General features: G+C 31.5%; 56 protein-coding genes, 1 tRNA gene and 2 riboswitches (1 of these 59 running past the window's edge). Of the genes, 15 read left to right on the plus strand and 42 right to left on the minus strand.

What is annotated here, in order from left to right; translation table 11 throughout:
- The 3 genes from JOC70_RS08780 to JOC70_RS08790 all read right to left on the minus strand — a co-directional run.
- The coding region (locus JOC70_RS08780) for an acyl-CoA dehydrogenase family protein (protein WP_204598522.1) at positions 1-209 on the minus strand (209 nt) is incomplete at its 3' end.
- 13 nt (positions 210-222) lie between these two features.
- Positions 223-1,008, minus strand: a complete 786-nt coding sequence (locus JOC70_RS08785) for a short-chain-enoyl-CoA hydratase (protein ID WP_204598523.1) — start codon at positions 1,006-1,008, stop codon at positions 223-225.
- 269 nt (positions 1,009-1,277) lie between these two features.
- Complete coding sequence (locus JOC70_RS08790; protein ID WP_204598524.1) at positions 1,278-1,913, minus strand: redox-sensing transcriptional repressor Rex; 636 nt, start codon at positions 1,911-1,913, stop codon at positions 1,278-1,280.
- Between the two features lie 181 nt (positions 1,914-2,094).
- Between JOC70_RS08790 and JOC70_RS08795 the strand changes: the two genes are divergently transcribed.
- The 3 genes from JOC70_RS08795 (at position 2,095) to JOC70_RS08805 (ending at position 5,378) form a co-directional block, all read left to right on the plus strand.
- The gene (locus tag JOC70_RS08795; RefSeq protein WP_204598525.1) at positions 2,095-4,017 is read left to right on the plus strand and encodes an ABC-F family ATP-binding cassette domain-containing protein; all 1,923 of its coding nucleotides are present in this window, start codon (positions 2,095-2,097) and stop codon (positions 4,015-4,017) included.
- Positions 4,018-4,105: 88 nt separating this feature from the next.
- Positions 4,106-5,071 (plus strand): DMT family transporter, encoded by a 966-nt coding sequence (locus JOC70_RS08800; RefSeq protein ID WP_204598526.1) that lies wholly within the window; start codon positions 4,106-4,108, stop codon positions 5,069-5,071.
- On the plus strand, positions 5,052-5,378 hold the full coding sequence (locus JOC70_RS08805; protein WP_204598527.1) for a DUF1904 domain-containing protein: 327 nt from the start codon (positions 5,052-5,054) through the stop codon (positions 5,376-5,378). Before JOC70_RS08800 ends, JOC70_RS08805 begins: the two co-directional genes overlap by 20 nt.
- A 26-nt stretch (positions 5,379-5,404) precedes the next feature.
- Here the strand turns inward: JOC70_RS08805 and proC are convergent, their stop codons facing one another.
- The 7 genes from proC to tsaD form a co-directional block, all read right to left on the minus strand.
- Positions 5,405-6,214 (minus strand): pyrroline-5-carboxylate reductase, encoded by an 810-nt coding sequence (proC, locus tag JOC70_RS08810; protein WP_204598528.1) that lies wholly within the window; start codon positions 6,212-6,214, stop codon positions 5,405-5,407.
- Positions 6,215-6,376: 162 nt separating this feature from the next.
- On the minus strand, positions 6,377-7,345 hold the full coding sequence (locus JOC70_RS08815; protein ID WP_204598529.1) for an ABC transporter ATP-binding protein: 969 nt from the start codon (positions 7,343-7,345) through the stop codon (positions 6,377-6,379).
- Positions 7,346-7,347: 2 nt separating this feature from the next.
- On the minus strand, positions 7,348-8,325 hold the full coding sequence (locus JOC70_RS08820; RefSeq protein WP_207755276.1) for an ABC transporter ATP-binding protein: 978 nt from the start codon (positions 8,323-8,325) through the stop codon (positions 7,348-7,350).
- Positions 8,326-8,336: 11 nt separating this feature from the next.
- On the minus strand, positions 8,337-9,227 hold the full coding sequence (gene nikC, locus JOC70_RS08825) for a nickel transporter permease (RefSeq protein WP_204598530.1): 891 nt from the start codon (positions 9,225-9,227) through the stop codon (positions 8,337-8,339).
- A gap of 16 nt (positions 9,228-9,243) precedes the next feature.
- Positions 9,244-10,248 (minus strand): ABC transporter permease, encoded by a 1,005-nt coding sequence (locus JOC70_RS08830; protein ID WP_204598531.1) that lies wholly within the window; start codon positions 10,246-10,248, stop codon positions 9,244-9,246.
- Positions 10,249-10,495: 247 nt separating this feature from the next.
- On the minus strand, positions 10,496-12,064 hold the full coding sequence (locus JOC70_RS08835; RefSeq protein WP_204598532.1) for an ABC transporter substrate-binding protein: 1,569 nt from the start codon (positions 12,062-12,064) through the stop codon (positions 10,496-10,498).
- 443 nt (positions 12,065-12,507) lie between these two features.
- Complete coding sequence (gene tsaD, locus JOC70_RS08840) at positions 12,508-13,533, minus strand: tRNA (adenosine(37)-N6)-threonylcarbamoyltransferase complex transferase subunit TsaD (RefSeq protein ID WP_204598533.1); 1,026 nt, start codon at positions 13,531-13,533, stop codon at positions 12,508-12,510.
- 213 nt (positions 13,534-13,746) lie between these two features.
- Here tsaD and JOC70_RS08845 point away from each other — a divergent pair, with 213 nt between their 5' ends.
- Positions 13,747-14,367, plus strand: coding sequence for a RusA family crossover junction endodeoxyribonuclease (locus tag JOC70_RS08845; protein ID WP_204598534.1), 621 nt, complete (start codon positions 13,747-13,749; stop codon positions 14,365-14,367).
- Between the two features lie 33 nt (positions 14,368-14,400).
- Here JOC70_RS08845 and JOC70_RS08850 read toward each other — a convergent pair whose 3' ends face one another.
- Positions 14,401-15,666, minus strand: a complete 1,266-nt coding sequence (locus tag JOC70_RS08850; protein WP_204598535.1) for an NAD(P)/FAD-dependent oxidoreductase — start codon at positions 15,664-15,666, stop codon at positions 14,401-14,403.
- Between the two features lie 186 nt (positions 15,667-15,852).
- Between JOC70_RS08850 and JOC70_RS08855 the strand changes: the two genes are divergently transcribed.
- Positions 15,853-15,928 (plus strand) — tRNA-Trp (locus JOC70_RS08855).
- Positions 15,929-16,093: 165 nt separating this feature from the next.
- Here the strand turns inward: JOC70_RS08855 and JOC70_RS08860 are convergent.
- Both JOC70_RS08860 and JOC70_RS08865 read right to left on the minus strand, forming a co-directional pair.
- Positions 16,094-16,474, minus strand: coding sequence for a zinc-ribbon domain-containing protein (locus JOC70_RS08860; protein ID WP_204598536.1), 381 nt, complete (start codon positions 16,472-16,474; stop codon positions 16,094-16,096).
- Positions 16,475-16,481: 7 nt separating this feature from the next.
- On the minus strand, positions 16,482-17,390 hold the full coding sequence (locus tag JOC70_RS08865) for a metal ABC transporter substrate-binding protein (protein ID WP_204598537.1): 909 nt from the start codon (positions 17,388-17,390) through the stop codon (positions 16,482-16,484).
- A gap of 140 nt (positions 17,391-17,530) precedes the next feature.
- Here JOC70_RS08865 and JOC70_RS08870 point away from each other — a divergent pair, with 140 nt between their 5' ends.
- From JOC70_RS08870 to rimI, 4 genes are all read left to right on the plus strand, one after another.
- A complete protein-coding gene (locus tag JOC70_RS08870; protein ID WP_204598538.1) occupies positions 17,531-18,772 on the plus strand; it encodes an HD-GYP domain-containing protein in 1,242 nt (413 codons plus the stop codon).
- 97 nt (positions 18,773-18,869) lie between these two features.
- Positions 18,870-19,328, plus strand: a complete 459-nt coding sequence (tsaE, locus tag JOC70_RS08875; protein WP_204598539.1) for a tRNA (adenosine(37)-N6)-threonylcarbamoyltransferase complex ATPase subunit type 1 TsaE — start codon at positions 18,870-18,872, stop codon at positions 19,326-19,328.
- Positions 19,325-20,038, plus strand: a complete 714-nt coding sequence (gene tsaB, locus JOC70_RS08880; RefSeq protein ID WP_204598540.1) for a tRNA (adenosine(37)-N6)-threonylcarbamoyltransferase complex dimerization subunit type 1 TsaB — start codon at positions 19,325-19,327, stop codon at positions 20,036-20,038. The genes tsaE and tsaB overlap by 4 nt, the downstream gene beginning before the upstream one ends.
- Positions 20,004-20,486, plus strand: a complete 483-nt coding sequence (gene rimI, locus JOC70_RS08885) for a ribosomal protein S18-alanine N-acetyltransferase (RefSeq protein ID WP_423880669.1) — start codon at positions 20,004-20,006, stop codon at positions 20,484-20,486. The genes tsaB and rimI overlap by 35 nt, the downstream gene beginning before the upstream one ends.
- A gap of 170 nt (positions 20,487-20,656) precedes the next feature.
- Here the strand turns inward: rimI and tyrS are convergent, their stop codons facing one another.
- The 3 genes from tyrS to JOC70_RS08900 all read right to left on the minus strand — a co-directional run bounded on the left by tyrS (position 20,657) and on the right by JOC70_RS08900 (position 24,097).
- Positions 20,657-21,877, minus strand: coding sequence for a tyrosine--tRNA ligase (gene tyrS, locus JOC70_RS08890; RefSeq protein ID WP_204598541.1), 1,221 nt, complete (start codon positions 21,875-21,877; stop codon positions 20,657-20,659).
- Between the two features lie 415 nt (positions 21,878-22,292).
- Complete coding sequence (locus tag JOC70_RS08895; RefSeq protein ID WP_035307369.1) at positions 22,293-22,730, minus strand: hypothetical protein; 438 nt, start codon at positions 22,728-22,730, stop codon at positions 22,293-22,295.
- A 218-nt stretch (positions 22,731-22,948) separates the two neighbouring features.
- Complete coding sequence (locus tag JOC70_RS08900; protein ID WP_204598542.1) at positions 22,949-24,097, minus strand: AlbA family DNA-binding domain-containing protein; 1,149 nt, start codon at positions 24,095-24,097, stop codon at positions 22,949-22,951.
- Positions 24,098-24,436: 339 nt separating this feature from the next.
- Here JOC70_RS08900 and JOC70_RS08905 point away from each other — a divergent pair, with 339 nt between their 5' ends.
- A complete protein-coding gene (locus tag JOC70_RS08905) occupies positions 24,437-24,598 on the plus strand; it encodes a zinc-ribbon domain-containing protein (RefSeq protein ID WP_035307364.1) in 162 nt (53 codons plus the stop codon).
- A 151-nt stretch (positions 24,599-24,749) separates the two neighbouring features.
- Positions 24,750-24,902, plus strand: coding sequence for a DUF5670 family protein (locus tag JOC70_RS08910; RefSeq protein WP_204598543.1), 153 nt, complete (start codon positions 24,750-24,752; stop codon positions 24,900-24,902).
- Between the two features lie 138 nt (positions 24,903-25,040).
- Here the strand turns inward: JOC70_RS08910 and JOC70_RS08915 are convergent, their stop codons facing one another.
- The 12 genes from JOC70_RS08915 to JOC70_RS08970 form a co-directional block, all read right to left on the minus strand.
- Complete coding sequence (locus JOC70_RS08915; RefSeq protein ID WP_204598545.1) at positions 25,041-26,633, minus strand: peptide chain release factor 3; 1,593 nt, start codon at positions 26,631-26,633, stop codon at positions 25,041-25,043.
- Between the two features lie 140 nt (positions 26,634-26,773).
- Entirely contained in the window at positions 26,774-27,955 is a 1,182-nt protein-coding gene (locus JOC70_RS08920; protein WP_204598547.1) for a cation:proton antiporter, read from the minus strand.
- A gap of 62 nt (positions 27,956-28,017) precedes the next feature.
- Positions 28,018-28,076, minus strand: a riboswitch (Fluoride riboswitch).
- A gap of 46 nt (positions 28,077-28,122) precedes the next feature.
- Positions 28,123-28,656: a permease gene (locus JOC70_RS08925; protein WP_204598549.1), complete on the minus strand. Its 534-nt coding sequence runs from the start codon at positions 28,654-28,656 to the stop codon at positions 28,123-28,125.
- A complete protein-coding gene (locus tag JOC70_RS08930; RefSeq protein ID WP_204598550.1) occupies positions 28,653-29,138 on the minus strand; it encodes a permease in 486 nt (161 codons plus the stop codon). Before JOC70_RS08930 ends, JOC70_RS08925 begins: the two co-directional genes overlap by 4 nt.
- Before the next feature lie 66 nt (positions 29,139-29,204).
- Positions 29,205-29,432 carry a thioredoxin family protein gene (locus tag JOC70_RS08935; RefSeq protein ID WP_097026784.1) on the minus strand — a complete coding sequence of 76 codons (228 nt, stop codon included), beginning with the start codon at positions 29,430-29,432 and terminating at the stop codon, positions 29,205-29,207.
- 35 nt (positions 29,433-29,467) lie between these two features.
- On the minus strand, positions 29,468-30,484 hold the full coding sequence (locus JOC70_RS08940; protein WP_204598551.1) for a permease: 1,017 nt from the start codon (positions 30,482-30,484) through the stop codon (positions 29,468-29,470).
- Positions 30,485-30,502: 18 nt separating this feature from the next.
- Positions 30,503-30,868, minus strand: coding sequence for an ArsR/SmtB family transcription factor (locus JOC70_RS08945; RefSeq protein WP_204598552.1), 366 nt, complete (start codon positions 30,866-30,868; stop codon positions 30,503-30,505).
- A gap of 177 nt (positions 30,869-31,045) precedes the next feature.
- Positions 31,046-32,116, minus strand: a complete 1,071-nt coding sequence (gene arsB / locus JOC70_RS08950) for an ACR3 family arsenite efflux transporter (protein WP_204598553.1) — start codon at positions 32,114-32,116, stop codon at positions 31,046-31,048.
- A 44-nt stretch (positions 32,117-32,160) separates the two neighbouring features.
- Positions 32,161-32,571, minus strand: a complete 411-nt coding sequence (locus JOC70_RS08955) for an arsenate reductase ArsC (RefSeq protein WP_204598554.1) — start codon at positions 32,569-32,571, stop codon at positions 32,161-32,163.
- 38 nt (positions 32,572-32,609) lie between these two features.
- The gene (locus JOC70_RS08960) at positions 32,610-32,981 is read right to left on the minus strand and encodes an ArsR/SmtB family transcription factor (protein WP_204598555.1); all 372 of its coding nucleotides are present in this window, start codon (positions 32,979-32,981) and stop codon (positions 32,610-32,612) included.
- Positions 32,982-33,124: 143 nt separating this feature from the next.
- Positions 33,125-34,135 carry a tryptophan--tRNA ligase gene (gene trpS, locus JOC70_RS08965; protein ID WP_204598556.1) on the minus strand — a complete coding sequence of 337 codons (1,011 nt, stop codon included), beginning with the start codon at positions 34,133-34,135 and terminating at the stop codon, positions 33,125-33,127.
- A gap of 163 nt (positions 34,136-34,298) precedes the next feature.
- Positions 34,299-34,673 carry a desulfoferrodoxin gene (locus JOC70_RS08970; protein WP_186428906.1) on the minus strand — a complete coding sequence of 125 codons (375 nt, stop codon included), beginning with the start codon at positions 34,671-34,673 and terminating at the stop codon, positions 34,299-34,301.
- Positions 34,674-34,946: 273 nt separating this feature from the next.
- Between JOC70_RS08970 and JOC70_RS08975 the strand changes: the two genes are divergently transcribed.
- Entirely contained in the window at positions 34,947-35,153 is a 207-nt protein-coding gene (locus JOC70_RS08975; protein WP_097026774.1) for a hypothetical protein, read from the plus strand.
- Positions 35,154-35,213: 60 nt separating this feature from the next.
- Here JOC70_RS08975 and lysA read toward each other — a convergent pair whose 3' ends face one another.
- Both lysA and JOC70_RS08985 read right to left on the minus strand, forming a co-directional pair.
- Entirely contained in the window at positions 35,214-36,509 is a 1,296-nt protein-coding gene (gene lysA, locus JOC70_RS08980) for a diaminopimelate decarboxylase (RefSeq protein ID WP_204598557.1), read from the minus strand.
- A 118-nt stretch (positions 36,510-36,627) separates the two neighbouring features.
- Positions 36,628-36,795: riboswitch (Lysine riboswitch) on the minus strand.
- Between the two features lie 118 nt (positions 36,796-36,913).
- On the minus strand, positions 36,914-38,215 hold the full coding sequence (locus tag JOC70_RS08985) for a M18 family aminopeptidase (RefSeq protein WP_204598558.1): 1,302 nt from the start codon (positions 38,213-38,215) through the stop codon (positions 36,914-36,916).
- Positions 38,216-38,390: 175 nt separating this feature from the next.
- On the opposite strand from JOC70_RS08985, the gene JOC70_RS08990 reads away from it, so the two are divergent.
- Both JOC70_RS08990 and JOC70_RS08995 read left to right on the plus strand, forming a co-directional pair.
- Entirely contained in the window at positions 38,391-39,575 is a 1,185-nt protein-coding gene (locus JOC70_RS08990; RefSeq protein WP_204598559.1) for a cation diffusion facilitator family transporter, read from the plus strand.
- 152 nt (positions 39,576-39,727) lie between these two features.
- The gene (locus JOC70_RS08995; RefSeq protein WP_204598560.1) at positions 39,728-40,810 is read left to right on the plus strand and encodes a PRK06851 family protein; all 1,083 of its coding nucleotides are present in this window, start codon (positions 39,728-39,730) and stop codon (positions 40,808-40,810) included.
- A gap of 41 nt (positions 40,811-40,851) precedes the next feature.
- Here JOC70_RS08995 and JOC70_RS09000 read toward each other — a convergent pair whose 3' ends face one another.
- From JOC70_RS09000 to JOC70_RS09055, 12 genes are all read right to left on the minus strand, one after another.
- Positions 40,852-42,996 (minus strand): HelD family protein, encoded by a 2,145-nt coding sequence (locus JOC70_RS09000; RefSeq protein WP_204598561.1) that lies wholly within the window; start codon positions 42,994-42,996, stop codon positions 40,852-40,854.
- 61 nt (positions 42,997-43,057) lie between these two features.
- Positions 43,058-44,980, minus strand: coding sequence for an ATP-dependent zinc metalloprotease FtsH (gene ftsH, locus JOC70_RS09005; protein WP_243429087.1), 1,923 nt, complete (start codon positions 44,978-44,980; stop codon positions 43,058-43,060).
- Positions 44,981-45,179: 199 nt separating this feature from the next.
- Positions 45,180-46,541: an alanine/glycine:cation symporter family protein gene (locus tag JOC70_RS09010; RefSeq protein ID WP_204598562.1), complete on the minus strand. Its 1,362-nt coding sequence runs from the start codon at positions 46,539-46,541 to the stop codon at positions 45,180-45,182.
- Between the two features lie 167 nt (positions 46,542-46,708).
- Positions 46,709-48,337 carry a SulP family inorganic anion transporter gene (locus tag JOC70_RS09015; RefSeq protein ID WP_423880670.1) on the minus strand — a complete coding sequence of 543 codons (1,629 nt, stop codon included), beginning with the start codon at positions 48,335-48,337 and terminating at the stop codon, positions 46,709-46,711.
- A 212-nt stretch (positions 48,338-48,549) separates the two neighbouring features.
- Positions 48,550-49,440 carry a glycine betaine ABC transporter substrate-binding protein gene (locus JOC70_RS09020; RefSeq protein ID WP_204598563.1) on the minus strand — a complete coding sequence of 297 codons (891 nt, stop codon included), beginning with the start codon at positions 49,438-49,440 and terminating at the stop codon, positions 48,550-48,552.
- A gap of 86 nt (positions 49,441-49,526) precedes the next feature.
- Positions 49,527-50,345, minus strand: coding sequence for an ABC transporter permease (locus JOC70_RS09025; protein ID WP_207755277.1), 819 nt, complete (start codon positions 50,343-50,345; stop codon positions 49,527-49,529).
- Positions 50,345-51,532 (minus strand): quaternary amine ABC transporter ATP-binding protein, encoded by a 1,188-nt coding sequence (locus tag JOC70_RS09030; RefSeq protein WP_204598564.1) that lies wholly within the window; start codon positions 51,530-51,532, stop codon positions 50,345-50,347. The genes JOC70_RS09025 and JOC70_RS09030 overlap by 1 nt, the downstream gene beginning before the upstream one ends.
- A 217-nt stretch (positions 51,533-51,749) precedes the next feature.
- A complete protein-coding gene (locus JOC70_RS09035; RefSeq protein ID WP_204598565.1) occupies positions 51,750-52,385 on the minus strand; it encodes a GntR family transcriptional regulator in 636 nt (211 codons plus the stop codon).
- A 52-nt stretch (positions 52,386-52,437) separates the two neighbouring features.
- Positions 52,438-53,538 carry a Ger(x)C family spore germination protein gene (locus JOC70_RS09040; protein WP_243429096.1) on the minus strand — a complete coding sequence of 367 codons (1,101 nt, stop codon included), beginning with the start codon at positions 53,536-53,538 and terminating at the stop codon, positions 52,438-52,440.
- Complete coding sequence (locus JOC70_RS09045) at positions 53,538-54,629, minus strand: endospore germination permease (RefSeq protein ID WP_204598567.1); 1,092 nt, start codon at positions 54,627-54,629, stop codon at positions 53,538-53,540. The genes JOC70_RS09040 and JOC70_RS09045 overlap by 1 nt, the downstream gene beginning before the upstream one ends.
- A 10-nt stretch (positions 54,630-54,639) precedes the next feature.
- The gene (locus tag JOC70_RS09050; RefSeq protein ID WP_204598568.1) at positions 54,640-56,103 is read right to left on the minus strand and encodes a spore germination protein; all 1,464 of its coding nucleotides are present in this window, start codon (positions 56,101-56,103) and stop codon (positions 54,640-54,642) included.
- Positions 56,104-56,106: 3 nt separating this feature from the next.
- The gene (locus tag JOC70_RS09055; RefSeq protein WP_204598569.1) at positions 56,107-57,204 is read right to left on the minus strand and encodes a GerAB/ArcD/ProY family transporter; all 1,098 of its coding nucleotides are present in this window, start codon (positions 57,202-57,204) and stop codon (positions 56,107-56,109) included.
- Between the two features lie 194 nt (positions 57,205-57,398).
- Between JOC70_RS09055 and JOC70_RS09060 the strand changes: the two genes are divergently transcribed.
- A protein-coding gene (locus tag JOC70_RS09060; protein WP_204598570.1) for an SDR family oxidoreductase crosses the window boundary here: on the plus strand, positions 57,399-57,671 show its beginning. 609 nt of this gene lie beyond the right edge of the window; only the first 273 of its 882 coding nucleotides appear in the window; it begins with the start codon at positions 57,399-57,401; its stop codon lies off the right edge, out of view.

Raw genomic sequence — 57,671 nt, forward strand, 5'->3', positions numbered from 1 at the left:
GCATAGGATATAACGTCTCCACCTGCTCCACCGTATTCCTTTGAAAATGGTATTCCCATCATTCCAAGCTTAGCCATCTTCTTTACGTTTTCCATAGGAAACTCTTCTGTTATATCGATTTCTGCTGCTAATGGCTTAACTTCAGTTTCAGCAAACTCTCTTACCATCTGTCTTACAAATTCTTGTTCTCTTGTTAATGAAAAATTCATTATACTTTACCTCCTATCTATTTTTGAAGTTCTTTTCTTTTCTCTTTTCAACAAATGCTGTCATACCTTCTGTCTGGTCTTCAGTTGAGAAACATTCTCCAAACACTTCTGATTCGTAGGATAACGCTGTATCTATATCACATTGCATTCCTCTGTTTATAGCTGCTTTAGAAAGCATTACAGCTACAGGTGCATTTGCTGCTATTTTATTAGCTAAAGCTTTAGCTTCATCCATTAGACTTTCTACTTCTACAACTTTATTTACAAGTCCAATTCTTAAAGCTTCTTCAGCATTTATTATGTCTCCAGTATATATTAACTGTTTAGCCATTCCCATTCCTACAAGTCTTGGTAATCTTTGAGTTCCACCAAAACCTGGAGTAATTCCTAGGCCAACTTCTGGTTGTCCAAATTTTGCCTTTGTAGTAGCTATTCTTATATCACAAGACATAGCTATTTCGCATCCACCACCAAGAGCAAATCCATGAATAGCTGCTATAACAGGTTTTTCTAAAGTTTCTAACTTTCTGAATACTTTATTTCCAAGTATTCCGAATTTCCTGCCTTCCATTGTGTTTAACTCTTTCATTTCAGTGATATCTGCACCTGCTACAAATGCCTTATCTCCACCACCAGTAAGTATAACTGCTAATACTTCATTATCATTTGCTAAATCATCAACTATTATGTCTAATTCCTTTAAAGTTTCTGAATTTAGTGCATTTAAAGCTTGAGGTCTATTGATTTTAACAATAGCAACCTTGCCTTCTTTTTCAAGGATAACATTTTTAAATTCCATATCAAATTGTCCTCCCTATAATTTTTTTATAAATCTTGTTAATATTATAACAAAGATTTATAAAAAATAAAATATCTATACTCATTTTTATTATATAACGTAGAAATTTACTTTTCAACAAAAAAGTTTATATTTTTTAAAAAAACCAAAAAAATAATTTGGAAATAACATTAGTTTATTCCAAATTATATTGATTTATAACGCCTTAAATTGTTTAAAATTAAACAAGCGACATTTTTCCACAAACTTATACTTAATTATTTTTTCTTTTAATTCTCATCCTGACTCATTAAATAACTTAAAGTAAGTAAACTTTCGCTTAAATGAACATTTTCAGTGTGTACTTCTTCCGGAACCTTTAAGTCAATTGGAGCAAAGTTCCATATGCTTTTAATGCCATTTCTTACAAATATGTCTGCAACATTTTGAGCCGCTTTACTTGGAACACATATTACTCCAACGTCTGTTGAATTTTTCTTTAGATAATCTTCCAAGCCATCTATATCGTTTATTTCGATATCTCTTATTTTTAGTCCTACAAGTTTAGGATTTATATCAAATATAGCTTGCAAGCTAAAACCCAGTCTATCAAATTTAGTATAATTCGCTATTGCCTGCCCTATATTTCCCGCCCCTACTATTATCGTTTTATACTCTCTGGTAAGACCTAATATCCCACTTATTTGGTTATATAATTCTTTAACATTATATCCATAACCTTGCTGTCCAAAATCACCAAAGCAGTTAAAATCTTGTCTAATTTGAGAAGCAGTGAAGCCTATTTTTTTACTTAATTCCTTTGAGGAAATCCTATCAACTTCATTTTTAAGTAAATCCCCAAGATATCTATGGTATTTAGGCAGTCTTTTTATTACAGCCATTGATATATCTTTTTTCTTGTCCATCACTACACCTCTTAAATCTTATTTTAATCATCTTTATATTTTACCACATTTTTTATTTCTATACTATAATATATTGTGAAAAATATAGCGAAATTATTAATAAATATCTATAAAATAATTTATATCTACAAAAATTTAGCTTTACATAGTACAATAGTAATGATAAAGAGGTGAATTAATAATGATAGTTTTAAGTTCAAAGGAAATTCATAAGACTTTTGGAATAGATATTATATTAGATAATGTTACTTTTAGTGTAAATGAAGGTGATAAGATTGGGCTTATAGGTCCTAATGGCGCCGGTAAATCTACATTATTTAAAATACTAATGGGCACTATGGAATACGATAGCGGAGAGTTATTTATAGATAAGAATAAAAATTTAGGTTATCTTTCTCAGCACCTTTCCTTAGATTCTAACAATACAATATATGATGAAATGCTAAAGGTATTTGAAGATATAATAAATCTCGAAAATAAAATGAGAAGTTTAGAAATTAAGATGAATGAACCTTATGACCCATCTAATGAAGAATATCATAGTAAAATAATAAAAGATTACTCTGTAGCTACAGAGTTATATAATAATCGTGGCGGATATACCTATAAAGGCGAAATAAGTAAGGTGTTAAAAGGACTCGGATTCACTGAACAAGATTTTGACAAAGCCATAAATTGTCTAAGTGGAGGTCAAAAAACAAGAGTATCCTTGTGTAAGCTCCTACTGACCAATCCTCAGATATTGTTACTTGACGAACCTACCAACCATTTAGACTTAGAGGCAATTGAATGGTTAGAAGATTATTTAAAGGCATATAAAGGAACCATTATAATCATATCTCATGATAGATATTTCTTAGATGCAATAACCAATAGAACAATGGAACTTTTAAATGGCCGCATGAACTCTTATGATGGTAATTATACTAAATTTATTGATTATAAGAAAAAAGATTATGATGTAAAACTAAAGGCTTTTAATTTACAACAAGCTGAAATTAAAAGACAGGAAGAAATTATAGAGAAATTTAGATCCTTTAATCGTGAAAAAAGTATAAAAGCTGCCGAAAGCAGACAAAAGGCTCTAGATAAGATAGATAGAATTGATGCTCCTGATAGAGATCCTAGAGCTGCTAAAATCACCTTTTCTACTCTTATAAAAAGCGGTAACGATGTGCTTCACATAGAAAATATGAGTAAAAGCTATGGTGATAAGTTACTTTTTCAAGACTTAAACTTAGATATTAGACGTGAAGAAAAAGTAGCTCTCATAGGTGAAAATGGCAGGGGTAAGACCACCTTACTTAAAATAATAATGGATACCATCAATGCTGATACGGGCTTAAAACTACTTGGTAAAAATGTGTTTTTAGGTTACTATGATCAAGAACAATCTGATTTGAACCTGGAAAAAACAATAATTGATGAAGTATGGGATGAATTTCCAGATATGACCACCACACAAATCAGAAGTGCATTGGCAGCCTTTTTATTTACTGGTGATGATGTGTTCAAAGAAATAAAAAAGTTAAGCGGTGGAGAAAAGTGTAGAATTAATTTATTAAAACTTATGCTTTCTAAATCTAACTTTTTACTTTTAGATGAACCGACTAATCATTTAGATATTATGTCTCGTGAAGCACTTGAAGACGCCATAATGGATTATGACGGAACAGTTTTAGTTATCTCTCATGACAGATATTTTTTAAATAAAGTTATCAACAAAATATATGAGTTAAACCAAGGCGGAGTTAAGGAATACCTTGGCAATTATTCTTACTATATAGAAAAGAAAAAAAATCCACATAGATTTATGATAGAAGAGGAACAAGAAGGTAAAACTAAAACTCAAATACATCTAGAAAAGAAGAAAAAACGCGATATAGAAAAAGCCGAAAAAGAGAAAAAGCTTAAAATTAAGCATATTGAAGGCTCCATAGCTGATAAAGAAGAGTTACTTGTAGATCTTCAAAATCAACTATGCCTTGAAGAAGTTTATTCCGACCCTTTAAAAAGTGAGGACGTAAATAAACAAATTATTAAAATTCAAGAAGAAATCGAAAAACTATACGAAGAATGGGAAACCTACTTATCCGAGGATTAATAACTTTAAAATCAGTTTGTAAAGTTTAGGTGAAGACCTCTTCATCTAAACTAATTTTATGTACAATAAAAAATCAGGAGGTAACTCTATGAATTCCAAAAAAGAATTCCTACCATATATTGCATCTATATGCTATGCTACTATATTCGGACTTAGCTTTTTATTTTCTAAAAAAGCTCTTAATCACTCTTCTCCCTTTGAACTATTATCATATAGGTTTTTAGTTGGCTTTGTATTTATGTCTTTACTAATATTATTTAAAGTAGTAACTGTAAATTACAAAAACAAAAACTTAAAGCCTTTATTCTTAGTTGCACTAGCTCAGCCTGTTTTTTATTTTATTTTTGAAACCTATGGGCTTAAATTTTCCTCTAGTTCTCAAGCCGGAATTATGATAGCCCTAATTCCCATATGCGTAACAATTGCAGCTATATACTTCTTAGATGAGAACTCCAACATATATCAGTGGATTTTTATAGTTTTATCAGTGATTGGAGTAATCCTCATTACAGTATATAACGGAAACAGTAATAGCTCAAATACTGTTTTAGGAACATTTCTTTTACTAGGAGCCGTTATTTCCGCATCTGTTTTTAATATACTTTCCAGGAAGGTTTCTATAAGATTCTCTTCTTTTGAAATCACTTACTTTATGATGGGTATAGCAGCACTAACCTTTAACTTTTTATCCTTATCCACTCATCTAGTAAGTGGAACCCTAATAAATTATTTTGCCCCACTGAAGTCTAAAGACTTTTTAATATCAATATTTTATTTAGGATTACTCTCATCAGTTGTAGCCTTCTTTCTTGTAAATTATAGTTTATCAAAATTAGAAGCTTCAAAATCTGTAGTCTTTACAAACTTATCTACTATAGTATCTATAGTAGCAGGTGTAGTATTTTTAAAAGAAAAGTTTTATACTTATCATATAATAGGTTCTCTACTAATACTTGGTGGTATATGGGGAACTAACTATATGAACATATCAAAACAAAAAGAAAAAAATACTTTATTAAAAGGAGAGGAAAGTTATGCCACAGATAAAAATTAGAGGCCTTAAAGAATCTGAAGTATGCAAAATAAGCAAAGATATGGTAGATGAGCTTCAAACTCTTTTAAAATGCCCTAGAGAATACTTTACCATAGAACTTATACCTACTACTTTAATAAAAGATGGTGAAGTTGCAGCTCCTTATGCTTTTGTTGAAATAGGTTGGTTTGATAGAGGTCAACAAACCCAAGATATGGTTGCTGGTATAGTGACAAAGCACGTACTGGAAACTGGTCATGAAAGTGTAGACATAATGTTTACCGCATTTAAGGAAAGCTGTTACTACGAAAACGGAATGCACTTTTAAAAAAGTTGCCTCAAAGGCAACTTTTTTTACTTCCCACTCATCTTTTTTGATTTTTCTCCACAGACTTTTACCGCTTCAATTATAGTTCCTCTAAAGTTGTTCTTTTCTAAGGAATACACAGCTTCAATTGTAGTTCCTCCTGGTGAACATACCTTATCTTTCAATTGTCCTGGGTGCTCTCCTGTTTCAAGAACCATTTTTGCAGAACCTAGCACTGCTTGAGCCGCCATTTTATAAGCTTTATCTCTGGCAAGTCCTTGCATTACTCCCCCATCTGCTAGAGCCTCTATGAACATATATACATAAGCAGGTGAAGATCCACTTATAGAAGTTACTGCATCCATGAGTTTTTCTTCCACCCACTCTACTTTTCCAAGACTTTCAAATATCGAAGATACTTCTTTTTCCTCTTCTTCAATTAAAGACCCATCATGGCATATTGCAGCCATGCCTTCTCCTACTAAAGCTGGAGTATTTGGCATAACCTTCACAAATTTATTTTCAGTGTTAAAGGACTCCTTTAAAAACTCTATGGAAATCCCTGCTCCTATGGTAATAATAATTGCATCTTTTTTAACAGTTTCTTTTATCTCATCTATTACTTCCTTATGCTTATTAGGCTTTACTGCAAGTATTATAATGTCGCTAAGCCTAGCAACATCTCTATTATTAGTAGTAATAAGTACTCCATGTTCACTCTTCACCTTTTCAAGTTCAGGCATAGTAGGATTGCTTACTAGTATTTTTTTGTTTTCAACAATATTAGATTTTACTAATCCTCCAATGATAGCTTGCCCCATGTTTCCACATCCTATAAAGCCTATACTTTTATTCATATGTTTACCTCCACACTATTAAATAATAATCTTTCTCTTCAAGTTGTATATATAATACGCCTTAATTCACTTCATTAATTATATCATATGCATTTATGTTATATAATAATCTGATCACAAAAATACAGAAAGCCGACCTCTGTCGACTTTCACCTTAAACTATTAATCATTATATAGGTGGCAGGCTACACTATGCCTTCCTTCAATCTCTATCATTTTAGGTTCCTCCACCTTACATATGTCCATGCACTTAGAGCATCTTGTATGAAATCTGCAACCAGAGGGAGGGTTCAACGGACTTGGCACATCTCCCTTTAGTATAACTCTTTCCTTTTGTACTTTAGGATTAGGCACAGGAATTGCAGAGAGAAGCGCCTGAGTATACGGATGCTTTGGAGCGCCATATAATTTTTTATCATTTGCTATCTCCACAAGTTTTCCTAAATACATTACCCCTACTCTATTACTCACATGCTTTACAACATTTAACCCATGAGCTATAAAGAGATATGTCAAATCGAATTCCTTTTGAAGATCATGTAGTAAGTTTAAGACTTGGGCTTGTATAGAAACATCCAGTGCTGACACAGCTTCATCACAAACTATAAGTTTGGGATTTACAGAAATTGCCCTTGCTATCCCAACTCTCTGTCTTTGTCCACCACTAAATTCATGAGGATATCTGTCTTTATGATAACTTGCAAGTCCTACATAATTTAATAGCTTTAGAACTCTTTTTTCTATTTCCGCGCTTTCTGCTATCTTATTTATTTTCATAGGCTCTGCTATTATATCTCCTATTGTCATTCTAGGATTTAAAGATGCATATGGATCTTGGAATATTATTTGTATATTTTTACTTAGACTTCTTTTATCTTTTTTGCTTAGTTCTCTTATATCCTTACCTTCAAATAATACATTGCCGCTGGTTGGATTCATCAAATTCACAAGCATTCTGCCAGTAGTAGATTTACCACAGCCCGATTCTCCTACTAAACCTAAGGTTTCTCCCTTATATATATTAAAACTTACATCATCCACGGCTTTAACATATCCTTTATTGCTGCTCAAAAATCCAGATTGCACAGGAAAGTATTTTTTCAAATTCTTTACTTCCATCAAAAGTTCCATAGTTATACCTTCCCCCTTTCTTTGTTACTATACAAAAAGCATCTTACTTGTCTTCCGTTTTGCTCTATCAAAGGAGGCTCTTTTGACATACATCTCTCACTGCATTTACTACATCTGCTACTGAACGCACAACCTTCAGGCATTTCTAAAGGATTTGGAACCATCCCGGGTATCATAAATAACTTTTCACACTCCTCATCTATCTTAGGAATAGAATTTAACAATCCCTGGGTATATGGATGCATTGGATTTTCAAAAATCTCATCTACCGTCCCATTTTCAACAACCTTTCCACAATACATGACTACAACCTTATCGGCTGTTTCCGCAACTACTCCTAGATCATGAGTTATCAAAAGTATTGATGTCCCTAGCTTTTCCTTAAGCTTAACCATTAAATCCAATATCTGAGCTTGTATCGTAACATCTAGTGCAGTAGTTGGCTCATCTGCAATTAAAAGTTCTGGATTACAAGTAAGAGCCATAGCAATCATTACACGCTGCCTCATACCTCCACTTAACTGATGGGGATAATCCTTAATCCTCGTTTCTGGAGAAGGTATTCCTACTAATTCAAGCATCTCTATTACTTTCTTTTCTGCTTCTTTTTTAGATAACTTCTCATGTCTCATAATAGATTCAGAAATTTGTTTTCCTACAGTAAATACAGGATTTAATGATGTCATAGGCTCTTGAAATATCATAGAAATTTTATTTCCTCTTATATCCTGCATTTCTCTTTTGTTTTTATTTAGTAAATTTTCACCCTTAAATAATATCTCTCCATCTATAACTTTTCCCGGAGGACTTGGTATGAGTCCCATGACAGATAAAGAAGTAACACTTTTACCACTGCCGGATTCTCCAACAATTGCTACAACTTCTCCCTTACCTATACTAAAGTCTACACCATTAACCGCATTTACAAGTCCACCTTGCACTTTAAATTGAGTTTTTAGATTCTTCACTTCTAGTAACATTTCAATCACCTCTATTTTCTAGACCTTGGATCTAATGCATCCCTAAGTCCATCTCCAAATAAATTAAAAGCTAATACGGTAATAGTAATAGCAATACCAGGGAACAATATTATATGAGGAGCGTTATAAAAATATCCTCTTCCTGCTCCAAGCATGCTTCCCCATTCGGCAAAAGGAGGCTGAACTCCTAGCCCTAAAAATCCTAAAGCTGCAGTGTCTAGAATAGCTGAAGATACTCCGAGTGTTGCACGTACTATTATAGGCGACATAACATTAGGCAAGATGTGCTTAAATATAATATTAAAATCATTATTTCCTATTACTCTTGCCGCTTGAACATATTCACTTTCTTTAACAGATAATATGCAGCTTCTAACTATTCTCGCATACTCAGGTATCGTAACAATACTTATTGCAATTACAGCTTTATCTATTCCCTTTCCTAAGGCACTCATAAATGCTATAGCCAAAAGCAATGACGGAAAAGCTAGTACTATATCCATTATTCTCATTAATAGCATATCTATTTTCCCGCCATAATACCCAGCTAACGCACCAACTACGGTTCCAATACTCAATGCAATAGCAACTGAGGTCACCCCTACTCTTAAAGATATTTTTGTTCCATCTATTATTCTACTTAATATATCTCTTCCTTGTTCATCCGTTCCAAATATATGTGCGGCTGATGGAGCCTGCAAGCTTTTGGAAAGTTCCCCTACATAAGGATTATAAGGCATAATGAATTTTCCAAATAAAGCTATTAAAGTTAATAATAAAATTATAATCAATCCTACTAGAGCCGCTTTATTTTTTATAAGAACGCTAAATGTATTTTTTAAATGTCTATATTTTTCTTCACTTTCTTCAACTCTGGCATTTAATTCCACATTAGTCTCCATTTATAATTACCTCCTATTACGAATACTTTATTCTAGGATCTAAATATGCATATAGTAAATCTACTATCAAATTTACAAGTACAAATACAATCGCTAAGATCATTACAGCTCCTTGAACTACCGGATAATCTGATTTCATTATGGCATCAATTGTATAACTCCCGACCCCCGGCCAGGAAAAAACCGTTTCAGTAAGTACAGCACCACCAAGAAGAGAACCTAATTGAAGTCCTATTACTGTAGTTATAGGAATTAATGCATTTCTCAGCGCATGCTTAAGTATTACAACTTTTTCAAATAAACCCTTAGCTCTTGCTGTTCTTATATAATCCTGCTTAACAATTTCAAGCATTGTAGATCTTGTCATGCGAGCTATAATTGCAGTTGAATAAGAAGCTAATGCTACTGCAGGCAATGTTAAATGCATGAGTGCACTTTTAAATGCAACCATATTTCCAGTTATTAAACTATCTAAAAGATAAAATCCTGTAACATGAGCAGGTTCCATACCTATTTGTATTCTTCCTGATACAGGTAACCAATGAAGTTTAACTGAAAATAATACTATAAGCATAAGTCCAAGCCAAAATATTGGCATAGAAACTCCAAGCAATGCTCCTATCATACTAAGGTAATCCACGATAGAATTTTGTTTTACTGCAGATATCACTCCTATAATTACTCCAACTATAGAAGCAATAATAATAGCTGCTAAAGCAAGTTCAATAGTTGCTGGAAATCTTGCTAGAATTTCTCCCGTAACTGAAGTCTTAGTTATAAGCGAATTTCCTAAGCTCCCCTTAAATACACCCCCTATAAAATCAAAATATTGTAAATATAGAGGTTTATTTAACCCAAGCTCTTCTCTTAAGTTTGCTACCTGCTCTGCTGTAGCATGTTGTCCTAATATAATACTCGCAGGGTCTGTTGTAAAAACATGCATTACTAAAAACACAAGTATTGATACCCCAAGTATTACAGGTAGTAATAGCACTAATCTTTTAAGTATATACTTTAGCATATCTTTGGCCCCCTTCTATAATATCCAATGTATAATCACTAATAATATGTAGTAGTTTATAATAGGAAACATCTCATTATTATGAGATGGGCTAATTTGTAACGAAATCGTAGCTTTCTACAAATTATGCCTAGGAAACATCTCATTATCATGAGATGGGCTAATTTGTAACGAAATCGTAGCTTTCTACAAATTATACCTATGTAGAAACCCCGTGTCTAAACGGGGTTTCTTAATCTTGTGTTAATTATTTTTCTACATCCTTTAAGAATACAACTCCTGTTGGATGAAGCTCAAAGTTTTTAACCTTTGATGAGTAAGCTGCTATACTCTTTGCATAGGATATCGGAAGCCAAACTGCCTCTTCATCTACTATCTTTTGTATTTCTTTATAAATATTGTTTCTTTCTTCTCCATTTTGAGTTTTTCTCCCCTTTACAAGAAGTTCATCTACTTTAGGATTGTTATATCTAGCAGCATTTAAGGTAGATTTTATTTCCTTTGAATCGAACAGTGATAAGAAGTTATCAGCATCACCATTATCTCCATTCCATCCATAGAATAGTATATCTCCTTCCCCTTGAGCTATTTTTTCTTTGTATTCCTTCCATGGATAAACATCAATTGTAGCCTTTATTCCTACTTTTGACAAATAGTTTTGGATGGCTTCAGCTAACTTTTGCCCATTTACTGGATTATATGGTCTAGGGTTTGAGTAAGTAATCATTTTAACCTGTAGATTTTCTTTTCCTGCTGCCTTTAATAACTCTTTCGCCTTATCTGGATTGTACTGATAAGACTTTAACTTATCATTAAATCCTGGCATAAATGATGGCATTGGCGTATACGCTACATCCGCAAAACCTTGATATAAATATTTAACAAGTTCTTCTCTATCTATGGCATAACTTATAGCTTGTCTAAGTTTAACATCATTAAATGGCGCCCTAGATGTGTTAAATGCCATATAATTTATATTCATTCCTTGTTCGTTAAATAATTGCATCTTGCTATCTGTAAGTTTTTTAATATCATTAGGATCAACTCCATCTATTATGTCCACAGACCCTGTCATAAGTTCACTTGCACGTACTGAATTTTCCTTAGTAAACTTAAATACTACTTTATCTGATTTGGCTTTTTCTCCCCAATATTCATTATTTTTTTCTAAAGTTACTGCTTCACCCTTTTTCCAAGATACAAATTTAAATGGTCCTGTTCCTACAGGATTTTCATTTAAGTTTCCATTATTCTTCTTTATAGCATCAGGACTTGCTATTGGTGCTGCAAGACACATCGCAAGGTTAGCCAAGAAAGGAGTATATGGCTCCTTCAATGTAACTTTCACTGTATATTCATCTACTTTTTCAACCTTTTCCACTGGCGCAAAAGTAAATGATGCATATGGCATATCATCTTTTGCTTGAGGCGGAATTTGTCTATCTATATTAAACTTTACTGCATCTGCATTAAATGGTGTTCCATCATGGAATTTTACTCCTTGACGTAATTTAAATGTATACTCTTTTCCATCATCACTTATCTTCCATTCTGTTGCAAGACATGACTCCACCTCTGTTGAACCCTCTTTATATTGAAGTAATCCTTCATACACATTTACAATTATCTTAGCTGACTCTCCATCATCAACATAAGCTGGATCTAACCCCCTAGGGTCAGAACCCTGAGCATAAATAAGTGTTTTCGGAGCTGAAGCATTTCCACTAGTTGCCTGCTTACCTCCTCCACACCCTGCTAAAAGTGTTGTTGTTATAACCATACTGGTTATCAATAGCGCTAGTACTCTTCGTTTCATTTTTAGAAGCCCCCTTCATTTTTCTTAAACTTGAATAATACCTTAAGTTTTAAATTTTTATTTCCCCTAAACGAAATCTTAAAACATTTAACTTTCAGCATATTTACTACATCCCAATTATGTTTATGCACAAAACTATTAAAACAATTAACCACCCATAACCCTTTACCACCAACGTATTACCATTGATTTATGTAAATTTAAATCACAAGTCGATTATTAATTTTTATTATTTTCCATTATAGACCCATTAACTAAAAATTGCAATTTTACAAAAGTCAAATTTCACTTTTTATAGCTAATGTAATCAATTTCATTTAGAAATTCTTAACATTTTATACCTAATTTATCCTTTTAGTTTTTCTGTTAAATTCACTTGTTTTTTAGATAAGGACTTTGCAACTAACTCAACAAAAAATAAAAAAGCTGCAAAACAGCTTTTTTTATCTTTGCCCTAATTTTAAATTCGGTACTGCATTTAACTCCATGGAAGATACCCTTCCCTTTAAAAACTCAAAGTACGCTGCACTTCCTATCATGGCAGCATTGTCTGTGCATAGTATAGGTTCTGGAAATAATACCTCTATATCATTTTCACGACCTCTATTAATTAAAGTATTTCTCAAACATGAGTTAGACGCGACTCCTCCTGCTACTGCTATTTTATTTACTTTTTTAATCTTGCAAGCTCTCATTGCATTATCAACTAAAAACTCCACTACTGCTTTTTGAAAAGATGCTGCTACGTCAGCCTTGTTGACCTCTTCGCCTTTCATTTCCATAGAATTTAAATAATTTAAAACTGCAGATTTTAATCCACTAAAGGAAAAATCTAAGGATGCATCATCATGAAAATTTGCTCTTGGAAATTTTATTGCATGTTGATTTCCTTCTTTAGCAAGCTTATCAATTTTAGGTCCACCTGGATATCCTAATCCTAAAGCCCTAGCTATCTTGTCATAAGCTTCCCCTGCTGCATCATCTCTAGTTTGACCCATTACTTCAAATTTACCGTAATCTTTCATATATACTACAAATGTATGCCCTCCCGATACTACAAGACACACAAAAGGCGGCTCCAAATCTTTATGCTGAATAAAATTTGAACTTATATGCCCTTCAATATGATTTACTCCAATAAGTGGTTTATCCAAAGCAAAAGCTAATGCCTTAGCATATTGAAGACCTACAAGCAGCGCGCCTACAAGGCCTGGTCCATATGTAACACCTACTGCATCTATATCTTCAAAAGTAATGTTTGCTTTATCTATTGCCTCCTTAGCCACTGCACCAACTACCTCAATATGCATTCTTGAAGCTACTTCAGGAACAACTCCTCCAAACTTTTTATGTGTATCTATTTGAGAAGCTATAACATTTGAAAGCACATCTTTTCCATTTACTACCACCGCTGCAGAAGTTTCATCACAGCTACTTTCTATAGCAAGAATTTTAATTTTCTTCTCCATACCTTTACCTCTCTTATATTTCAATTATTAGATATATTTAAACTTGATTTCATTTTAAATTTTATATTGTAAGTTCAATAAATTATTATACTTTATTAGTACCTTATAATCAAATATTTGTATCAACGGAACTCATTATGCTATTATTAAATAAGATTTCATTTTAATATTGAAATTTATTCTACATAATTATATAAACAAAAGGTGATTAATATGAATAAGTATGCCAAGGTTGTAGTAAAAGGTTCTCCTATATCCAAATCAAACTTTAAGCTATCAAATTTAAAGGGACGAGCAATTTTACCTTATAATTCAGGGAAATACCATGATAGATACGCCCTTTATGAAGAAGAAATTGCTTATGCTGCTAGAATTCAAAATCCTCATATAGTACTTACAGAAGCATTAATTGCAGTCCTCAAGGTTTATTATAAAAGTCAAAAGAGACATCCCGATACAAACAATATTACTAAAAGCATTTTTGATGGTATAGAAAAAAGCGGATTAATTATAAATGATGCTCAGATTAGAAGACTTATAATAGAAGAATATTACGATAAAGAAAATCCTAGATTTGAACTAGAATTATTTGCCGAAAGTATATATACCATGAGATATGATATATGTGAGAAGGAAACTAATGAAACACCAATAGAATATGAACCTCCTTCTAATAAGAAGAACCTAAGTATCTCAACTAAAAAAAACATCCCCTCATCCAACAATTTAACTTCTTGCAACATATGCGGAAAAGGAATCACTGCTGAAAATTCCATTTCAGCTAATAAGGGTAAAATGCTTATATGTAAAGAGTGTCTAAAAAAACTTTTTTAGACACTCACTTTAACATCTATAAGGGCTTCACTTCTACTCTTCTTGTACATTTATAGTAATCTTACTGCAATTTGGATACTTTAAAAACATATCCTTTGTCACCTTTAATGTTTCCATTTCTCCTGGAGTAAGTATTTCTTTTTTAATTCGCTTTTCTAGAAAATCATTAAAATAAATATCTATATAGCTATTGCTAAATACATTATTTACTCTAAGACTTAATTCAACATACTCTTCTACATTTTTAATGTTTATATATTTAGGTACCGTATATCCTACACCTTTACCCGATACTATTTCCGTTACATCTTTACCATTTTGAAAATTCATCCCCATTACATATAATGCTGCATTTTTTCCGGCTATATGGCTTTCTACACTTACATTATCTACCAAGTCATGTACATGAAGAACATTCCCACAAGCAAATATACCATCTATGTTAGTTTCTAAACTTTCATTTACTATAGGACCTCCTGTAACTTTAGAAAGTTCAACTTCTGCTTTTCTCGATAGTTCATTCTCAGGTAAGAGTTCTACAGATAACAGCAAAGTATCGCACTCAATAAATTCTTCCGTCCCCTTTAGAGTTCTCCCATTTTCATCTACCCTTGCTATGGTAACTCCTTCAAGTCGATCCCTTCCCTTTATATCTATAACTGTGTAACTTAATCTTAGCGGAATGTCAAAGTCATCAAGACATTGTACAATATTTCTCTTAAGCCCTACAGGATAATTCATGAATTCTACTACAGCCTTAACATTGGCTCCTTCAAGCGTCATCCTCCTTGCCATTATAAGTCCTATATCTCCAGAACCTAAAACCACAACTTCCTTCCCAGGAAGATATCCTTCAATATTTACAAATCTTTGTGCCGTTCCTGCAGTAAATATCCCTGCACATTTACCACCTGTGATATTCAATACTCCTCTTGGCCTTTCTCTGCATCCCATAGCCAGCACTACTGCCTTTGCCTTTATTTCTAATATGCCTTCATCTGGATTCACAGCACTTATAATCTTATCCCTAGTTAAATCTAATACCATGGTATTTAGCTTATATTGTATATTTGACTTTTCTATCTTATTTATATATCTTTGTGCATATTCAGGACCTGTGAGTTCTTCCTTAAATGTATGAAGTCCAAATCCATTATGTATGCATTGATTTAAAATTCCCCCAAGCTCATTTCCTCTTTCTAATATAAGGATATTTCCTACTCCTTCTTCCTTTGCAGAAATTGCAGCTGCAAGCCCCGCTGGACCTCCACCTATTATAACAATATCATATTCCTGCATAATTTAATTCCTCCAATTTAAAGTTAGCTCTTTATAGCCTATTTTATAGTAATTTTTAACAAATACATTTTATCATTATGATTTGTAGGTTTCAAGAAATACTGTTATAAAACTAACCCCTATAATTATTATATGAAAAAGTGTTGACATATTATCTGCTCGATGATATAATAATCTTCGTAACGAAGGGGTATAGCTCAATTGGTAGAGTAGCGGTCTCCAAAACCGTTGGTTCCGGGTTCAAGTCCTCGTGCCCCTGCCACATTAAAACCATAGATAATTATCTATGGTTTTTTATTTTTGTAATTTAATTTATTACGGACTTCTATAATAACAAATTTATAATAAATAATAAAAACATTATGATGCAATTTTATTTGCAAAACTTTAAATCAGTGTATTAACTAATCCCAATACACTGATTTCCTTATCGTCTATGCCCACAATGAGGACAGTATTGAAATCCCATTTCCATCTCTCTTCCACAATTTTCACATCTAATAAGTGTTGTATAATTTTCTCCCCTAAACATCAGATTTAAATCCATATCATTGATTACTGGATTTTCACCTACCTTTAGCCTTTCTCCAAGTTCCTTAGGTATTTGAAAAACCGCAGTGCAACTTCTGCATTTTAAATAATATCTATAGTTCCACTTAAATATAGGTATAAAAAAGAAATGAAAAAAATTATATTCTTCTATAAGCTCATATGTAGTCATTTTTTCACAATCTTTACAAACCATATTTTTAATATTTCTTATTTCCTTATGTTTTTCTTCAATTCCAAATATACCTATAAAAAACATAATTAAATCACTCTTTCTTTTCTTTAATACTTTTTAGGTTAGATAAGTTATTCTTTAATAAATCTATGTAAGTAAAGTTTTCTTCATATAAATGTATCTTTACTGGATGCATATTATATTTTTTTATTATTTCCTCATTTTTCTTTAATTCTTCATTATTATTATACATAAATAAAATATTTTCTTCCGCACTTAATTTTTCTTCTAAATCCTTATCATTCTTAATAGTTAATGAATTAATACTTTTTAATCCTATATATTTTATAAAATATTCTAATTCCTCTTCGCTAAAAAATATTACATTTTTCTGAAGTTCTTTTGAAACTTTTTTAAACTCCTTCTCATAAGGTTCTATCTTTTTTAAATGTTCCGCAAAGTTTTTTTCATAATAATCATTATTACGAGGATCCTTATCCTGTAGTGCATTTTTAATATTTAAAATAGAAATTTTATAATTATCTATATTAAGCCAATAATAGGGATTATCCTTTATTATTCTCTTACCATATTTCTTTTCCTTATTATAAGCAATAAGTTTTATACCTCTAGAAACACTTGTAATCCCTAATTTATTTTTACTTAAACTATCTATAAAATCCTTATCCCAAGGCTCTAATCCTACTCCACTATATATAAATAAATCCTGTTTAGAAATATTACTCAAACTGTCATCTGTATATTTAAAATTCATACCTTGTGAAGGATCCTTAAACATATAACTCACATAGTGTCTATCTTTAATTAATTCTATTGTCATGCTATATATAAACTTATTTGTAGCTACTATATTTAACAAGACTTGTTCTTCTTTTTCTATAGGCTTCTTCCATTCATCATTAATTGTACTCTCCACAGGAGCACAGCTATATAAAAACGCTGCCATATATAAAATTACTACATAAAATAATTTTTTCAATTATTTCACCTCTTATGTGCACATATATTTAATATATATTTTACCTAAAGTATCCATATAATGCAAAGATGTATTTACTTAGAATAATATACAGGTTATTATAAAATAAGTTATTACTTTAAAAAAGGATGTTTATAATCATGAAAATAAATATGGATAAAATTATAAGAGCACTTTCTTTGGCATTAGATTTAGCTCAAATGAGCGCATTAGATAATAATACAAACATGATCGTGGAGGAAATATCCAACATCGATTATTCTAAACATGTATTTATGAATCATTCAAAAAGAGTATGCTATATAAGTTTAGAGTTAGCTCACTCTTTACAATTAGACTACTCAACAATAGAAGAATTATACGTGTCTTCTTTATTGCATGATATAGGGGCTTCAAACTTCTTTAACCGCAGTCATTCTTATCCAAATTTTATAAAAGAGCACTGCTTAATAGGTTCAGAAATAACTTCTGATTTTCCTAAATTCAATAATTTAAGCACCCTAATATTATATCATCATGAAAATCATGATGGTACAGGTCCTATGAAATTAAAAAATACCGATATACCTTTAGCCAGTCAAATTATGAGACTGGCAGATATATTAGACCTTTTATATGATGATTCTAAACCATGTTATACGCAAAAGGAATATATCTCTAGTTGGATTGAAAAGCACTCTAATATAATCTTTTCCCCTGCTTTAATTAAAGCTTTTTCTCAATGTTCTAGCAAGGACTCTTTTTGGTTCAATTTAGAAAACATTAACCTTCTAGATGTGGCATTAAAAGATCTTTTACCTGAGTTTGACGTATATTTAACTTTAGATGAATTTAAAAAAATTGCCTATATATTTGGAAATATAATAGATAATAAGAATGAGTTTACTGCTCGCCATTCAACAGGAATATCAGAGCTCGCTTATAGTGTAGCCAAACACTTAGGCTATGATAATGAAAAATGCTTAAAAATGAAGATAGCTGGACTTCTTCATGATATAGGTAAAGTTGCCATTCCAAATAACATTTTGGAAAAAAACGGGCCATTAACTAAGGATCAATTTAACATAATAAAATCTCATGTTTATTATACTAAGGTTATACTAGATAAAATGGAGGTTATATCAGATATAAGCGATTGGGCTTCTAACCATCATGAAAAATTGAATGGAAAAGGCTATCCTAGAGCTCTGTCTTCCAATGAAATTTCAGAGGAAAGCCGTATAATGGGAGTATGTGATATTTATCAAGCTCTTACTGAAGAACGACCTTATAGAAAGGGACTATCTCCCGAAGAAACTTTTAAAATTATGGATGATATGGCAAAAAATAATTTTATATGTAGCAAAGCATTGTCCTATTTAAAAGAAACAGTAATTTCCTAAATTCATATTATATTTATATAATTTACTGTTAAGTTTTCTTTTTTTATAAATTAGGATAAAATATTATAATAAACAATATTAGAAAGTAGGTTTTTTTATGGAATTTATATGCAAAAACATAGAAGATACCTTTAAAATAGGTAAAATGATAGGGGAACTTTGTAACCCTGCTGATATAATTTGCCTAAACGGAGACTTGGGTACTGGGAAAACTCATCTAACTAAAGGCATAGCTGAAGGTTTAGAAATAGATGATAATATAACAAGTCCTACATTTAACATAGTAAATGAATATGATGGACGATTAAAACTTTATCACTTTGATGTGTATAGAGTAAACGACCCAGATGAAATTGCAGCTATTGGTTTTGATGAATACATATTCGGTGAAGGTGTCAGCGTAATTGAGTGGTCTAACCTTATCGAAGAACTTATTCCTTATGAACACATTGAAATAAATATTGAAAAAATTTCTGGAAATGATATTCATAAAAGGAAAGTTTCAATTACCTATGTTGGTAAAAGATATGATTACATAAAGGAGATTAAACTATGAAAATTTTAAGTTTGGATACAGCTACAGAATCTGCAACCTGTGCTATTTTAGATGATGAGAAACTCTTAGGTGAAATAACCTTTAACTATAAAAAGCAACATTCAGTTATTACAATGCCTATGATTGAGTATTTACTGAAAAGCTTGCATTTATCTATAAAAGATATAGATGGTTTTGTGGTTTCCAAGGGCCCTGGTTCTTTTACAGGACTTCGAATTGGAGCTGCAACCATAAAAGGCCTAAGCCAAGGTACAGGTAAACCATTTGTTTCTGTATCTTCTTTAGATGCACTTGCAGGTGCTATGGCATATACTAATGGTATAATATGCCCTATACTCGATGCCTTAAGAGATAATGTGTATACTTCCCTATATAAGTTTGAACAAGGAAATTTAAAACAGATCTTAGAGCATTCAGCTATTTCATTAAAAGAGTTACTGGAAATAATAAGAAATAAAAATGAAGATGTATGTTTTATAGGAGATTGTACAGATAAATTTAGAGATGAAATTTTATCTCAAATTCCAAATGCTCGTTTTGCCCCTGCAAGTTTAAATGTGGTAAGAGCATCCTGTATAGGAGAAATAGGTATATCCCTTTTAAAGGCTGGTATTTGCGAAGATATTTATAGCTTTGCTCCTATATATTTAAGAAAGTCTCAAGCTGAAAGAGAATATGAAAGGAGAACTTCTTGTAATAAAGATGAATAATAACGGAATTGAAATTAGAGCAGCCAATCTCGAAGACATTTTTTCTATATATGAAATAAGTACGCTATGCTTTCCAATATCCTGGAGTATAACTTCTATTAAAGGAGAACTAACATCTAACACTCACGCAAGATACGTGGTGGCCGTGGAAAATGGTATTGTCGTGGGCTTTGCAGGACTTTGGATTATAGTTGATGAAGGCCATGTCACAAATATTGCAGTACATCCAGATTTCAGACGTAAGGGAATTGGAACTTTATTAATGGATAAGTTAATGTTCATAAGTAAAAATGAAAACCTAATAGGTCTTACCTTGGAAGTTCGCAAATCTAATTTATCTGCGCAAAATCTTTATAAGCAATTTGGCTTTGTGGAAGAAGGCGTTAGAAAAAACTATTACAGCGATAATGGTGAGGATGCCATAATTATGTGGAAACACTATATATAAATTACAGTGAATGCTTAATAATTAGTACTTAATAAAAAGCAAAAATCGGACTTGATCCGATTTTTTCACTAATATTTTATAATAAGTTTTGACACTTTATCTGTATAAGACTTACATTTAGTAAAATGAACCTTTCCCTAGATGTAAGTCTTATACTTCAAGGAATCCATCTATTCAATTACTATTCTGTTGTAATTTTTCTTTCCTCTTTTTACTATCATAGCTCCATCTTTAAAATCTTCTTCGGTAACTATTCTAGCTGCATCTATAACTTTTTCATCATTTATACTAAGTCCACCCTGTTGAATCAATCTTCTAGCCTCACCTTTAGAAGGTAACACTTTAGTTTCAACAAGTATATCTAATATACTTAAGTTTAATTTTTCTCTAGTTATAGCTGCCGTAGGAACATTACTCATGTCTTTTCCTGCTCCAAATAAAGCTTCTGCAGCTGACTTTGCTTTAACCGCTTCTTCTTCTCCATGGATAAGCTTCGTAACCTCAAAAGCTAGAACCTTTTTAGCTTCATTTATTTCTGCACCTTCTAAGGAACCTAATTTTTTAACTTCATCCATAGGTAAAAATGTTAATAACGCTAAGCACTTTTCTACATCTGCATCATCTACATTTCTCCAATACTGATAAAACTCATATGGAGTAGTTTTTTCCTTATCAAGCCACAATGCTCCTTTTTCAGTCTTACCCATTTTCTTTCCTTCACTATTAGTAAGTAAAGTACAAGTCATGGCATATGCTGACTTACTTTCTTTTCTTCTTATAAGGTCAGCTCCAGCTAACATATTGGACCACTGATCATCTCCGCCTAACTGCATAGTACAACCATATCTTCTGTTAAGCTCTAAGAAATCATATCCTTGCATCAGCATATAGTTAAACTCTAAGAAAGAAAGTCCTTTTTCTAATCTTTGCTTAAAGCACTCTGCTGTAAGCATTTTATTAACTGAGAAATGCACCCCTATTTCTCTTATAAATTCCACATAGTTCAGTTTTAGCAGCCAATCTGCATTATCAGCTAAAATTGCCTTATCATTACTGAAATCTATAAATCTTGATAATTGACCTTTTATACTCTGTACATTTTTATTAATGGTCTCTTTATCAAGCATCTTTCTCATATCTGTTTTACCTGAAGGGTCTCCTATCATTACAGTACCACCACCTACAAGTGCAATAGGTCTGTGTCCTGCTCTTTGCATATGTGCCATCATCATCATAGGAAGAAAGTGACCTATATGTAAACTATCTGCTGTGGGGTCAAAACCTATATAAAATGTAACTTTTTCCTTTCCCAACGCTTCTTTTATTTCTTCTTCATGAGTTAATTGTTTTATGTATCCACGTTCCATTAGTACATCAAATACATTGCTCATTAAGTTTACCTCCTTATTACTTAGTTTAATATCCCAATTTTTATATATGTATAGTATATATATAAATGAAATTTTTATCAACCTTATCAAGTGATTCTTAGGTTCAGGTAGAGTTTACTTATAAGGAATACCTTTTCTCCATCTGAACCTTAGAAGAACTTATCCAGGCGCGTATCAGTGCTTATCTCTGTTAGCAATGGTAGCGATCGGATAAAAAACCTTAGGGCTGAATTAATTTTCAGCCCTAAGGTTTTCTCCAATATTTTAAGATAAAAAGCATCCCGTTCTTAACCCTCATTTGCAACTTACAAACACTGGTTTTTAATTAAAACATACGTTTACATTATATATGAACTTAAAGTAATTTTCTCCCCTATTAACTAAAAGTAATTTTCTCATCTATCAGCTTAAGCTATTAAGCATACACCAAATCATTTACATACAAGTCACTCATATATTTTCTCATACACTCGGGAATATTTTCTTCCTCATTAACACTTATATAAAAGTCTACATTATAATCTTCACTTAACTGTTCTAAGTGATAAAACAAATGTGCCGCACTATCCCTATCAAGATTTACAACATTAAATAAGCCATCAACGAAAATGGTGTCAATATCGTAATCTTGTGACACTATGCCGCACAAAAATCCATAAAAATTCTCATAGTTTTTAATTTTAAAATCACAGGTTGGTATAAATCTTATCTGTCTGTGTAATTCAAATAGAGCCCTTTTGTCATCGTCAATATAAACAATGTGTCCTTTTTCTGTCTCAACTTTGCTGTTTGCCATTTGTATCAATGCTTTAGTCTTACCTGATCCTCTCTGGCTGCAAAATACTTGAATCATGATTACCACCCCTAACTATATTTTTTAGGTTTTTAGGTTACCTGTAACTAAATTATATAATACAAGAAATATTATTTCAATACAATTGTCCGAATATTTTAAAAACATTTTTCTACCTTTATTTACTTTTATTTTTCATGTAATATACAACCATTTCCAGACCTATTTACACCTTATATTATTACTTATTATTATTATATCCTTGCCGGAATATTCCGTTACTTATAAAATTTAGTTCCTGGATAAATAATTTTAAAGTTCTCTTGTTTTAAAGAATTTACAAAACTTACTCTAGCCTTACCCTTAAATTGTGCCTTAATTCTTGCAAAGCCTCTTCCTGAATTTAAGAATCTTCCTTTGTCATCTAAGGTTATAAGCTTTTCATAAATCCACATGTTTCTTTTTAAAAAGGTATGATTATTTTCTAAATGCTTAGACAATAGATTTCCTGGACTATTTAAGATTATGTTATTTGATTCTATAATTACTTCTATTTCTTTATAATACAAAGCATAGTTTCTGTATAATATAGCATTACTTAATCCCTCATATATAGCCTTAACTGGATATGTCCTAGGAAGTATCTCTCTTATTATATTTTCACCTTCATCTAACATAGAGAGTAGATCTCCTTGAATCACCATGCTCTGTGGAAAATTCTTATTTATTTTATTAATTATTTTTATCATACTGTGAGGCGCAAACAGGTAGCTCAGCCTAGAAAATACTAAAACTCCTCCTAAAGTTAAAACATGTTTATTCATATCTCTATCAAAGTTTATTATAGATGCACCTTCCATAAGTTGTATTCTATTATTATCATTTGCTTCAATTCCTTTAAACATAAAATATTTATCTACCAAAGAATTATCTATGCAATCTAAAGTACTATTTACAATTGGACAAAGTTCTAAATTTAAACTTAAGTTTTCTTGAAGAGCTGATATAATTTCCTCTTTTCTCATAGTATCTGTAGTAGATCCTCTTCTTATATAAAAAGCTCCAGTTTCTCTGATCTGATAAGGTTTTTGTGGTCCATCATATATATTTATTATAGCTATCCTTTTATTTTCTATATCTACAAATTCTAAATTTATTGGTATAGGCGGCTCACATCTTGAGCTTACTATTTGTTGAATTTGTTCTTCACTGTATTTATACTCATCACCTATTCCGATAATTTTTTTTGTTTTATCTTCTACTCCTATTATTAGGTACCCTCTTCCACCTTTAGAATTTGCTATTGCACATATATCCTTAGCTAATTCCTTTCGTGAACTTTCCATATCTAACTCTAATTTTTGCTTAAAATCTAGCTTTATTCCTTCACCTTTTTTTATTAAATTTATAAGCCTTTTCTTATCCATATATACCCTCTTAACTCACCTTATAAATTACTATAAATATATTATAACATATATATTACTTTAATTTTTAATTATGAATCTTGAATTTTTAATGCATAATTTATTGGTTATTATCTTGCCCAAATTTCCTAAAACATTGTCAAAATATGCAGTTTAAAATTACATAACTTTACTAATTCTATTTATTTTTTTATTAAATTATGATATAATATTTTCTAGGAGAGCTTCTCCGGTTTTAATAAGGAAGGTTAATTTATTCAGATAGATAGCTCCTTTATCGTAGGAGGATTATCCTTGAAAAATTATCCTGTTCCTATGATATTAAGGAGGTTGTTTTAAATGGCAGATAAGACTATCGTATGTAAAGATTGTGGCAAGGAATTCGTATTCACTGAGGGAGAACAGGCTTTTTACAAAGAAAAAGGATTTGAAAACGAGCCAGTAAGATGCCCAGAGTGCAGAAAAGCTAGAAAAGCTAACAGAAACGACAGAAGATACTAAGAAAATATAGAGAAAAATCTCAAAAGGGATTTTTCTCTTTTTTTATTTCTTAAGTGCCACCCACATGGCAAGTGGCAAGTTGGATAAAACCATAAAATTATGCTAATACTATAAACATGTTATAACTAACAACAAATATAGAGGTGATTTTATGGGTATTTTAAGATGGATTGGCGGAATTGTAGTTTTATTTTGGATTATAGGTCTTATATTTAGAATTGGTGGTAGTCTTATAAATTTATTACTACTAATTGCTGCAGTAATATTTGTAGTAGATGCTTTATTTGGAAGAAGAAAGATATAAAAAAATGCAAAGCATTTTTTAAGTAGCTAGTTACTAGTAACCAGTAGTCAGTTAAAGCTGTTTTGCAAAGCAAAACTACATTTTACTGGTTACTGGTTACTAGCATACTAATTACTAAAATTGCATTGCAATTTGCTTCTATTCACTCTTACCAATGTCGGATAAAACTACTCCTTTATTGTGATCTAGCGCCCAGCTTATAGCCCAGTCACTCTGGAATAACATTAAACTTCTATCTTTTAAGTCTTTTACAATCTTAGTATCACTAGTTATACTAAGGGATTCTACATCTATATCAGTGTTTTCAATCCATCTTACATATCTAAAAGGAAGTCTTTCCATTTTTATATCTACATTATATTCACTTTTCATTCTATATTCCAATACTTCAAATTGTAGTACACCTACAACCCCAACTATTATTTCTTCTATACCTATATTTATTTGCTTAAATACCTGGATAGCACCTTCCTGGGATATCTCTGTAATTCCCTTTACAAATTGCTTTCTCTTCATAGTGTCCATGGTTTTAACTCTAGCAAAATGTTCTGGTGCAAAAGTTGGAATGCCCTCAAATTTAAATTTCTTAGGACTCTTACATAAGGTGTCTCCTATACTAAAAATACCTGGATCAAAAACTCCTATGATATCTCCTGCATAAGCCTCTTCTACTATTTCTCTATCCTGTGCTAAGAATTGTTGTGGCTGTGCTAACTTAACTTTATTTTTACCTTGAATATGGAATACTTCCATTCCCTTTTTAAACTTACCGGAACATATTCTCATAAACGCAATTCTATCTCTGTGCGCAGGATTCATATTAGCTTGAATTTTAAATATGAAAGCTGAAAACTCCTCTTCAAAGGTATCAACTTCTCCTTGATCTGATTCTCTTGGAAGTGGTGATGTGGATAGATTCAAAAAGTCCTTTAAAAATGGCTCCACACCAAAGTTTGTAAGGGCACTTCCAAAAAATACAGGAGTAAGATCACCTTTTCTTACCTGCTCTATATCAAAATCGTCTCCAGCTATATCTAATAGTTCTATATCTTCTATAAGTTTATCATGAAGTCCACTTCCTAAAAGCTCTTTAAATACTGGATCATTTACTTCTCCTTCTAAAGCTTCTACTTGAGTCTGTCCGTGATTACCACCATTAAATACTTCAATTACATTTCTGTTTCTATCATATACTCCTCTAAAATCTGCTCCAGATCCAATAGGCCAATTCATAGGATAGGAACGAATTCCAAGTACACTTTCTATTTCTTCCATTAATTCAAAAGGATCTCTGCTTTCTCTGTCCATTTTATTTACAAACGTGAATACAGGTATTCCTCTTAAACTACATACATGGAAAAGTTTCTTAGTTTGTTCTTCCACACCCTTTGCAGCATCTATAACCATTACAGCGCTATCTGCTGCCATAAGTGTTCTATATGTATCTTCACTGAAATCTTGGTGACCTGGGGTATCTAATATGTTTATACAGTATCCATCATAGTTAAACTGCATAACAGAAGAAGTTACAGATATACCTCTCTGTTTTTCTATTTCCATCCAGTCAGATACTGCATGCTTATTAGCTTTTCTAGCTTTAACAGAACCTGCAAGTCTTATGGCACCTCCGTATAAAAGCAGTTTTTCAGTTATGGTAGTTTTACCAGCATCCGGGTGGGATATAATGGCAAAAGTTCTTCTTCTCTCTATTTCTTTAACTAAATCTTCCACGCAAAACTCTCCTCTTCTTAAACTTGTGAGTATTTCCTACAATATTATAACATTTATTATTTATTTTTAAACCTTAAATATGTATTTTAAGCTCAATTTTAAATTTACATGTCACGGTATATAAAACTTATTACTTTTAACTACTGAGCAACTAATAATCTCTTAGATGATAGACTGATGGCAATAGCCCCTATAGGTGCAGTAAGTAATATAGACAGCACTGCAATGGCAAGTATTACCTCTCCTGACTGAACTCCTAAAGACATAGGTATTGCTCCCATAGCTGCTTGAACCGTTGCTTTAGGTATATAAGAAATTACGCAAAAAAACCTTTCTTTCCAGTTTAATTCTGTACCTAATACAGAAATTATTACTCCTATGCTTCTTCCTAAAATTCCAATTAGTATAACAATAATACCCATTAATCCTGCATTTAGTGCTACAGATATATTCACTTGTGCTCCTACCAATACGAATAATAATATCTCTGCAAAAATCCAGATTTTATTAAGCTTTATTGCCAATCTTTTGCCCAACTTATAATTTTTTTCCATTATAATAAATCCAATGGTCATTACCCCTAAAAGTGCTGCCACTTCTACCTTATTTTTAAATAATTCTTCTAACTCTGTAAGTAAAATTGCAGAGCCAAGAATAAGTAGTACCTTTTTTGTATCTCTAATATCATACCTTTTAAAAATCCAGATCATTATAAAACCAATAATCCCCCCTAATGCAATTCCTAAAACAATGGAAATAGGTATCCCTAAAACTTTGATCCCAATATTAACTTCACTTCCACTGTAGAGTCCCAAAAATGTACTAAATATAGTTATAGCAAAAACATCATCTATTGAAGCTCCTGCAAGTATAAGGGTTGGTATCCCTTTGTTGGTTCCTACTCTATTTTCTATAAAGTTTAACATCTGTGGTACTATTACTGCTGGAGATACTGCTGCAATGATAAAACCTAATATTCCTCCTTGAATAAATGAAAATCCTAAAAACTTCGTTGCAGCAAAGGCAATTAAAAGTCCTTCTATTAATCCCGGAATACAACTCATTTTTATTGCGGTTTTTCCAACCCTATTTAAATCCTCCTTATTTATGCCAAGTCCTGCTCTTAAAAGGATTATTATAAGTGCAATCTTTCTAAAGTCTGCAGATACATCCATAACATCCTGTGTAAGCAAATTCAATCCATAAGGACCTATTATTATTCCTAAAATTAACATTCCTAAAAGTCCAGGTAATTTTAATTTTGTAAAAACAGCATTTGATATAAGTCCTAATAAAATAATTACTGCCAAACTTGTAGCCATTAAAAAATTCCTCCTAAACATTAATTTAAAATCAAAAAACTCCTACAGGTATAATTATATTATTACCTATAGGAGTCATCAGCATTACGCGGTTTTGGTGAACTCCATCACCATCTATTAATCTATAAGTTATAATATACCATAAAATATTAGATGCAGCAATATTTTTAAAGATTGTCCGCATTATTATACATATCTTCAATTTCTTCTTTGCTAACTATAGAAGAGAGTAAATATGCAATTATAATTATTCCTGGTATATCAATTAGTAACCTAGTTATAGCAAATTCATTTCCAAGAGATGTGGTTTCAAATAAAAACATAGGTATCTTAGTAGTAGACCAGGCACCTATAAAAACAAGTATATTTGCAAACTTTACTCTCTTTTTCATAAATACTGCCGCTATCGGAAATGCTCCATATAATGGACCTGCTGCTGCCGACCCTAAAAGAAAGGCTAAAATTATCCCTCTTATTCCTGAGTCCTCCCCCATATATTTCATTATTATTTCCCTTGGCACCCATACATCAAGAAGTCCTAACAGAACAAATATTGGAGGTATTACCATAGCCATTTCTTTTAAGCTATATCCTGCTGTTTTAAAGACTTTTGTACCCAACTCATAATTTATCATAGTTATTACAGTTACTATAATTAGCGTTCCTATAAAATACTTATATCTTTTTAAAATTATATTCATACACCAGTAACCACCCTTCCAATTATATAAGCTACAACAAAAGAAAATAAGAATGCTAACACATTTCTAAGCATTGTTAATTTTTTACCAAAATACTTAATTTCAACTGGAATAGTAACCACACCTACCATCATTAAACTTGAAACAAATGCGGCTATTTGCATATATCCAGCACCACTTTTTAATAAAATTGCTGCCATTGGAAAAGCAACAAATCCTGGTATTAGCGTTATAGCTCCAACTATCGATGCAATAACTACTCCAACCCAGCCTGAATTTCCCCCAATAATATTTGATATAATCTCAGGATTTAATATAGAAATTAAGGCCCCTACAAACATAATTACAGTTAATAGCTCTGGAAGTATATTATCAAAAGACTTCCATGCCTTTTTTAATGCTTTTTGCGTCTTTATCTTATCTTTTGAATAAGAAAGTGTTAATAAAATAATGGTTATACCATAAATAATATAATTACTCATATTTACTTCCTTCCTGTTAATTTATTATGATAAAAACGTAGGCTTCTTCTGCCTACGTTAATTTTTCTATAAATATTTTTTTATTTCATCTGATGTTGCAACTCTTCCCATAATTTTCACCTTTTCATCCACTACAAGTGCAGGAGTCTTCATTACTCCATACTTCATAATATCTTTGATTTCAGTTACCTTTTCAACTGTAGCATCTAATCCTAATTCTTCTACTGCCTTTCTTGCATTTTCCTCTAGCTTTTTACAGTTAGTACATCCTGTTCCTAAAATTTTAATAATCATAATAAATTCCTCCCATTACTTTAATTTATATTTATTTATATAAAAATATATGAAAATGCATTAAATGAATATCCTATAATAACTATGCCTATAGAAACTATAGCTATAAATATTCCTAAAAGCTTAGGTTTTACAACCTTACTAAGCATAATCATTGATGGTAATGAAAGTGCAGTTACAGCCATCATAAAGGATAATACTGTACCAATTCCTACACCTTTACCAAATAGTGCTTCTGCTATTGGAAGTGTACCAAAAATATCAGCATACATTGGTATTCCTATACTTGTAGCAAGTAATACTGAAAATGGATTTTTATTTCCTATTACCCTTTCCACAACGGATTGTGGTACCCAGTTGTGAATTACCGCTCCAATCCCAACTCCAATTAAGACATATAACCAAACTTTTCTAAATATATCTTTAACTTGATCCTTTGAGTAAGACATTCTTTCTTCACGACTCATTTCAATTACTTCAGTATCAACATTTTCTATTTCACGCACATATCCTTCTATATATTTTTCTAAGCCCAGCTTATCAATTATAGTTCCACCTATAACTGCAAGTATTAACCCAACCACAACATATGCTATAGCAATTTTAGCTCCAAAGAAAGACATTAAAATTAATATTGAAGCTAAATCCACAAGTGGAGAAGATATTAAAAATGAAAAGGTTATTCCAAGTGGAAGTCCTGCTGAGGTAAATCCTATAAATATAGGGATACTAGAACAGCTGCAAAATGGAGTAATAGTCCCAAGCAATGCTCCTAATATATTTCCCTTTACCCCTTTAATATTTCCAAGTATTTTCTTTGTCCTTTCAGGTGGAAAGTAACTTTGAATATAGGATATTATAAATATCAACACTGACAATAATATAAAAATCTTTATAGTATCATAAATAAAAAAATGTACACTTCCTCCCAATTTTTCTTTAATAGATAATCCAAATAGATTTTCTATTAGTAAGCGCACTAGTTCTGAAAGCCACTTCATTTTTAATATTTGATCATTAAGTAATCCAAATAAGTTAGAAATTACACTCATTTTGCTCCTCCCATCAGCTTATTTACTATTGAGATGCTCCGCTTGCCCTTTACATGAATCGAGATAAACTTCCGCATAAACAATCTTCTCAATATCCTTCTTCAAGGTTTCATAGTCATCAATATTGTCTACAATTTCCTTCAAAATATTGTCAAGTACCTTATTATTAAAATTTAAATAATAATATATAAATTGTTCTTTTCTTTCATCTTTAACAAATCCCATGTCCCTAAGCTTTGCTAAATGTTTTGATATTTTGGGCTGTGTTTCTTCCATAATGCCGCACATTTCGCAAACACAAAGTTTTTTATGATATAAAAGCACTAAAATTCTTAAACGAGTTTCATCGGATAGTATTTTAAAAAAATTTATTAATTTCTCCATAGTTCTCACTTCCTTTTAGAATTTACTTGTAATATATATACCCACATGGGTATATATACATATTATGCTTCATATGATATTTTGTCAACCTATTAACGATAAACCTTTATAAACATAAAGCTCTTGGTTTACCCCCAAGAGCTTTATGTTTATTTTAAATACTATAGCGATTATGTTTTAGCTTCTTAATTTTTCACTTTGAAACCAGTTTCTAGTATTATTAGCTATTTTAACAAGAGTAAGCATTACAGGTACTTCCGTCAAAACACCCACAACTGTAGCAAGTGCAGCACCAGATTTCAATCCAAATAATGATATTGCAACAGCAACCGCTAGTTCAAAAAAGTTACTTGCTCCAATCATTCCTGCAGGTGCAGCAATTGAATGAGGTAATTTCCATGCTTTAGCCCATCCATAAGCAACTGCAAATATTAGGAATGTTTGAATTGTTAAAGGTATTGCTATTAGAAGAATGTGTAACGGATTATTTATGATTATTTCTCCTTGGAAAGAGAATATAATAACTAAAGTTAATAATAATCCTATAATTGTAGTATTATCAAACTTCTTCAAGAATACATCATTAAAGTATTCTAAACCCTTGTTTGTTATTACAGACTTTCTAGTAAAGTATCCTGCTGCTAATGGTATTACAACAAATAATATAGTTGACAGTATTAATGTTCCATAAGGAACTGTCACATCACTTATTCCAAGTAAAAATGCTACAATTGGAGTAAATGCTATTAATATAATTAAGTCATTCACCGCTACTTGGACTAAAGTATAAGCAGGATCCCCTTTAGTTAAATAACTCCACACAAATACCATTGCGGTGCATGGTGCTGCTCCTAAAAGTACTGCCCCTGCTAAATACTCTGTTGCTAAGTTTTCAGGTATAAATGCCTCAAATACAACCTTTAAGAAAAATGCTGCAATTAAATACATTGTAAAAGGCTTAATAAGCCAGTTAGTAACACAAGTTACTATTAATCCTTTTGGTTTCTTTGTTGCATTTACGATGCTAGAAAAATCAACTTTAAGCATCATAGGATATATCATAAGCCATATTAATATAGCCGTTGGTATAGATACATTATAATACTCAAATTTATTAAGGGTATTTGGTATTACTGGCATGAATTTACCAATAAGTATTCCTACAACAATGCAAAGTGCTACCCAAATAGTAAGATATCTTTCAAATACTCCAAGACCCTTACCGCCTTCTTTATTTTCAGTAGTCATTTAAAATCCTCCTTTTACCACCCCAGTGGTGTGATTTTTACCAATTATAAATTAATCTCATTGTTTTTAATTCTTATTGCTAAATCTTTTATTTTCTCTTCAATAGTTTTTGCAGTTTTTATAAATTCTTCATCACTCTTACCTGATGGATCATCTAATCCCCAATCCTCTACATGTTTTCCTGGTAAATAAGGACAAACTACATTACATCCCATCTTTATAACAATATCTACCGCTGGTATATCGTCTAACAACTTAGATTTTTGCGTTTCATTCATATCTACATTATATAAATCTTTTATAATTCTTACTGCATCCTGATTTATTTGAGGCCTAAGCTCCGTTCCTGCTGAGTAAGACTCAAATATATCGCTTGCAAATAACTTTCCTAACGCCTCTGCCATTTGTGATCTGCAGGAATTGTGTACACATATAAATGCTACCTTTGCTTTCATAAAATCATCCTCCGTATTGTAATATTATTTATTCTAAGTTAATTATTAAAGTAAATCTTACCTTCTTTTAAGTCATCACAACTTAAGTTACTTTCCTTATATTTTATTAACCTTTCGTAGTCTATTCTGCACTGATTTAACTTAATGGCATGTTTTTCAATTACTTCCTTTAAAAAAGGAAACTCTTTAATTGTATCTTCATTTATTTTGTAATAAACATACTTAGCTACCTTGTAATAATCTAGAATCTTTGCATTTGTTAATTTGTTTAGGTGTCTCGATGCATTAGACTGGTTTATATCAAGTAAAACCTCTATTTCACAGACACATAAATCCCCTTCTTTAAGTATATTAAGTATCCTCATACGTGTTTCATCAGATAATGCTTTCATCACCTGTATTAAATCCAACCTTCTCACTCCTTATATTATCATATTCGCTTATAATCATATGATATACAAAAACTATGCATTTTGCAACCCTTTTAAATAAATAAACAAAGTGTATGCTTAGCAAAACAAGCACACACTTTTCAAAGTAAATAATATTTTTATTATCTTGATACTGGTATAAATCCTATCTTCTTTTGCATCTTTCTAAGGGTTTTATTTGCTACATAGCTTGCCTTTTCTGCTCCCTTTTTATAAATGCTTTCTAAGTATTCCTTATTTGCTACCAAATCTTTTACCTTTTTCTGTATTGGCTCAAGTTCTCCAACTATAGCTTCTGCTACATCCTTTTTAAACTGAGCATATCCTTGCCCTTCATATTCCTTCTCTATTTCTTGTATAGTTTTACCCTTAATTACACTTAAAATTGTCATTAAGTTTTTAACTCCTGGCTGTTCATCGTTATATTTAACTACTCCTAAGCTGTCAGTTACTGCTCTGGATACCTTTTTTCTTATTACTTCTGGTGGATCCATTATAAGTATATATGAATTAGGATTGTCAGATGACTTAGACATCTTTTTGGTTGGCTCTTGAAGGTCCATGATCTTAGCTCCTGCCTCAGGTATATATGGTTCTGGTATTTTAAAAGTTTCACTGTATGTATTGTTAAATCTTTCTGCAACATCACGAGTTAATTCTAAGTGCTGCTTTTGGTCCACTCCTACTGGCACTAAATCCGCTTGATATAAAAGTATATCTGCTACCATAAGCACTGGATAATTAAAAAGACCAGCTGAAATATTATTTCCATATCTTTGAGACTTATCTTTAAATTGTGTCATTCTCGACAATTCACCCATATAGGTATTACAGTTTAAAAGCCATGCTGCTTCTGCATGAGCTGGTACATGGGATTGTATAAATAAAGTATTTTTTTCTGGATCTATCCCTGCTGCAATGTATATAGATAGAACTTCTAAAGTTCTTCTTCTTAAATCCTTTGGCTCTTGTTTTACTGTTATAGCATGCATATCAACTATGCAATAGTAACAATCATATTGATCTTGAAGCTTTACCCAGTTTTTTAACGCTCCTAGGTAATTTCCTAAAGTTAATTCACCAGAAGGCTGTATTCCACTAAATATAACTTTCTTTTGTTCTGTCTGCTCCATTGTAAATTCCTCCATTTTATAATCTTCTCATTTCCGATAATATGTTACATTTATATGTTATTCCTTAATATACTATTATAAAACTAAAATCCCTATATAACAATTATTTTGTTATATAGGGATTATTATATACCTTAATTATTTTTATTAATCATTAACAAAACTATTTTTTCCATAAACCATGCAAATTACAATATTCCCTAGCTGCAATTACTTCTTCATCAACTTTAAAGATAGCTTCTGGCTTTTCGCCTACTTTTAAGTATTTTCTATAAACTTTATCAACAGTTAAAACTTCTATCCATTCTATATGATGTTCTTCTAGCATAGGATGCTCAACTTCCCCTATCTTTACTAAAACACCACCTTCAATCTTTTCTATTACAGGAACATGTTTTTCCTTTGCAGCATCTACTGTATTTTCTTTAAGATGTATCATTTCCTTACCACAGCATACTAGAGTTCCTACTGATTCATGTACTACCTCTACTATGTTCCCACAAATCCCACATTTGTAAATTTCATTTAATTTAGTCATTTTATAACCCTCCCTATTAATAATAATTATTACCCTATTATTATTATTCTATAAAACTTCACTTTATCCTTCTTAATTAAAATATTTATTTATTTAACTTTTTTTATATTTTATGAACATATTATGAAGATACTACTTTAATATACCTCTAAAATTAAACTATATACTTAAAATAAAAGTAATTTTTTTTAATAGCTGTGGAATACTAATCTTGAGGATAATATATTTTCCTCTATTTAAATTCTCCAAACTAATTTATAAGGAGGGATTTCCATGACAGAAAAGAATAGTGGATATCTCGCAATGGACAGGGATTATTTAGAAGCCCCACAAAAGATAGTTAAATCATATTCTAAAACTGATTATACAAAATTACCAGACAATGTACGCGATCCAGTTGTAGCAAACAATATAGCCACCTGGGAGTTTGACAACACCTCTCAAGAATTAGCTGCTGACAGCGACTTATTCTTACAGTAAAAAAAGTGTAAGGAGAAATTTCTCCTTACACTTCAATTTTTTAAATACTAAAACTAATATTTAAAACATTTCATTTCCAATTAAATCCTCATAGCTTTGTCTTTTACATACAAGTCTTGCTTCTCTATCTTTTACAAATACAACAGCAGCTTTAGGTATCTTATTATAGTTACTGCTCATGGAGTATCCATATGCCCCAGTTGTAAACATTGCTAAAATATCTCCACTTTCAGAGTCTGCTATATTTGTATCATTTATAAGTATATCTCCAGACTCACAGCACTTACCTGCTATAGTTACAAAGTCATTTTTTTCATTTTCCATTCTATTTGCAACAATGCACTCATATTTAGCATTATATAACGCAGGTCTTATATTATCTCCCATTCCTCCATCTACTGATATATATTTCCTTACTCCTTGAATATTTTTTGTTGATCCTATAGTATAAAGAGTTATTCCTGCATTCCCCACTATGGATCTTCCAGGTTCTATAGTAAGCATTGGAAGTTTTATCCCTAATCTCTTATGAACTTCATCTGCTTTATTTATTATAGTTTCACAGTATTCCTTAGTACTTCTTGGTTCATCTTCTTCCGTATAATAAATTCCAAATCCACCACCTAGGTCTAGCTCTTCAATTTCATAGTTGAATTCATCTCTTATAACTTTTATAAAGTTCATCATTATTTCCACTTCATCTTCATATGGTGATAAATCAAAAATCTGAGAACCAATGTGGCAGTGTAATCCAGCAAGTTCAACTCCTGGAAGCTCTAATGCCATGTTAACTCCTTTTAAGGCATCTTCATTTGATAAAGTAAATCCAAATTTTGAGTCTATCTGACCAGTTTTTATATAATCGTGAGTATGTGCTTCTATTCCTGGAGTTATTCTTAATAGTACTTTTTGAACCTTATTTTTTCTTGTTGCAATTTTATTTATTTGTTCTAACTCATAAAAATTATCTACTACAAATCTTGAAACTCCATAATCTATTCCCATCTCTACTTCTTCTAAAGTCTTATTGTTTCCATGAAAATAAATTTTATCTGCTGGAAAGTTTGCCTTCATAGCAGTATATAGTTCCCCTCCAGATACTACATCTAAACAAAGACCTTCCTCTTCAATTAACTTACACATAGCTAAAGTTAAAAATGCCTTTCCCGCATATGCAACCCTATTGTTTGACTCATTTACTTTAAAATACTTGTAATAATCTTTGCATGTGTTTCTCATAAGCCCCTCATCAAAAACATACAAAGGAGTTCCGTATTTTTCAGCAAGCTCAACAGTGCTTATTCCACCTATATAAAGTGTATTTTCTCTTATTTCCATACTTCCAAATAAATTCATAATGTTGCCCCCTAAAATTTTATTGTGTTTGAGTTACTTTTTAAAATCAAATAAACCTTACAAAAAAACAAGCAGCCAAGGTTATACCTATAGCTGCTTTTTAGCTTCTATTGTATTTAACCTCTGTAGCTCTCCACCATTATAGTGACAACTTTGCATATATTTTATACAAAGCCAGAAGATAACTTCCTACATTATTCTTCTTCGGCTATAATTCCTTTCTTTATTCCTCATCGCGCAGCCGCTAAGAATAAGTACTATTAATTACAGCACCTCTACCCCAGGTATATTTATTTTTTCTTTTTAGTTTATCACATTAGAGTTTTAAAATCAACATAAACTTCAGAATTATCTCAAATATATTGATACATACTAATTTATAATATAATCATAATCTCTATACGTTATATAAAATAAAATCCTTCAAAGCTTTTAGCTATGTAGTAATGATCATCTACTCCGCCAAGTTCTCTTATAGAGTGCATTGCAAGTATTGGAGTCCCTATATCTACAGATGGAATATTTACATGGGACCAAGATATAGGTCCTATAGTTGAACCACCTCTTGAGTCAGATCTATTTACAAATTTTTGAACAGGAACACTTTGTTTTTTACATACCCCTTCATAAATAGCTGAACTATAAGCATCTGTAGTATAACTGAAATTAGCATTTATTTTAATTACAGGTCCCTTATTTATTATAGGTCTATTAGTAGGGTCTGCTTTTTCTTCCCAGTTAGGATGCACCGCATGAGCTAAATCTGAAGATATTATGAAGGAGTTTGCTAAAGATCTAAAATATGCTTCCTTCCCACTTTGTTCTTTTTCTACTATTCTTTCTAAAATACTTGATAAAAATATAGAATCTGCTCCTTGTTTTGTAGTACTTCCTATTTCCTCATTATCAAAGCACACTAAAACATTAGTTGCATTTGAAGGCTTTGAACTTGCAAGAGCTTCTAGAGCTGCATGCACCATAGCTAAATCATCTAATCTTCCACTGGATATAAATTCATCATTTATTCCCATTATACATCCCTTTTCATATTCATATAAAAACAAATCAAAATCTAGTATTTCACTTTTATCTATATGCAATTCCTTTGCTATAGTGTTTAACAAGAAATCTTCTTTCGAAAGCTTATCATTAATCATTCCAACTAAAGGTAATGTATGCTTTTGAGAATTTATTTCAAATCCCTTATTTGCCTCTCTGTTCATATGTATAGCTATGTTGGGAATTATAAGTATTGGCTTTTTTATATTTAACAATTTACAATTTGGCTTCAAAGGATTATTTGATTTTAAAACAACTCTTCCTGCTATAGACAATGGTCTATCCATCCAAGTATTTAAGATTGGCCCCCCATAAACCTCAGTATTTAACTTTAAATAATTACCCTCTGACGTCATCTCAGCATGAGGTTTGATTCTGAAGGTTGGAGAATCCGTATGTGCTCCTACTATTCTAAATCCATTTTCTACAATACTTTTTCTTCCTACAACAAATGCTGTTATTGCTGAATTATTTTTTATTACATAATACTTTTCTTCAGCTTTTAAATTCCACTGCTCTGTTTCTTTAAGTTCATTAAATCCATTTTCATCTAGAATGTTCTTCACAGTTTCTACAGCATGAAATGCCGTTGGGCTTTTATATATAAAGTCTATCAAATCTTTAGCTAATGTAACTTTATCCTTCATCCACAATCAACCTTTCTTTCACTTTAATTGAAAATTTAATAAATTTAGCATATCATAATTATGTTCTTCTTTCAAATAATAGATAATGGTTAATAGTTAATTAATAATTGTTAATTGGTAATTGTTAGTGGTATAATCTATAATTGTATTTAATTAAAGTTATGAGGTGTTTAGAATGGTTTCTCAATTATTAGTTAAGCGTTTTATAAAAAACTCTGAAAATGTTGAAAATGAAAAAGTTAGAAACTCCTATGGATTTTTAGGAAGTATTATCGGAATAGTAGTTAATGCTATACTTTTTGGAGTAAAGCTTGTAGTTGGAATTATATCTGGAAGTATATCAGTTACTGCAGATGCATTTAATAATCTTTCAGATGCCACTTCTTCTGTAATAACTATGCTTGGATTTAAGCTAGCTTCTAAACCTGCAGATGAAGAGCATCCCTTTGGTCATGGAAGAATAGAATACTTATCTGGACTTATAGTATCCTTTATGGTTCTTTTAGTAGGATTTGAATTTGTAAAATCTTCTTATGCAAGAATTATTAATCCTACTCCTGTGAAGTTTGAAGTTATTCCTTTTATACTTCTTGTTTTATCTATATTTACAAAGGTATGGCTTAGTAGATTTAATAATTATATAGGTAAAACTATAAATTCTTCAGCTCTTCAAGCTTCCTCTATGGATGCACTAGGAGATGTTTTTTCCTCAAGTGGTGTAGCTTTATCCTTACTATTATCCAAGTGGATTACCCTTCCTATAGATGGATATATAGGAATGCTTGTATCCTTATTTATACTTTATTCAGGATATTCCCTTATAAAGGAAACTTTAGACCCTCTCCTAGGTACTACACCAGATTCTGACTTAGTTGAAAAGATAACAAGCAGCTTATTAAGCTATGAATATATAACAGGCACTCATGATTTAATAATCCATAACTATGGGCCTAATAAATTTATAGCTACAGTTCATGCCGAAGTGCCACAGGATATATCAATAGTTAAAATTCATGATGTTATCGATAGAGCTGAAAAGGAAATTTCCGAAAAGCTAAATGTGGTACTTGTTGTGCATATGGATCCTATAAATACCAATGATGAAGAAGTAACCTACGCTAGAGGTGAAGTTGAGAGTATAATAACTAAATATTCTATGATTAAATCACTTCATGATTTTAGAATGGTTGGTGAAGGCGATACTAAGAATCTTATATTTGATATAGTTGTATGTTATACACAAAAACTCACTGACCAATTTATTGAAGAAATTAAATCCAATTTAAATAAGGATATAAAGAATATCCACCCTCACTATAATGCTATAATTACAATAGATAGAGATTTTGCTAATAACTAATCACCAATCTATAATCGTTAACTTATATTACATTTTAGCGATTATGTATTTTTTATTTTTGTTAGCATCTCTTTAAATATTGCACTTCATAATCACATAGAACTCATTTTTGCATATTATATTGTATAATTTTTTTTATGGAGTGTGAAATTATGACTGGAAGAGAAAGGCACTTATTTCCTGGCAGTAATACACCTTTAGGTCCATATTTCTTCTTTAATTATATAATTCCTACTAAGGAAGCCAGAAGAGTAATATATTTTAAAGGTGGCCCCGGAACTGGCAAGTCATCTGCAATGAAAAAAATAGGCAATATATTTCAAAACAGGGGATATGATGTAGAATACTTCCATTGTTCTTCTGACAACGAATCCTTAGACGCAATACTTATTAAGGGACTAAATATAGCCTTGATTGATGGTACTGCTCCTCATATGCAAGATCCTATATATCCTGGTGCAGTAGATGAAACATTTAATCTAGGAGTATGCTTAGATGAAAAAGGGTTGTCATCTATAAAAGAAGAATTATATCCAATTTATGCTGATAATAGTCGCTCCTATAAAAGGGGCTTTAGCTATTTTAAAGCTGCTGCTGCAGTTCATGAGGATTGGAGAAACTATAATCTTGAAGCACTAGATGAAGTAAAATTGAATGATTTAAAGAAAACACTAATGGATAAGATTTTCAAGGATAATGTTCTTGCTATAGGAAAAGAACGACATCTATTCTGTACAGCACTTACTCCTAATGGGATAATAACCTTTATCGATGAACTTGTAGCTCCTTTTAAAAATGTCTATGTGCTCAATGGCGATCCTGGTACTGGGAAGACAGAAGTTTTAAACTTCTTGAAAGATGAAGCTTTAAAACGCGGATTTTTTGTAGAAATATTCCATGATGTAATAAATCCAAATAGAATAGAACACATCTTTATTCCAGATTTAGATATAGCTATTGTAACTTCTAATGAAATAAATAGGAAATCCTTTGAAGGCGAGCATATTCAGATGGAAGATCTTTTAAAGAAAAATTATTTAGATAAATATAAAGCTGAAATTCAAAAGGATGAAGCTAAGTTCTATGATCTTTTACATGAAGGCTTACAATGTATAACTAAATGCAAGAAAATTCATGACGTACTAGAAAATTATTATGTTTCAAATATTAATTTTGAAACAATTAATGTAATGGTAGATGAACTTATACAAAGACTAATTTCCTATGAAAAATAAGTCACTTAGCTTAAATGGTAAAAAATGCTAGGAGTAAATTCCTAGCATTTTTTTTCATACACATATAGTTCATGCAATGCTCTTGTACTCATTACATAAAGCATTTTATCTTTGTTCTCTATTTCATTATTAGTGTCTATAACAATTACTGCATCAAACTCCAACCCTTTAGCAAAGTATGAAGGTATCACAACTTCTCCCGAAGTATATAATATCTCCTCATTATCTATTACCTTTATATACATCTTATCCTTTAATATCTCCGCAATCTTATTGGTTTCCTCTAGATCCCTGCATATGATTGCTATGCTTTCATGGCCTTTTTCCTTTAGTTTGCTTATATTCATTAATAGCTTTTCTTCTATATCTTCATATTGCTTAAACTCAGTTACTTCTACCTCTTCACCGCTTCTTACCAAAGGCACTATATTATCACTTTGTATATACTTATTGGCAAATTCCATTATTTGTTTAGTAGATCGATAGCTCTTATCAAGCTTAAAATGTTGTACATTTTTATTTGATAAATACTTTTCTATATAGCACATAGGTACTTCCCCTCTTATAGGAAGTAATCTTTGGTTGCTGTCCCCTACTATAGTTAAAGATTGGCACTTAGTTAACTCATTTATAACCATAAATTGAAGTTTACTATAATCCTGTGCTTCATCTATAACAACATGTTTTATCTCTTCTGGTGCTGCAAATCCTTCCAATTTTATCTTTAAATAAAGCACCGCCGCTAAGTCATCATATGTTAAAGTTTTATCTTGATTAAATCTCCTATATATATTAATTATTTCTTCACCATTTATCCATCTTAAGCCTTGTTTAGCCTTTATAGATTCTTCAATAGCTTCTCTTATTTCTAATCTCTTTTTAAATTCCAATTCGCTTCCCTCTAAATTTAAGGATTCTTCAGAAAGAGCATTGATTTTTTCTTTATATTTCTTTTCTATAGCTTTTATTTCATCATTTCTTAATTCATTTATTCTAGTATAAATTATTCTCTTAGTTCTTTTATTTCTTTTGAACAGTGGCATAGCTTTAAAATGATTTTGGAATAAATCCTGAAGTTCTTGTTTGCTTATAATCATTTTATTATATATGCTGATATCTCTTAGTTCAAAATAATTATCTTCAAGGTCTCTTATTAATAAGTCAAGCTTTTCAATGTATTCATCGGAATTCTTATAAAGCATCTCATTTATAAATTCTTTATTTCCACTTAATACATTTTCCATATACTCCTTAAATGACATTATACTATCTATCTCAGATAGTTCCATAGCTAAATCTCTAAAAGTAGTTTGCCTAACTCCTACCTCTCCTAAACTTGGAAGCACTGTAGATATATACTCCATAAAGACTTTGTTAGGTCCTAATATCAACACCTTATCTTGTAAAGTTTTCCTATTGTTGTACAGCAAATAAGCTACCCTGTGAAGTGCTATTGTAGTTTTCCCACTTCCTGCTACACCGTCAACTACTATGGTTTTATCCTTAGGCTGTCTTATTAGATTATCCTGTTCAGCTTGTATTGTCATTACTATATCTTTTAACTTTGATGTAGCATTCTTACTTAGCACCATTTGGAGTATGTCATCTTTAATGTCTATAGCTGAATCAAACATTCCTAGAAGCTGTGCCTTTTTTATAACAAATTGCCTTTTATTTAAAACTTCAGTTCTAACCTCTCCATTTGGAGAAGTATAATAAACTTCCCCTGTTTTTCCAGCATAAAATAGTGAAGATATGGGCGCACGCCAATCTACAACTATTGGTTCAAATTCATCCTTAGGAATAACACTAAATCTTCCAATATACATGCTTTCTTCTAGTCCTATTTCTTCCTCAATAAAATTCACCTTTCCAAAATAAGGACTAGGTTTCAGTATAACAAGTTCCTTTAATCTTCTATCTATAACCTTAAATTGTTCTTCTGCTACGAACCTTTCATGGTCAAAATACTCAATTATTTTATCTTCATCATCTTTATATTCTTCCAATACTTCTTTTCTATACCCAAGTATATATTCTGATATCTCACGTCTCTTTTCTATATAATTGTTTATTTCCTGATTGATTATATTTATAGTCTCTTTAAGCCTTTCTTTTTCGATACCAAGGTCTAATTCTTTTTGAAGTTCTTCTTTTAATTCCCTCTCTAATTCTTCTCTTTCCATATTTGTATCACCCCGTTTAAATTTAGTAGCCGATAACAAGTACTTTTAATTTGTTATAATGCTACACTAACTTATGTATAGCTTCATCGCTACCTTCTACACTTGTTACATTTTCCACATTGTCTTTGCTCTCTATATCTTCATCTATTTTTTTCTCTTCTACCATGGCCATAAACTCATCACCCATGATTGTTTCCTTTTCTAATAGTTTTTCTGCAACTCTTCTCAACAGTTCATGATTTTCCTTAAGTATATTTATGGACTTAGTATGAGCGTCTTTTATTATTTTCAAAGTTTCCTCATCAACTATAGCTGCCGTTGTTTCACTACAATTCTTAACAGCTCTGCCATCTAAATATCTATTTGATATGGACTCTAGTCCCATCATATCAAATCTTTCACTCATTCCATATATAGTTACCATATTTCTAGCTGTTTCTGTTGCTCTTTCTATATCATTTGATGCTCCTGTAGAAATTGTATTAAATTCAACCTCTTCTGCCGCCCTTCCCCCAAGCATAACTGATATTTGATCAAGCATTTCTTCTTTAGTACTCAAATACTTTTCCTTAGCAGGAACTTGAAGAGTATATCCAAGGGCCCCCATAGTTCTTGGTACAATAGTTATTTTATGCACTGGATCTGTGTGGGTTAAAAGAGCTGCTACTAATGCATGACCTACCTCATGAAATGCCACCGCTCTCTTTTCCTGTGGAGATAATATTCTATCTTTCTTTTCTTTTCCAGCAATTATTATCTCAACTGCTTCTTCTAAATCCTCTTGTATTACTTCTTTCCTATTATTCTTTACTGCCCTTAATGCTGCTTCATTTATAATATTAGCAAGATCTGCTCCTACCGCTCCAGGAGTTGATTTCGCCAGTGCCTTTAAGTCTACATCCTTATCCATTTTCACTCCAACTGAATGAACCTTTAGTATGTCTTCTCTTCCCTTAAGGTCAGGTCTATCTACAATTACTCGTCTATCAAATCTACCTGGTCTCAAAAGTGCTTTATCCAAAACCTCTGGTCTATTAGTTGCAGCAAGGATTACTACTCCCTTAGAGGAATCAAATCCATCCATTTCTGCAAGAAGCTGATTTAACGTTTGCTCTCTTTCATCATTCCCACTGATATTTCCTTCACGGCTTTTGCCTATAGCATCTATTTCATCTATAAATATTATACATGGTGCTTTTTCTTGAGCCTGTTCAAACAAATCTCTAACTCTTGAAGCCCCCATACCAACGAACATTTCTACAAAGCCCGAACCTGATATAGAGAAAAAAGGCACGTTGGCTTCTCCTGCAACTGCTTTAGCAAGAAGGGTTTTTCCTGTTCCCGGAGGACCTACCAGCAATGCTCCTTTGGGGAGCTTTGCTCCTATTTCAATATATTTTTTAGGATTATGTAAAAAATCAACTATTTCTACTAGTGATTCTTTTGCTTCTTCCTGTCCTGCTACATCTTTAAATGTTACACCGGTTTCATTTTCCGCATAAATCTTAGCTGTATTTTTACCAAAAGACATGACGCCACTGCCCATTTTCTTATCAAGCATTCCAAATAAATATCTTCCTATAAACATAAATATTACAAAAGGAAGTATCCAATTAAGTATAAAGTTTCTTATTGGATTATCTTGTTTTGGAATTACAGTGTCATAAGGAATACTAGCGTTATTTAACTTCTCTAAAAGTCGAATATCATTTTCAACCTTTCCTGTATATAAAAGTTTTTCTTCATATCCTGATTTTTCATTAGGATATATTATAACCTTATCTTTTGAAAACTCTACTTCCTTAACTTGTTTTTGCTCTATCATGTTTAAAAATGTTGTATATTTAATGTGCTTTGTCTGAGTATTCATTATATAATCATTAATAAAAAACACTACAATTGCTGCAGCAATGACATAATAAATTATATACTTCATCTTATTGTCATCAAATTTTTTGTCCTTGTTCTTTTTGTCTGTAGGCATTTCCTAACTTTCCTCCATTTTATTATGACTTATTTGATCTCCCATTGTATAGGGTCATAAACCAAAATCAAGCTCTTTTGCAATAATACTAAACCTAGCTATATTATAATACAACACTATCCTTTTTAAAACAAATAAAGCTCGGTATTAAAGAATTATTATATTTAATTCTTTAACCCAAAGCTTTATTTGCAATTTTTTACATTGCTATCTTTTCATCATTAGATTCTTCGTCTAAGTTATCTTCCCATAAATACTTTTTTGTTTCCTTTACTATAACACCACTTAAGGCAATTAGTGAAATTAAATTTGGTATTGCCATAAGTCCATTTGCTAAATCTGCAAAGTTCCATACAACGTCTAGTGAGAAAACCGAACCTATATATATCATAATAATCCAAAGCAATTTATACGGCAAAATAGCTTTCTTACCAAATAGATACTCTATTGACTTTTCTCCATAATAAGACCATCCAAGTATAGTTGAAAAAGCAAATGTTATGAGTCCTAAAGTAAGTACAATAGGACCTACCACTGGTATAGTTCCAAATGCCTCTCGTGTAAGCTGTCCTCCTTGAAGTCCTTGTGTCCATACTCCTGTGTTTGTAAGCACTAACCCTGTTATAGCACAAACAATTACTGTATCCCAAAATGTCCCAGTAGATGCTACAAGAGCTTGTCTTACAGGATTTCTGCTTTGTGCAGCAGCAGATACTATAGGGGCACTTCCAAGCCCTGACTCATTAGAAAAAAGTCCACGAGATACTCCAAATCTCATTGCCATCATTATTGTAGAACCTGCAAACCCTCCAGCTGCAGCTTGGCCTGTAAATGCAGAGCTTATTATAGTATGTAGAGAGTTTGGGATAGTTTCATAGCTAAGTCCAAGTATTATTAAGCACCCCAAAATATATGAGCCTGCCATAAAAGGAACAAATACTTCACAAACCTTAGCGATACTCTTTATTCCCCCAAGTATAACAACTGCTGTAAGTACTGCAAGTATTACTCCAGTTACAGCATAAGGCACCTTAAAAGTATCATTTATCATAGCAGAAATGGCATTTGACTGAACCATTCCCCCTGTTCCTATAGCAGCAACACTTGTAAATATAGCAAATAGTACACCTAGCCATTTCTTTTTCATACCATGTTCTAAAACATACATGGGACCTCCCGCCATTGTACCATCTTCAGTTTTAACCCTATACTTAGTTGCAAGTAAACTTTCTGCATATTTAGTTGATATCCCAAATACTCCTGTAATCCATGTCCAAAAAACAGCACCAGGGCCTCCAAGTGATATCGCTGTAGCAACTCCAACTATATTCCCTGTTCCTATAGTAGCTGCAAGTGCTGTAGTAAGTGCACTAAACTGACTTACATCTCCATTTGCATTATCATCTTTTGTTACTGAAAGTTTGACAGCCTTTCCCATATGCCTTTGTATAAATTTTAATCTCACCGTTAAAAACACATGAGTTCCTAAAAGCAAAATTAATAACGGCCAATTCCATAAAAAACTATCAATTTTTTCGACTAGTTTTATAGCCCCTTCCATATGTGTAAGTTCCCCCTTAAAGTAAAACAAGCCTTACTTTACAGTAAAGCTTATTATTAAGTATATTATTTTTTTATTATATTACAGTAAGATTATATTTTCAATTTAAAATCGCATTATGTATAAATATACCAATACATGCACTTTGTATAGAGACTAGTACAGAGCTATGCTACGAACTCCATTGCTTTATCTCTACTTTCAAATACACATTCTTCTCCAATTAACTCTATAAAGCCCATACTTTCCAAAACACTATACGGCTGCTCCTTTACATTTGCAAGTAGTACCTTCACCTCATGTTTTTGGCATCTTGCATATAATCTTGTTAAAGCATCCATTCCAGTAGCATCAATACTTGTAGCATTTTTCATATCTAGTATAAGTACATCATAGGATTTATTTATTTCAGTCATAACTTCTAGAAACTTATGCACTATTCCAAAGAAAAATGGTCCATTTATTTCATATATTAATATTTTATCATTACCATTGCTATTTTCTACAACTTCATCTTCTTCACTGCAATTTTCACATATGGAAGTTTTTATAGTTGTGGTATCTGCTATTCTCTTCATAAATAAAAACATTGCAAGCACCATTCCAATTTCAATTGCTACTACTAAATCAAATATAACCGTTAATAAAAATGTTAATACAAGTATTGCCATATCACTTTTTGGTGCTTTCATAAAGAAATAAAAAGACTTCCATTCCCCCATATTGTAAGAAACAATAATAAGTATTGCAGCCAATGTTGTCATTGGTATAAGCTTTGCAAGCGGCATAAATATAAGCATTATTAAAAGCAAAGTTATAGCATGTACAATTCCTGATATAGGGCTTCTTCCTCCATTTTTTACATTTGCAGCTGTTCGAGCTATGGCACCAGTTGCAGGTATTCCTCCAAACAATGCTGATACAATGTTTCCAACTCCTTGAGCCACAAGTTCCATATTAGAATCATGCTTCCCACCTATCATACCATCAGCTACTACTGCTGAAAGCAATGATTCTATAGCAGCTAAGATAGCTATAGTAAATGCAGGTCCTATAAGCTCTTGAATAGTATTGAAGCTAACTAAACTTATAGAAGGCATAGGTATTGATGAAGAAATATTACTGTATCTACTTCCTATAGTTTCAACAGGTAACTTAAAAATACTTACTGCTGCAGTTACAATTATAAGTGCTATTAGTGAACCTGGTATTGTCTTATTTACTTTAGGCCATAAAATCATTATGCCTAAAGAGGTTAATCCTACTAATAATGTAGGTATATTTATGGTGTTAAAATGCTGAAAATAAGTTTGCCATTTATGAATAAATTCTGCTGGTACACTTTCAATTGAAAGTCCTAAGAAATCCTTAACTTGTGTAGAAAGTAGTGTAATTGCTATACCTGATGTAAATCCTATAGTTATAGGATGAGGTATGAATTTTATTATGCTTCCCATTCTAGCAAGTCCTAAAATGATGAGTATCACTCCCGCCATCATAGTTGCTATAATAAGTCCTTCTATTCCGTGTTTTTCAATTATTCCATATACAATTACTACAAATGCTCCTGTAGGCCCTCCTATTTGAACTCTGCTCCCGCCTAAAAAAGAAATAAAAAATCCTGCCATAATTGCAGTTATAAGTCCTTTTTCCGGAGACACTCCAGAAGATATTCCAAGAGCTACTGACAGTGGTAATGCTACAATTGCAACTATTATTCCTGCAACTATATCCTTTAGAATTCTCTCTCCAGTTAACTCCCTTCTTTGAAACATTTTTAATAATTTGGGTTTCACGATATATTCCCCCTAATTTTTGTATTTTTATTCACTTTTATTGTATCACAAAATTTTTCAGATATTAGTTTTTCAATAATAATCTCAATATTGCGAAAATACCACAACTGCCTACTTTCATTTCTTTAATATTGAAGCATGTTACAAAAAAACAAATGACAAGTAGCTTTAATTAAACTACTTGTCATTATATGAAAAGTTAATTTGTAATTTTATTTCTTTGGTACCCATGAATTTACTATATCTTCATTCTTGTTCATCCATTCTTTTGCAGCTTCCAATGGCTTTTGACCATCCGCTATAGCTGCCATTAAATCTCCAAGTTGCTTTTCATCCATTGTAAAATTCTTTAAAAACTCAGCTGCTTCTGGCATATCTTTATCGAATTCAAGTCTTGCAAGTTTATGAATATCTTCTGCTTCACCATAAACCTTCTTTGAATCTTCTAAGAATTTCAAATCCCATTTTGAAAACTTCCAATGAGGGGCCCATCCTGTTATAACTATAGGTTTTTTCTTATCTATAGCATCTTTTAACATTGTAAGCATAGCTGGCTCACTACCTTCCATAAGTTCCATATCAAGACCATATTCAGAAACAGCTTTTTTAGTAGTTTCCATTATACCTGCACCAGCATCTATTCCTATTATCTTCCCATTGAATTTATCCTTATTAGCTTTAAGTTCTTCCACGCTATTTACATCTACATATTTTGGTACTACTAGTCCTATTTTAGCGCCTTTAAAACTAGTGCCTAAATCCAACAACTTATCCTTATATTTATCCATGTAGTTTTTATGTGTAACAGGAAGCCATCCATCTAGGAATGCATCAGTATCTCCTTCTGCAAGAGATGTAAATATTACACCTGGGTCTGCTTCTGTCATTTCTACTGTATATCCCATTTTTTCTTCAAGTACGACTTTTGCAAGGTTTGTCATGGCTACACCTTCTGCCCAGTTTACATAGGCAAGTTTAACTTTTTTAGATGAATCTCCACTCTTCTCCTTATTTGACGCTCCACAAGCAGCTAATGACACCGCAGTTATCACTCCAATAGACATCAGTGCAATTGATTTTAATATACCTTTTCTTAATTTCATCAAATCACTCCTTTTATTATGGATTGTTATGGAAATTCAGCTCGCTGAATTTCTTCCTTCCGTAGTATCTAGTAATATTTTTAATGTTACGCAGTTTTTCCAAGAGATTGAGTTATCCTATCCAGTATCATTGCAAGAATTACCACTGCAAGTCCACTTTCAAAGCCTGTACCTATCTTCAGCTGAGTTATTCCTGTTAAAACTTCTCTTCCAAGTCCACCTGCTCCTATCATGGCTGATATAACTACCATGGATAAGGATAGCATTATAGTTTGATTTACCCCGGCAAGTATTGTAGGAAGTGCTATAGGGAGCTGAACTTTATAAAGCATTTGACTTCTAGTGGATCCAAAGGACTTCGATGCTTCTATAACTTCCTTTGGTACTTGTCTTATTCCTAAGTTTGTAAGTCTTACAGCTGGCGGCATAGAAAAGATTACAGTAGCTATTGCCCCAGGAACCTTTCCCATACCAAAGAAAAGAACTGCTGGTATTAAATATACAAATGCTGGCATGGTCTGCATGAAATCTAAAACTGGTCTCATAATTCTATTCATTCTGTCATATCTTGCTGAAAGTATCCCAAGTGGAACACCTATAAGAAGCGCTAATAGTGTAGATACTAAAACTAGAGATAATGTACTCATAGTTTGATTCCAAAGCTCCATGCTATTTATAAAGAAAAGCCCTAAAAAAGTAAATACCGCTGTTTTTTTACTAGCCATATAATATGCTAGCGCAGTTATTAAAAGTATAATAACCAAAGCTGGCAGAGCAGTTAATATACCTTCTAACCCATCTATTAAAAACTCACTTATCATTTTTATTCCATCAAAAAAAACTTCTAAATTTGATTTTAACCATTCAATAATAACCTCAAAATAAGGTCCTATATGAAATGTCATTATCTACATTCCTCCTCTCCTATGATTCCTGCAATAATTGTAGATCTTTTAATTATTCCTAGCATCTTATTTTCCTTATCTACCACAGCTATTGGATATGAGATATCCTTTGCTATAGGAAGAAGCTCTGCTATTGAAGTTTCTGGAGAAGTTACAGCTACTTCTTTTATTATTATATCTGATATATCTTTTTCTCCTTTTTTGTAGCTTTCAATGGCATCATCAATTTTTACTATACCTTGAAGTATCCTATCTTTATCTGTTACATATATACTTGAAATTCCCTGCTCTTCCATAGCTCTTGCTGCAGCCTTAGGACCATCTTTTGTTGATATAATTACATTTGTTCTTTGCATTATAGAACCTGCTGTCATAACCTTCGTTCTATCGACATCTTGAGTAAACTTCCTTACGTATTCACTTGCAGGATTGGCCAGGATATCCTCAGAAGTTCCTATTTGTTCTATTACTCCGTCCTTCATTATTGCAATTCTATCTCCTAATCTTAATGCTTCATCTAAATCATGGGTGATAAATATTATTGTTTTTTTCATTTTAGATTGAATCTCTATCATTTCTTGCTGCATATCCTTTCTTATTAAAGGATCTAATGCACTAAAGGCTTCATCCATCAGAAGTATCTCAGGTTCTGTAGCAAGTCCCCTTGCAAGTCCTACTCTTTGCTGCATACCACCACTAAGCTCATGAGGCATTTTTTCTTCATATCCCTTAAGTCCTACAAGCTCTAATGCTTTATAAGCCTTTTCAGTTCGTATTTTTTCATCTATACCTTGTATTTCTAATCCAAATTCAACATTTTTACATACAGTTCTATGAGGTAATAACCCAAAGTTTTGGAATACCATAGCCATTTTCTTTCTTCTAATTTCCCTAAGCTCTTCCTCATTGCATTTTAAGACATCTTGTCCGTCAATTAATATTTCTCCAGAAGTTGGCTCTATAAGCCTATTCAAACATCTTAAAAGAGTTGATTTACCGCTTCCTGACAACCCCATAATTACAAAAAATTCACCTTCATTAACCTGGAAATTTGCATTATTAACTCCTACAGAGTTACCTGTCTTCTTTAATATATCTTCTTTATTCATGCCTTCCTGAAGAAGGGAGATAACTTTTTTAGGACTTTTACCAAATATCTTATATAAATTTTTAATTTCTATCTTCATAAATATATTCTCTCCTTCCATTATTATGAAACAACTTTTCAACCAATCTAAGTTGCTTTATCTAACAACTTTATATTATCATTAAGTTGTCAGTATGTCAATAAAAAAAATAGCTTTCCAAGTAAAATATGGTTAATTTTTACTTGGAAAACTATCCTTTTATATAGATATATAATAAACTCCTAATTATACAAACTTAATTTCAGCATCTAGAACCCTATTTATAATTATCATAGTTTTCTAGGAATTTTCTTATTCTTTCACTTACCCATTCATCTCCAACCGCTAATATTATATCTCCTTGAGTAAACACTAAATACGGCCCTGGAGAAATAAGTATTGTATTCTTTCTTTTAACTCCAACTATAGTTGCTGCAGTATTGTACCAAAATTGTACTTCCCCCACAGTTTTTCCCATTATTTTTGATTCTATTGGCACTTCAATTTCTAATATTTCTACTAAATTTGTACTCTTATATCTATAAGAATATTCAAGTATTTTTGAATTTACTTCTTGTATTTCCTTTTCTATTTCATCCCTTTTATCTGTTAAATTTTTTAGTGAACTTCTTAGGTCACCTATATGTTCCTTTTCTTTAAAACTATCTATAAATTGCAAAGCATTTTTAGACGACTTTACTATAACTCCTATGCCCTTGCTTACTTCTACAACTCCTTTATCCTCTAAAAGCTTCATGGATCTTCTTATAGTTTCAGGAGATACATTATACTCACTTGCAAGTATGGATCTCCCCTTTAAAGTACTTGCTTCCTTTAATGAACCTTTATATATTCTTGAAGCTACATCAACTGCAATTTTTATGTATCTAGGCAGTTCTATTCTATCCGCCATTTTAAAAACCTCCAAATGTATTTATGTTTAGGCAAATAGATTATAGCATAAATTATTCAGTTTTTCCTCCTATAGAATCTATTTTAACTTTTACATTTACATCTATTTGAGCATTCTTAAAGTTTTCATTGCTTCCATAGTCACTTAATCTTCCATACTTAGCTACTGCATATTTACTTAAATCCATCCAATCAACTCCATGTGATTGCTGCACTTTTTTTATTTCTCCCTCTAAATCCTTCTTTAGCATCTTCTCGAAATTCTTCTCTATTTCCTTAACTTCTTTTTTTGTTATAGCTTTATTAATTACAGTATTAACTTTTAAGTTTCCTCTAAGTGTTAAATTTATAGAATACTTTAAATTATCTTCTTCCGTAGAAACTTTAACTTTGCGATTAGTTGTAAAATACCCTTCATAATAATTATTCTTTTCTGGGAAGTTTACACTTAAATGCCCCTTTGTTCCGTTATTTCTTAAAAGATTTATAAGTTTTGCTTCCCCTAAGCCTACAGTAGTTATCATCTTGTCCGCATTAAATAGTGCAAGCCCTATTACTTTAACTCTATTTCTATCTATCCCAAGATAAGGAATCACAATTTCCCTTCCTTCTTGATGATACATCTGTAAAACATCACTGATTCTAATATCCTTGCTGAAAAAGCTTTCTTCCCATGCAAATTCCAAAGTGCCATGAATGTCTTCTGCCATAGTGGAGTATGCCTTAGGTTGTAACTGAAACAATTGTTCTGCCGACTGTCTGCAAAGAGCTACCGATGCCCCTCTTCTTCTATCGGCATCCCTCATCATTGCATCAATTAAATCCTTAATTCCATACTCTCCCCTTTCTTTTCCTATCAAATATACCAATTCACTTCCCATAATCCACTTTCTGCTAGACTTGGATTGAAGCTCATCTTGGGTGCTGTATATAGACTTGCCTGGTCCTGTTGCTACTTCGTGATCAATTTGTTGTTGTCCTCTAAAAACAAATGTTTCTGATGTGTCTTTATACCTAACCATTACTCCATCATTTTCCAAATCATAACCCAGCCCTACAATTATTCCTAGCCTCTCTTGTGGGTATCTATCATAACACCCAGAAAGTAACAACGTAAGTGACATAATTAAGCATAAACTTATACTCCTTTTCATCACTTTATTTCCTCCTTATAATTCTTTTTGTTAATTAAAATAATTATAGAGGTTATGACTCCCCACGCTAGCCCTACTATCACTAGATAAGGAGTAATTTTCCCCACAATCTTTATCCTATTATGCTCGGGTAATAGAAAAAAACTTAGAGGTATTAATATAGCTGTTATAATGACACAACTTTTTTTATAACTTATATCAGCCATTTTAGATAGGCAAAATGATGCTGCAAATAGCTCACATGCAAGAATTCTAAATATAACAAGACTCCATATAATCATTATTATAGTCCTAACATTTTCAATTAAAGGTATTTCTACACTAGAAGCCACAAATAAAGCTGGATATGAATACTTAGCTGTCATTTCCCATCCTATGCACCATATAGTCACAAATACATTTATTGTATATGAAACTATAACAGTTAACACACCATAAATCCCTGATTTTTTAGTGTTTCTTTTATTAGTTATAAATGAGATAACTACATAGCTAAGCTCTATTCCAGCATATGAATATGAGCTATCAGGTATAGCAGCTAATATGTTTTTAAATGAACTAAAAAAAGGCATTACATTTATAACATTTCCTTTAGAAATAAGGAATAATGTTATGAATATAAGAATTACTAGCAAATAGAATACCATTTCACATAATCGTGCTACTATATTAAGTCCATTTATAGCAGTATATAAAGTTAGCAACATAATAGCAATCACACTAACATACATTGGCAAATATGAAACTAATACTATATTTATTACATTTACATAGCCAGATATTATGCTTAGCTCAGAAAAAGAAAATACTGCAATAAATATTAAAATTATAGTATAGGATAAATACTTTCCATACAACTCCTTATTTATTTGCCAAAAATTATGGTGATTCATTTTCTTGTCAATAAAGGAGGCCATCATTACTACAATTATTGGATATATTCCCCCAATAATCACTGATACCCATGCATCTTGATAAGCATGTTTAGCTAAACCTCTAGCAAGTGTCAGTATTCCTATTGCAATCATTGAACTTTGAACAAGTGCCATATATTGGTTTTCCGTTATTTTATTGTTAGTTTCTTTGTTCACAATTACCCTCTTATTGTTTATTTTTATTTTCGTTTAGTTTAAATCCCGTTGCTCTTTTATTTAACTTTTCAATTTTACTTCTAATTAATGTATCTTTTAATCCACTAAATCTTAATGGAGCTATAGGTGAAAGGTAAGGGACTCCATAAGAATCCATCTTCATTAATCTTACTACTATTAATTGTACACCTAGTAAAAGTCCTAATATGCCTAATAAAGCAGTTAACGTAAGCATGCCAAATCTTAAAAGTCTTATTGAAAGTGCCATATCATAATTAGGAATAACAAATGTACATATAACTGTAATAGCGATAACCACTAAGGTTGTAGGACTTACAATTCCAGCTTCAGTAGCTGACTGACCAAGTATAATACCTCCTATTATACTCAGCGTTTGCCCTACAGGAGTCGGTAATCTTAATCCCCCTTCTCTAAGCACCTCAACTACTATCTCCATCATAAGTATTTCTATAAAAGGAGGCAGTGGGATATCAAGCCTTGATCTTACTATTATCTTTGATAAATTTAGCGGTGTAAGCTCACTATTATATTTAAGAAGTATAAGATATATGGATGGCAAAGTTAAAATAATTGCTAAGGCTAAAAGTCTTACTATTCTGTCGAAATTTGCTAAAAGCAGCCTATTACCGTAGTCTTCAACTTCCTGAAAAAACTCCATAAAAACAACTGGCATTATCATTACATAAGGTGCACCTTCTACTATTAATACTGCCTTTCCCTGGAGTATATCAGACACTGCCTTTGTAGGTTTTTCAGTAGTTTTTGATTGAGGAAAAATTGAATATGGAAATTTCTCCACCAGTTGCATTACAACACCCGGTCCTAAAACTTGAGGCATTTTTACAGAACTTAAATCATCCTTTATATTCTGTAAAATCTCTTTATCAATAGCATTATCTAAATACATTAAAACTGCATCTGCTTTATTTTCTTTTCCAAATACATATTTATCAATCTTTAAGTGTTCATTTTTAATTCCTTGTTGTATTAAAGCTACATTGATACTTAAGCTTTCAATAAAGGCTTCTTTTCCACCCTTTATTACCTTTTCTACTTCAGATTCTGTAATAGCTCTATGCTTAGGGCCTGATGTATTACAAATTATAGCTTTGTCTCCATCTTCAATTAGAACAACACATTTGCCATGCATCAGTTCACTCGCTATAAGACTTACATCCTTTGTTATCTCAATTTCACTTGATACAATAAACTTTTTAGCCACAAACTCTACTTTATTTATAACATTATCTATTGGTGATTGTACTTGGAACAACAAAGGATTTATTACGTTATTTTCCAAATACTCCTGTTTTACAAGATTGCTTATATATAAAATAATACAAGGCACTCCGTTCTTAATAACTAATTCTCTTTTTATAAAATTATAATTTAAAGGAATATTAGATGAAATTATATCTACATTAGCATTTAAATTCGACTTAAGCTCAATCATTAATTAATCACCCTTTTTATAGGAATTATTAGATACTTTTTTATTTTTAATTATAATAATTATGGTAGTTATTACTCCCCATAAAACTCCAAAGCCCATGGTATATGGAGTAACCTTGTCTAAAATATTTACCCTATTGTATTCAGGCATCATGAAAATGCTTCCAATTAACCCTAGTATTAAAGTAATTATCAAACTTACTTTATATTTCATATTAAAAGCCTTTGATAAACTATATGCTGCAGCAAAAAAGTCACAAGTAAGAATTCTAAATATAATAAAGCTCCATATTACCATTAATGTTGTTCTAAGGTTCTCAATTAGAGGTATTTCTAAAGTAGAGGCTAAAAATAAAATTGGATATGAATTTTTTGAAGTTATTTCCCATCCTAAGCAGTAGATAACTACAAATACATTTGATGCATATGTAAAAACAATAAATAAAACTGCCTGCAAACCTGCTTTCTTAGGGTTAGATTTATTAGTTATAAAGTGTATAGTTATATAGCTCATTTCTACTCCCGTATATGAAAACAAGCTATTTGGTACCGCTGAAATTATATTTTTAAAGGATGAAAATAATGGTTTGACATTTATCATATGCCCTTCAAATAAAAGTGAGTTCATCATAATTACTAGAAATACCAATAAATAAGATACTACCTCACATAGTCTTCCAACTAATGTAAGACCATTTATAGTTGCATATGAGGTTATAAAAAATAAAACAGCTAGTATTACATAAGGTGATATAAATGGAATAATTACTATTTTTGCTACATTCACAAAACCTGATAAAATACTAGCTCCATAAATAGCAAACTTTATAAAAAAAGTTATTAATATTATTTTAGATAAAAACTTTCCATATATCTTATCATTTATTTTTTCAAAACTACAACCATTCATTTTTTTATCAATGAAATCTGCTGCTAACACCACAATTATAGGATATATTCCCCCAAGAATTACAGATATCCACCCCTCATGGTAAGCACTTCTACTTACTCCCCTAGACAAAGTTAATATTCCTACAGCTACCATAGAACTTTCTACAATTGACCTATATTGATTTTCTGTTATTTTGTTACTAATATTCATATTTTCTGCTTTCCTTTTAACTAAATTTGTTAAAATTAACTAGCTATTCATTTTAATTTATTTTTCCCCTATAAACCAAACATATACAAAATTTACACCACTTGCTTAGGAATATTTCAAAGACGTATTTTAAATAATAAATAAGTACTATCTTTATAAAATAAACAATAGAAACCATAGGGAGGCATGCTAATATGGGTGATATGCAAAACTTTATACAAAACTTTCCTAAACAAATTCCACCTCAGCATCAAAATGTACATCCAGGAATTGAAAAGGATATGAATCCAAAACCTATTTATGATAATCCTAGTTACAAGAGCTCAGAAAAGCTCCAAAATAAGGTAACTCTTATAACAGGTGGAGATAGTGGAATAGGAAGAGCTGTAGCTATTTCCTATGCTAAAGAAGGCTCCGATATTGCAATAGTTTATTTTAATGAACATAAAGATGCTGAAGAAACTAAG

It is taken from the genome of Clostridium pascui, assembly GCF_016908015.1.
GTDB lineage: Bacteria > Bacillota > Clostridia > Clostridiales > Clostridiaceae > Clostridium_AK > Clostridium_AK pascui.

What these genes read in the sequence shown, in the direction of transcription:
- JOC70_RS09000 (WP_204598561.1), bottom strand. Translation starts at nt 42,996, where the DNA reads ATGGAAAGAGAAGAATTAGAGAGGGAATTAAAAGAAGAACTTCAAAAA.
- JOC70_RS09035 (WP_204598565.1), bottom strand. Translation starts at nt 52,385, where the DNA reads ATGGCGGATAGAATAGAACTGCCTAGATACATAAAAATTGCAGTTGAT.
- JOC70_RS08790 (WP_204598524.1), bottom strand. Translation starts at nt 1,913, where the DNA reads ATGGACAAGAAAAAAGATATATCAATGGCTGTAATAAAAAGACTGCCT.
- JOC70_RS08895 (WP_035307369.1), bottom strand. Translation starts at nt 22,730, where the DNA reads ATGATTCAAGTATTTTGCAGCCAGAGAGGATCAGGTAAGACTAAAGCA.
- JOC70_RS08920 (WP_204598547.1), bottom strand. Translation starts at nt 27,955, where the DNA reads ATGGCTACAAGTTTGGCAGTAATTATTTTATTAGGACTTATATCAAAT.
- JOC70_RS08985 (WP_204598558.1), bottom strand. Translation starts at nt 38,215, where the DNA reads ATGAAGGATAAAGTTACATTAGCTAAAGATTTGATAGACTTTATATAT.
- arsB (WP_204598553.1), bottom strand. Translation starts at nt 32,116, where the DNA reads ATGACTACTGAAAATAAAGAAGGCGGTAAGGGTCTTGGAGTATTTGAA.
- JOC70_RS08820 (WP_207755276.1), bottom strand. Translation starts at nt 8,325, where the DNA reads ATGTTACTAGAAGTGAAGAATCTAAAAACTCAATTTAAAGTGCAAGGT.
- JOC70_RS08945 (WP_204598552.1), bottom strand. Translation starts at nt 30,868, where the DNA reads ATGGAGAAATTAATAAATTTTTTTAAAATACTATCCGATGAAACTCGT.
- proC (WP_204598528.1), bottom strand. Translation starts at nt 6,214, where the DNA reads ATGAATAAAAGTATAGGCTTTATAGGATGTGGAAACATGGGGCAAGCT.
- tyrS (WP_204598541.1), bottom strand. Translation starts at nt 21,877, where the DNA reads ATGAGCAATGTATTTGATGTACTAATGGAACGTGGATACATAAAACAA.
- trpS (WP_204598556.1), bottom strand. Translation starts at nt 34,135, where the DNA reads ATGGAGCAGACAGAACAAAAGAAAGTTATATTTAGTGGAATACAGCCT.
- JOC70_RS08850 (WP_204598535.1), bottom strand. Translation starts at nt 15,666, where the DNA reads ATGCAGGAATATGATATTGTTATAATAGGTGGAGGTCCAGCGGGGCTT.
- JOC70_RS08800 (WP_204598526.1), top strand. Translation starts at nt 4,106, where the DNA reads ATGAATTCCAAAAAAGAATTCCTACCATATATTGCATCTATATGCTAT.
- JOC70_RS08970 (WP_186428906.1), bottom strand. Translation starts at nt 34,673, where the DNA reads ATGACTAAATTAAATGAAATTTACAAATGTGGGATTTGTGGGAACATA.
- JOC70_RS09010 (WP_204598562.1), bottom strand. Translation starts at nt 46,541, where the DNA reads ATGGAAGGGGCTATAAAACTAGTCGAAAAAATTGATAGTTTTTTATGG.
- JOC70_RS08905 (WP_035307364.1), top strand. Translation starts at nt 24,437, where the DNA reads ATGGCAGATAAGACTATCGTATGTAAAGATTGTGGCAAGGAATTCGTA.
- rimI (WP_423880669.1), top strand. Translation starts at nt 20,004, where the DNA reads ATGAAAGGAGAACTTCTTGTAATAAAGATGAATAATAACGGAATTGAA.
- JOC70_RS08805 (WP_204598527.1), top strand. Translation starts at nt 5,052, where the DNA reads ATGCCACAGATAAAAATTAGAGGCCTTAAAGAATCTGAAGTATGCAAA.
- JOC70_RS09050 (WP_204598568.1), bottom strand. Translation starts at nt 56,103, where the DNA reads ATGATTGAGCTTAAGTCGAATTTAAATGCTAATGTAGATATAATTTCA.
- nikC (WP_204598530.1), bottom strand. Translation starts at nt 9,227, where the DNA reads ATGGAGACTAATGTGGAATTAAATGCCAGAGTTGAAGAAAGTGAAGAA.
- JOC70_RS08860 (WP_204598536.1), bottom strand. Translation starts at nt 16,474, where the DNA reads ATGTTTTTTATAGGTATATTTGGAATTGAAGAAAAACATAAGGAAATA.
- JOC70_RS08795 (WP_204598525.1), top strand. Translation starts at nt 2,095, where the DNA reads ATGATAGTTTTAAGTTCAAAGGAAATTCATAAGACTTTTGGAATAGAT.
- lysA (WP_204598557.1), bottom strand. Translation starts at nt 36,509, where the DNA reads ATGAATTTATTTGGAAGTATGGAAATAAGAGAAAATACACTTTATATA.
- JOC70_RS08785 (WP_204598523.1), bottom strand. Translation starts at nt 1,008, where the DNA reads ATGGAATTTAAAAATGTTATCCTTGAAAAAGAAGGCAAGGTTGCTATT.
- JOC70_RS08830 (WP_204598531.1), bottom strand. Translation starts at nt 10,248, where the DNA reads ATGCTAAAGTATATACTTAAAAGATTAGTGCTATTACTACCTGTAATA.
- JOC70_RS08940 (WP_204598551.1), bottom strand. Translation starts at nt 30,484, where the DNA reads ATGAGTGTAATTTCTAACTTATTTGGATTACTTAATGATCAAATATTA.
- JOC70_RS09040 (WP_243429096.1), bottom strand. Translation starts at nt 53,538, where the DNA reads ATGAAAAGGAGTATAAGTTTATGCTTAATTATGTCACTTACGTTGTTA.
- ftsH (WP_243429087.1), bottom strand. Translation starts at nt 44,980, where the DNA reads ATGCCTACAGACAAAAAGAACAAGGACAAAAAATTTGATGACAATAAG.
- JOC70_RS09055 (WP_204598569.1), bottom strand. Translation starts at nt 57,204, where the DNA reads ATGAATATTAGTAACAAAATAACAGAAAATCAATATAGGTCAATTGTA.
- JOC70_RS08995 (WP_204598560.1), top strand. Translation starts at nt 39,728, where the DNA reads ATGACTGGAAGAGAAAGGCACTTATTTCCTGGCAGTAATACACCTTTA.
- JOC70_RS08845 (WP_204598534.1), top strand. Translation starts at nt 13,747, where the DNA reads ATGAATAAGTATGCCAAGGTTGTAGTAAAAGGTTCTCCTATATCCAAA.
- JOC70_RS08835 (WP_204598532.1), bottom strand. Translation starts at nt 12,064, where the DNA reads ATGAAACGAAGAGTACTAGCGCTATTGATAACCAGTATGGTTATAACA.
- JOC70_RS08935 (WP_097026784.1), bottom strand. Translation starts at nt 29,432, where the DNA reads ATGATTATTAAAATTTTAGGAACAGGATGTACTAACTGTAAAAAGCTA.
- JOC70_RS08930 (WP_204598550.1), bottom strand. Translation starts at nt 29,138, where the DNA reads ATGAGTAATTATATTATTTATGGTATAACCATTATTTTATTAACACTT.
- JOC70_RS08870 (WP_204598538.1), top strand. Translation starts at nt 17,531, where the DNA reads ATGAAAATAAATATGGATAAAATTATAAGAGCACTTTCTTTGGCATTA.
- JOC70_RS08955 (WP_204598554.1), bottom strand. Translation starts at nt 32,571, where the DNA reads ATGAAAGCAAAGGTAGCATTTATATGTGTACACAATTCCTGCAGATCA.
- JOC70_RS08990 (WP_204598559.1), top strand. Translation starts at nt 38,391, where the DNA reads ATGGTTTCTCAATTATTAGTTAAGCGTTTTATAAAAAACTCTGAAAAT.
- JOC70_RS08910 (WP_204598543.1), top strand. Translation starts at nt 24,750, where the DNA reads ATGGGTATTTTAAGATGGATTGGCGGAATTGTAGTTTTATTTTGGATT.
- JOC70_RS09030 (WP_204598564.1), bottom strand. Translation starts at nt 51,532, where the DNA reads ATGAAGATAGAAATTAAAAATTTATATAAGATATTTGGTAAAAGTCCT.
- tsaB (WP_204598540.1), top strand. Translation starts at nt 19,325, where the DNA reads ATGAAAATTTTAAGTTTGGATACAGCTACAGAATCTGCAACCTGTGCT.
- JOC70_RS09025 (WP_207755277.1), bottom strand. Translation starts at nt 50,345, where the DNA reads ATGACATTTCATATAGGACCTTATTTTGAGGTTATTATTGAATGGTTA.
- tsaE (WP_204598539.1), top strand. Translation starts at nt 18,870, where the DNA reads ATGGAATTTATATGCAAAAACATAGAAGATACCTTTAAAATAGGTAAA.
- JOC70_RS08975 (WP_097026774.1), top strand. Translation starts at nt 34,947, where the DNA reads ATGACAGAAAAGAATAGTGGATATCTCGCAATGGACAGGGATTATTTA.
- JOC70_RS08815 (WP_204598529.1), bottom strand. Translation starts at nt 7,345, where the DNA reads ATGGAACTTTTGATGGAAGTAAAGAATTTGAAAAAATACTTTCCTGTG.
- tsaD (WP_204598533.1), bottom strand. Translation starts at nt 13,533, where the DNA reads ATGGAGAAGAAAATTAAAATTCTTGCTATAGAAAGTAGCTGTGATGAA.
- JOC70_RS08925 (WP_204598549.1), bottom strand. Translation starts at nt 28,656, where the DNA reads ATGAATATAATTTTAAAAAGATATAAGTATTTTATAGGAACGCTAATT.
- JOC70_RS09020 (WP_204598563.1), bottom strand. Translation starts at nt 49,440, where the DNA reads ATGAAATTAAGAAAAGGTATATTAAAATCAATTGCACTGATGTCTATT.
- JOC70_RS08900 (WP_204598542.1), bottom strand. Translation starts at nt 24,097, where the DNA reads ATGGATAAGAAAAGGCTTATAAATTTAATAAAAAAAGGTGAAGGAATA.